Origin of the sequence: Telluribacter sp. (genome assembly GCF_035998675.1) — a bacterium.
GTDB lineage: Bacteria > Bacteroidota > Bacteroidia > Cytophagales > Spirosomataceae > Telluribacter.
In genome coordinates, this window is record NZ_DASYHI010000013.1 from 1 (window position 1) to 57671 (window position 57671).

The following is a 57671-nucleotide window of genomic DNA, read 5'->3' on the forward strand; positions in this document are numbered from 1 at the left end:
ATTTGGATGGCTCAATTTCAGACGCCGACTGGCTAAGGATTATGAGAAAACCGTAGAATCTTCTGAGGCCATGATACAAATCGCTTTTGCAACCATATTCCTAAATAGAATGCCAAATTAGTTTCCAAAACATAATCTAATTGTGATGTCTTTTTATTTCTTCCTTGCTCAAATCTAAAAATCTTGCTGCATTATTGTAAAGAATGTCCCGTTTCTGCTTCTTTGAAAGGAATGAGGCATTTTCTATAGTCTTCAATGCTTCTTCAATTAATTGAGGCCAGATCATTGAGTCAGAGCCAAACATAACTCTATTACCAAATCCGGGTTCAATGATTTTTTGCAGGTAAGAATAAAAAGCCTTTTCATTTAAATCAGTAATGATTCCGCTGATGTCAACATATACTTGAGGATGTGTCCATAGTACTGTGATCAAATCATCGATCATTGGCCAGGCAGCATGCATAATATAAACCTTCAGCTTTGGGTGCTTTATCAGAACTTCCTCTAATTGCAAAGGACTGTGAAGTCTTGCTCTATATTTTTCCCATCCAAGATAAGGAGCGCCAATTGGTCCCGGACCAATATGGATGCCAACAGGAATATTTAGTTCTTCAGCCATAGCCCAATATGCTGCTAATGAGGAATCATCTGCACTGATTCCCCTATATTGAGCTTCAATTTCTCCAAAAACCCTATACTTACCTTGTATAAAAAGCTTTCTCACCGAATCTGCTGAAGGATCAGTGCCGTTTGCCCGGTAAGTAAGACTTGGAATAATACGATCGGGAGCTGCATCAATCCATTTTTGGAGCAACCTTCCATTTGTAACCCCTATAATGTTTCTTTTTTTATAAATTGAAAGTGTTTTATTCATTACTTCATCATCTGTAAGCTCAGACACAATAGCATGCTTACATTTTTTTGCGGCTGCAATCAATGTATCACCCCAATGCACTCCTGTTGATGAAGTAGGAAATTCATCATTGTGAATGCATATCGTCATGGGCACTTGCCCAGCAAAATTTGCCTGGTTCGCATGAGCATGTATGTCAATAATAGGAGCAGGTTTCTTCTGTGCTTGCACATACAAAGCGAGAAACATCAAAAGGCAGATACTTAACAATTGTTTCATAAAGTGCTTTTATGCTTTATAATTTTGTTACTATTTACCCTAATATATGAACCTTTTGTTTACGCCCTTTTCCTCTGTGGCTGGTATTCTTCACCAGCAAATTTTACAACGGCTTGGTGTTGTGGCGATTTTCTATGTTTCTTCTGCCAACAACTGAAACCGAATGCTGAACTAATGTAAAAGTTTTATCTACTGCTCAATTGCTCTCCGTCTCACTGAAATTGCCTACAAATAGTAAACTAAGGTTGAGGCTGCGTCCTGTCAGCTACCATAGCTCCTATCTGCGTGTCAGCAGCAGTTTTCTATGACCTTGTTTGAAAACCCAAAAAGGTCAAAACCAATTATTTTTTTACGGTGATAATTACCCGCTGGTACCTGGTGAGCGATGGCGTCCCATCGTCTGTTGCCTCAAGAATTAGATGAATGGTTTGGCCGCCCAGGGCATCTTTGGGAATTAGCACCTCCGTCTGCACTGAAGTGGGATTTGAAATAACTACTTTGTTGGGATAGCTCCCTACCTGGAACTGCCACCATTTGATGGAAACAGCATTTCCATCTGGGTCTAAAACGGCTCCATTGAGTCTTATTTTTTCTCCGGCAGCCGCCAGTACATGTAGCGGCCCTTCAATTTTTACAGTAGGTTCATGATTTGCACCAGCGTACTTAGGTGTTACCGACCATTTAAGTCGGGCCGCGAAATCCAGTTGCGCCTGCGGAAAAAAGTTAGGAAAAGCCAATTCATTTGCACTTTTGTTTAACTGGCTATTCAATGTGCCTAGTGCCGTTGCCATTGCGTTGGCACTTGTATCTCGGGCTGTTGAATCAGCAGGAATAAGAAAATTAGTCACAGCCTCCCTATCGCTTTCCATGCGTCCACCCCAGCCGCCATAAGAACCTGTTTCGTAGGCCCGTAATCCATTTCCCAGCATGTTCATAAATGTATGGTTATCACCTTCTCCCAGCCAGGACCCTTTCTCCTGCACCGGCATCCACACTGCATAACCCATCTTCTTTAACTGCTCATTTGTATAGCCTGACAGGCCAAAATAATCCAGCATGTCGCCTTTTACCATTTGTTTACCATCACCCCACACCCGGTACAATGCCCCAAGTGGTCCGCGCTCTGACACATTCTCCTTCATCCAGGATGGGGTCAAATACATAGAGTTCTCTTGCTTAGCCCTCAACTGCGCCCCGTACCCATAGTTGGGACCGCCTCTGAATTGGCGATATTCAATATCCGGCCAGTTTGGCTTTATATAGAGTGCATACGTATCATCCTGATCACCAGATGGGAGCAGCACGATTTTACGAGAGATCTTCTTTTTGATGGCATCCCATTCTACTGTATACTCGTATTGCTCCTGAATGGATTTGAGTGCCCGGGCGATTGTACTCTGTCCTCCCCAGGCGGTAATAAACAGTGGTCCTGGCTTTTCGTCCATTATTAACGATTTAATCAGGTTTGAACCGGGAGTGTCTTTTGAAAAATCTCCGTCGAATTCAATATTCCCATACCGAATTTTAGATTTCAGATCATCCGGAGCCGGGTAGTTTGAGTTATGCACTTTCAGGTTTGGATAGACTTTCGCATAGGCGTCGACTGCGTCATGAATGAACCGCTCATCCTTAGCCCAGCGCCACGATTCACACGGACATAAGTTTAGTCCAAAACGTGTATATTCCCTTCCCGGAACAAACCATCTGGTTCCCTTGCCATCCCCTTTCCAGTGAAATTGGCTACTGGCATAAATGAGACCTTCTATGTTCAGATCGCTACTGTAGAGTAAAAAACGAATAAGAGAGTTGTTATCGTCAAGTTCCGGGTCAGCAGTGACTACAATGCGTGGTCGTACCTGCTGAGAAGCTTGTGCGCTCGCCTGCTTTGTAAAGAAGCACGTAAAGACTAAAACGATTGCATAAAGGTGGCCTTTAATCTGGAAACTTTGTGTATTTAAACGCATTAAATTGGTGTTTATATGTACTGGTTTTTAGTCAAAAATTATACTTAATGTCTTTCCGACCGTAGCTGGTGAGAAACACCAGCAGCTTCTCAATAGATGGCTCAATCGTTAGTATCTAATTTGCCGGTGATAACACCGGCAAAGGCGAAAATATTAGCATTAGTTATTTCTTTTTTAAGAGGCGCTTTTGATAGATAAACTTCTTATGATCTCGCTCAAAATCTCTGATAGTTTTTGGTGTTTTGAAATTTGCATTCTCGCTAATTCCAATTAATACCAATTCTAGTTGATTTTCTGTCATATTATTAATTTTGAATACTAATGTCCGATTTTCTAAATAGTCTCTGTCTCCTAACTCTCGCGGTAACCTTTGTTGAGAAGGTTTATTCGTATTTTTATCCGTTCGAACAATTAGCAAGTTATCTGTAAGTCTATAAACACCATATCCTTCCATAGGGTAAATAAGCCCACCATTACTCATAATGGAGAAAGAAACCGAGTCTTTACGAAAAGTCAAAGTATCTCTATCATTAAGGTAGACACCATTCAATATCCCTTGTCCGTTAGAGCTCGTTGAACAAATAAAAAATAAAATTATGAGTAGTAGTCGAAACATCTTAATTATTCCGCCGTTGCTGGTGTTTCTCAACAGCAGCTTTTACGCGAGTGAATCATTCCAATTCGCCGGTGATAACACCGGCAAAGGCGAAAAATTTTATAAATACACTGTTGTGCGTTCGTGCTACTTCAGTTACAAAACATCTCTTTAAAGCCACCTTCGAACCTTTGATTTGTAATCAAGATACTGTTGTCCAAATCTGCGGTCAAGATATCTCTCTTCACGCTTAATCACGTATTCTTGAATCAGAATATACAGAAAAGGTAGTAGGATAAAATTCCACCAGTTGCCAATTATAAAGGAGAGTCCAATGTAAAAAAGCATCAAGCTAATGTACATTGGATTGCGGCTTACCGTAAAGATACCTGTCGTTTCTAACGAGTTTGCAGGTTTAATGGTAACAAGTGTGTTTTTTGTCTTGAAGAACTGTCGCAATGCTGGAAAAATGAAAAATAAACCGACAAGGATTATCACCGAGCCAATAATCTTTGATGTTGTACTGCGGAAGAAATCTATGCCGAGTGGCAGGAGCTTTTGAATAAGAACTGCTAGCAGAAATGTGGCTACATAAAGTAGCGGCGGCGGTATGTACACTTTAGGGCTGTCTTTTAGGCTTTCCATCATTCTTGTTTTAATCGGTGATAAAATCAACTTCTCGCTACGATGCGGGGTATTTTTGTTGTCAAAGCATGACGCACAACTTATAAATATGGTGTTTCTCACCAGCAACCTCTCCAGAAGTGTCTCATCCGCAAGTACCTGATTCGCCGGTGATAACACCGGCAAAGGCGAAAAAAATGCACACCTCGCCGCGCTTATGACCCGGTTAAATGCTGCGGCTCCAGCCGCCTGGCCCGCAGTCACTTACCGTCTAAGGTGAACCAACGCTTCGCTTCCGGGCTCAGAACCAGTCCGAACCACCGCGGGCGCGGCCTCAAAGAGAGAGGTTCGGTTAATAAGAACCGGGCTTATTTTCCTTGTTGAACCAATGCAGCACCGCTGCTGTAGCCAGCCCTCCTACCAGATACCAGGCAATGGTCATGGCTTTGGTTTGAGGAGTGCGGGAACTGGGGGCATCGCCTATGCCCATAGGTCCGGGCAATACAATAGCTCCGATACCGGCTGCCAGTCCTAATCCTGCGGCGCGCAGCCATAGGGTATCTTTTTTTCCAGCGCCTGCCAGGCTATAATACAAGGTATTTGAAAGAATATCGCCCACCAAGGCAGCTGTATGCAGTGGCTTCCCCTGGGGAGGCTGTATATCTGCTTTGCGCAGGTACTTGTCTATGGTACGCATCCCCAGCAGATCCATACGCGGGGCATCCGGATTAAACTTCCTAACTGTTTCGTGGAGCAGGGTCAGTGCAGAGGCACCGGCTAAGCCTGCTCCGGCTGATTGTAAATAATCCATTGCTTATCGGGTTGGTGTAGATTGTATATAACTACTGGTTTGCAGCCGTTGTTGGGGAACAGCACCAGTAACTTTCATGCGAGTGACTCATACGCAAGTACCTGATTTCTATTCACCAAGAAACCGCTCAACTTCTTCTTTCAGCTTCGGCAGGCTGTTGGTGATGATACTCCAGATGATTTCGTCTGATACAGAGTCATATCCGTGAATAATCCTGTTCCGTGTTTCAACAATATTGCGGGCATTAGTAAAACCAATGTCAGGCTTCTTCTTCAGCATACGATTCATGGCTTCTCCTACTATTTCCAGATTCCTTTCAATAGCTCGCTTAGTCCTTAAATCTTTTTGGTAAATCTCAAAATCTGGTGCATCTTCCAGGAAGATCTCTATCTCATGAAGGGCAGAAACAATATCGTAAGCCCATGCTTTGATCTCAACTTCCATAAATAAGCTGGCGCTGTTTTTCCACAGCATTTCTGAAGTAAGGATTTTTTATCGCCTTTTCTTCCAGCAGGTCCACTGACCTACGAAGCGTACCTTCCAGGGCGAACTTGAGGCTGAAATAGTTATCGGCGTACTGGTATAGGTCAATAGGTTCAAAATCTACAATAAGGTCAACATCGCTGGCTTCGGTGAACTTGTCGGTGAGGACTGACCCAAAGGCATACAGCCGCTTGACCTTGTGTTTTTCACACAAGTCATTGATAGCATGCCTGTATTTGTCTAATGGCGTCATATATTAAATCTTAGCTGGTAAAAGTATTGAATTTCCGCCGTTGCTGGCGTTTTTCACTAGCAACTTTTGGACGAGTGACTCATTGGCGGTCCCTGAAAGATAAGGTATTCTGCCGTTGCTGGTGCTTTTTATGAGCTACTTTTAAATGGGTATGTCATTTGGAGATATCTGACTCGACGGTGTGGTATTGCCGGTGGGGTCCAAATTTAGCGCCAACGGTTAAGCTAAGCGACGGGCGAGGCCGTCGGCCGAGGCTGGCGTTTAGGTATTGTTAGCGGTTTGTGCTTTTTTCTTTTTTTATAAGTATGCTTAAGCGAAACGAACGTAACGGTTTCGGGCTTTGCGTTCGGGCGGGTTACGGAGCACAAAACTGTCAACCTGCACTGAACTTGAATCGAAGCACAAAGCTTCAAGTTTACACGTCAGCCCGCCTGACGCAAAACCCGTGTTACCACACGTTTTTATCTTTTCCAGTCGGTCTGTATGGTTCATTTGCACTCTTTAAAACTTTACTTTCAAATTTCTTTGGGAAGAATCGCATCATTAATCTTGTCTTCATTACATTCAATTCTGTCAATATTGAACTCTGCCTGTTTGATAGTTCTTCTGCTTCTTTTTCGGTCAAAACTTTGTTTACATTTTTATCAAAGTCAATTTTAAATAAAGGGAACTCTGGTGAATTTTCTCCTGTCAAAGTTACTTGATTTCTAAGTGTCTGGCTGATAGAAGTCATAAACTTCTCTATGGTTTCAAAATCCTTAATTGCAGTAATCTCCTTTGGGTCGATGTCAAATTCAATTTGGTTGGGTAGAAAAAAGTAACAATGAATATTAACTCCATTAAAGTCAATTTTCAGCGATTTACTTTCCATTTCGCCAGTTTCGTCTCTGAGATATTCTATCACATACTCTTTGTCAATTTGTTTTTTCTCATCTTCCCCAAACTTTATGTCATAATTCAAAATCAGAAAGTCAATAAGTTTTTCCCAGTCAGAAAGTGTCACATCCTGAACATAAATGTCCCTTAAAGAACCGTCTGGCTCAAAAATCCATTTTATGTCATTCCAATTTCGAGTCATTTTAAAATGTGTGGTAACGGCTGGGCTAAACGGCGGCGGCGGCCGTCGGCCGATGCTGGCGTTTAGCTGTTGTTGTACGCCGTTTTTCTATGTGTTTTGTATGAAGTAACATGCCACCCTTGAAGTTGGCTCAAAGAAAACCTTCAGAGCGCCGTCACACCAAAAGTTCATCTCATCAAATATCTTTTCGTAATAGTCGCTGTCGCTTTTGAAGTTTCTACTCTTGGCCCTTACATGTCCGTTGCTCATTAGCTGGCATACGAACTTCATTTTCTTGTCCGTTTTCGGGCAAATTGGGTAGTCTTCAGATTGTATCCAGTGGGGTTTTCTTGCAAGTCCGATTATTTCAAATTCATTGTCATCATCTACTCCTTTGAAAGGTTTTAATGAGCAAGTCAAAGAGTCGTATGTAACTCTGGAATCCTTATCCAGTTCATCGTAAGCCGTTGTGATTTCAGAAGTGTTCAGCGGATATAACAACTTTGGCTCGTTCGGATTTTCGTAATCCAGAAAGATGTAATCAAAGTCTAGGAAGATAGGGCAAATCAAGTTGAGCTTAAATGGTAGCCATTCGAAGAACTTGTCTTTATTATCAATAAAGCCTAAGTATTGAAAGCCACCCTTGAATTCATTTTCAGGAATTTTGAAATCGCTTGGTATCTCCCCACCTAATTGATGAAGGCCAGCACTATCTTCTACAAATTCAAGCTGTGATTGTATGTTCATTATCCTTTTTATAAGATTCATTTTTGTTCTATAAATGGCGTACAACATTTGTGTAAACGCAACTGGTTGCGTTTATTTCCGTTATAGATGTAGTTCATCGGGTTTGTCTAACATAATAAAGCTTTCCCCGATGATCTCTGTGACATAGCGTTTGTTTCCTTCCTTGTCATCGTAGGAGCGTGTCTTAATTTTTCCTTCCAGATAGATCATACTGCCTTTTTTAAGGTATTTGGCGGCTAAGTCGGCCATGTTACGCCACAAAACCACGCTGTGCCATTCGGTGTTGGAATGACTCTCTCCTTTCGAGTCTTTGAATATCCGCGGCGGCGGTCCGATCAGTAGTAGCAAGTGAAAATTTGGTCACGCTTATACCTCCCTCTATACTTTGTGTATCAGGGCGGTGCGCCGCTGCGATCTTTACCCAAATTACCGATTAATGTTACCTTATTGAGTCCCCGCATGGTAAAATAGAAGGATTTGCATACAAGCTATATAAGGTTTCTTATATTTCCAAGTCATCCATTGGGCTTATTATCTGATCAAATCCTATGGTAGTCATGTGGGTGTATATTTCGGTGGTTTTGGAGCTTTCGTGGCCTAAAAGTACCTGTATATAGCGCAGATCGGTCCCTTTTTCCAGCAGGTGTGTAGCAAAGCTATGGCGTAGCGTATGTACCGTTACTTTCTTAGTGATCCCGGCTTTTTGACAGCTTTCTTTGAAAAACGTCTGAATGCTTCGGGCCGAGTTCGGGAATTTTCCGCCGTTGCTGGTATTATTTACCAGCAACTTTTACGCGAGTGAGTCACTGGAAGGAACCTGAGTATCGTCGGCCTTCAGTTTCATATATAGTCTTTTCAATTCTATGTTCTCAGCCCATGCGCCACTTTCATTCATCGCAATAATAATGTAATTCATAAAGTCATCCAGAGACTTTGTCGCGCCTTTTACTGTCGCATTTTGCCAGGGCTGCTTGTCTTTTGACATCCTGTATTCGATGTGATATTCGCCAGCATTTGCAATGATGGCTACATACCAGTCAGCATCGTTGGTTTCTGCTGTAAAGAGTAACAAATGAGCATGAGAGGTTCCGCTAAAAATTGCCGTTTCTATAAATGTTTGGTTGGCTTTCTCAATAACCCGAAGCATTGCCTTGCCCAAATCTGATGAAATCGTATTGTCAGAAGAAGCCCATTCGCTGTAAAACTCTTCGAGTGTTTGTTTTTTTTGTTCCTTGAAACGGGTTAACGGCATGTCTTCTGTTGAATTTTATGAATGGCTGAAAGCTAACACCTAACTCTGCGTGTTTTATTAAAGTACCTTACCCCTCAATGCCCCGAGTGATCCATCATTCCCAAACGTGCATTAAAGTCACTCAGCGCCTTCTTCGCTTCATCGGTACCTATCGCCTCTACCCGCTGCTTCATGTAAGTAAGTATATTAGGCAACTTGGCTTTCTCGGCCAGTTGCAGGGCACGCTTTACGTCAACGGTAGCCAGCGGTTCGGCGGCGTACCAGGCCATGAGCGGCAGGTTGTGGTCGTCTTTGTCCTGGCCTTTCTGCACAAGGGCCTCCATGACCTCCCACCGCTGACCGGGCTCCAGACGCAGCATGGCGGAAGTCAGGTAGAGACGCACCAGGGCCGAATTGTCTTTTTGAGCCATGGATGCAAAACGCTTGAGCGCTTCGGGCGACACGCTGTTGTCCTCCGCCATGAGCTGGATGGCCCAGCTACGTACGTACTCGTTGTCGTGGGTCAGCAGACTATTCAGGTCTTTGTCGGTCAGCCCCTGTGTGACGTGCAGCGTCCAGAGTGCGCGGAGCTTACGGGTAGCATCCGGATTTTTAGCGAGGATATTTTTTAGAGCGGCATGTACCTTTTTGTTCGGGCCGCGCTCCTGCAGAATGGTCCGCGCCTGCCGTACGTACCACTCGTTGGGGTGAAGCTGGTAGTTGACCAGTTGCTGGTCGGTTGCTTTGGTTAAATCTACCTTTGCCCATTTATCATTTTCGTGACTAATCCTGAAAATCCGCCCCATGGTTTTGTCGTGTACATCCGGGTTGGGGCTGTGGCACTGGTTCTTGTCGTACCAGTCGATGGCCCAGACCGAGCCGCTCGCGTCGTACTTGAAGTTCAGCCACTGCGACCACGAATCGTTCATGGCCATGAAGTCCGGGCGGTGCGTAACCGTGTAGCCAGAGCCAGCGCGGGTCGGATTATCAATATTCATACGGGCACCGTTGATATTATTCATGAATATCTGGTTGCGGTACTCCTGCGGCCAGCTGTTGCCCAGGTATATCATCGCCCCCGCGTGGGCGTGACCGCCTCCGGCCGAGGCCGACCGGAAATTACCCGCGTGCGGTCCCCGCTCGCCTACCCAGTGTACGTGGTCGGCGTGGGTTTTGATATCGTCGTAGGTGTAGGGGTTAAAATGCTTGCCCGCCTGCCGCTTGTAGCGCGCACCCTGAATGACGTGGTACATGTGCGGAATCACGCATACCGTGATGAACGGATGGCCGTAGTCGTTGAAATCAATGCCCCAGGGATTGCTGCTGCCTTCGGCGAATATTTCAAAGGTATGGCGGGTAGGGTGGTACCGCCAGACTCCGGCGTTGATCTTGGTACGCTGGGCATCGGTAGCGCCCGGCTTACCGACGTTGGAATGCGTAAATACCCCGTGGGTACCGTACAACCAGCCATCGGGTCCCCAGCGGAGGCTATTCAGTACTTCGTGGGTATCCTGCGTACCCCAGCCGTCGAGCAGCTTCTGCGGCGGACCGGCGGGTTTATCGGTTTTGTCATCAACGGGGATGTACAGCAGGTACGGGGCCGCCCCCAGCCATACGCCGCCCATACCTACCTCAATTCCACTGACCAGGTTGAGTCCTTCCATAAATACTTTCCGGCTGTCCAGCGTACCGTCGCCGTTGGTGTCTTCCATGATCAGGATGCGGTCCTTGCCCTGCCCTTCCGGCGCGGGAGTTGGGTAGGTATGTGCTTCCACGACCCAGAGCCTGCCCTTTGCATCGATGGTAAAACTAACCGGTCGTACCACATCCGGCTCGGCGGCGGCCAGCGTTACTTTAAATCCTTTGGGCGGAGTCATGGCTTTGGCGGCTTCTACACCGGAAAGTCCGGCGTTGAGTACGGGATCAAGGGGTGGAAGTACAATAATATCGCTTTGTTTTAGCTCATTCGGAAAATTGGGACGGCTGGGGTAGAATCGGAAATCATCAAAATTGATGTGCGCCCAAATGTCGTTTTTGATGTAGGGAATCTGGGAAATACCCGTTTCATTATCTACGATCCGAATGAATATGTCTTTGTTTAAGTGAGGCTGCAAATCCACTACCACTGGTAGCAGCGTAGCCCGGCCATTACCGGTAATATGAAAGATAACCTGATCTGTATCGGCCCGGACCAGCTCCACCCGGGTATCCTGCAGGGCTCCACCCGACACTCTGAAGGCGGCAAAGGGCTGCGTTACCTTGAACGGCACCGATGTTAAAGTACCGGTAAGCTTATAATTGGTAGTGCCGCCGCTGCTCAGAAACTGCTTTCCTTCAAAACCAATCTTCATATCTTTCTCATGCACTGGCGATGGGTCCTGGCTAATGAGCGGCTTGGCAAAGGCATCACCCGTGGCGGTCCAGTCTTTCAGGGTACCTGATTCAAAGTCCAAATTCAGGGGCTGTTCGTTCTTCATGGGCAGTTGTCCCGCCACCGACGTACCAAGTACAGCTCCCTCCACTACTTCAAAGCTACCTACCATACCCGCCGCGCGGTGCCCCGGTACCGTACAGAAGTAGGTATCGCTCTGCTGCGCTACGAAGGTAATGCTCGTACTGGTACCCTTTTCCTGAAGCGTTTTACTTTTAATACCAAGTTTTTCCAGCGCTATATCGTGCGTCATCTGCTCGCCGTTCGTAATAGTAATCCTGACCCGGTCGCCTTTGTTGGCTTTAAGCGTAGGATTACGCGCCCCATCCTTCCCAAAGTACCCGAGCATGGTAGCTTCCAGGGCGTAGTCCCGGTCGTATTTGGCGTTATCCTGCGCGGAATTGGTTTGCAGAGCGGCACCATAGGTAGCAGGTGCCAGGTAAATGGTGGTAAGTACCAGAAAGAGAATGCGAAGAGCGTACATAGGAACAAGGATAAGGATGCCTGAAATATCCATTGTAAAAGGATATTCTGTCAACTACCTACTATCCCGGAACGCCTCCTTTTCGTACCTGCTCCCTTGGCAATTTTCTTTTGGCGAAATATTTCCTGATATTATTTTTTCTGATTAGCAAATATTTCCCGCGTCCCTGTCTTTTAGTGTAAGTTAACCTCTTGAAAATACATGTTACAGAAAAAGGTCCGGGCCGTTACGGCCTGCCTGCTCGTATGGCTCCTCACCCTTCCCGGCGCGTGGGTTGCTGCTCAGACTACTACACCACCTACGGGGGCCGCTTTTAGTCTTAAAAACGGCGACCGGGTGGTTTTTCTGGGAAATTCCCTTTTTGAAAATGATCTGCAGTATGGGTACCTGGAGCTGGCCCTGACCACCCGCTGGCCCGACCGCAACGTTACCTACCGGAACATTGGCTGGACGGGCGATAATGTCTTTGGCGAAGCCCGTAGCTATATCACCAATCCGCCTACGCCCTACGACTTGCTGATTGAACAGCTAACCAAAGCCAAACCAACCGTAGTTTTTGTGGCCTACGGAGGTATTGAGGCGCAGGAAGGCGAGGCGGGGCTGCCCCGCTTTACCGAAGGCTTGCATAAACTGCTTGATAAAATAAACGAACTGGGAGCCAAAGCCATTCTGCTATCCCCCATTCCGGTCATGTCGGCCGAGCCTGGGACCACAGCACCGCGTAATGCCATGCTGGAACGCTACGGGGCGGCCATAGCCCGTACGGCTTCTGAGCGAGGGCTTAGGTACATTGATATTTTTAAGCCTATACAGGAAATTAGTAGAAAAACATCTGTTTCCGACAATGGCATCCACCTGAACGAAGCCGGCTACTACTACCTGGCTTCTGCCCTGGAAAATGGTTTGGGGCTGCCCGCCCGACAGGAGGTGCATACCATCAATGCTTCGAAGTCAGGCAATACAGCCTCCGCTCCTGTTAAATTAGTAGTTTCAGAATCAGACAAATCCAGCCTGAAATTCACAATGGATGCTCCCTATCTGCCCCTGACGCCACCTAAGGAAGACGGAAGAGTAATGGGTAATGGTCAAACAATCCGGATTACCGGCCTCAAAAAAGGGTTCTACACCCTCACTGCGGACGGTGCGCAGGTACTTACCGCTTCGGCCAAACAGTGGGCCGAAGGCGTAGCGCTCACCCAGGGGCCGCTGATGGCTCAGGCGAGTCAGCTGCGGGAGATGATCGTTAAAAAGAACGAACTATTTTTTCACCAGTACCGCCCGCAGAACCGCACCTACATTGTTGGTTTCCGCTCCTACGAGCAGGGGCGGCACGTCAAGGGACTGGAAGACCTTAATTTTATCATTACCTGGCTGGAAGGGCAGATTGCCCTGCGCCGCATGCCCCCATCACCCGTTTACCAGCTTAGCCAACTCAACTAGTTATGAATATTCTCAAAAAAAGGCCACTCCTGCGTAGCATCATTTTTATTCCCCTGGTGCTGCTCTTTACCTCTACGGTCCATCAGGACGACCGCCGGGACGATCCCGATCCGGATGTGCAGCGCGAACTGGAGTCATTCAAGATTGCGGATGGCTTTGAGGTAACGCTCTTTGCCGCCGAGCCGCTGGTAGCCAAGCCCATTCAGATAAACTGGGATGCCGATGGTCGGCTGTGGGTGGTTAGTAGTACTGCCTACCCCCACGTCAAGACGGGCGAGCAGGCCAACGACAAGGTTTTTGTACTGGAAGACACCGACGGCGACGGCAAGGCCGATAAGTCTACCATTTTTGCCGAGGGCTTACTCACCCCCACCGGAATCCTGCCCGGCGATGGTGGTGTGTACGTAGCCAACTCTACCGAAACTCTGCACTTCATGGATACCGACGGCGACGGCAAGGCCGACAAAAAAAGGCAGGTACTCACCGGCTTTGGCACCGCCGACACGCACCACCTCATCCATACTTTCCGCTGGGGGCCCGAAGGTCGTCTGTACTTCAACCAGTCCATCTACATATACAGCCACGTCGAAACCCCGTCGGGTATCAAACGACTGGAAGGCGGTGGCGTCTGGAAACTACAACCCAATACCCTGGAACTGGACGTGTACGCCAAAGGCCTGATCAATCCGTGGGGACTGCAGTTTGACCGCTGGGGGCAATCCTTCCTGACCGATGGCGCCGGGCTGGAGGGCATTAACTATGCTTTTCCAGGCGCTACTTTTGTAACCGCGCCGGGCGCCGAGCGGATCATCCGCGGTCTGAATCCGGGGCAGCCCAAGCACAGCGGACTGGAAGTGATATCAGGACGTCACCTGCCGGAGTCGTGGCAGGGCAGCGTCATCACCAACGACTTCCGGGCCAACCGCATCAACCGGTTTAAACTGGAAGAACAGGGTAGTGGCTACGCATCCAAACAGGTGGAAGACCTGCTGTGGACCGATCACGTGGCTTTTCGTCCGGTGGATATCAACCTGGGGCCGGATGGCGCTATTTACGTGGCCGACTGGTACAATCCTATCATCCAGCACGGGGAGGTAGACTTCCACGACCCGCGCCGGGACCAGGAACACGGGCGCATCTGGCGCATTACGGCTAAGAACCGTCCGCTGGTCAAAGTACCTAAACTCACCAAAGCCAGCACTCCCGAGCTGCTGGACGCCCTGAAACTACCCGAAGACTGGACGCGCCTGCAGGCCAAACAAGTACTCAAAAGCCGGGGTGCCCAGGAGGTACTACCCGCCCTGCAGAAGTGGACCGCCAGTCTGGACAAAAAAGATCCTAACTACGAACACCAGCTCCTTGAAGCCCTGTGGGTACACCAGGCCCTGGATAATGTGAACGAGCCCCTGCTACTTAGTCTGCTGAACGCAGAAAAGCATCAGGCCCGGGCGGCGGGCATCCGGGCTTTACAGCTATGGTATCCTAAAATAAATAATGTACCGGCCCTGCTTACCAAAGCTGTAGCGGACCCGCACCCGCAGGTACGCCTTGAGGCGGTGATAGCTCTGCGAAAAGTACAAACAGCCGAAGCAGCCCGTACGGCGCTAACTGCACTGGAACAACCTACGGACGAGTTTCTGGACTTTGCCCTGTGGCAGACTACCCGGGAGCTGGAGCCCCAGTGGACAAAGCGCCTGAAAACAGAACCGGATTTCTTCGGCACTCCCCAAAAGACGGCATTTGTCCTGAAGTCCGTAAATAATCCGGAGGCGGTCACGCAGTTGGCCCAACTCTATCAGAAAGGTCAGGTACCCGAAGCCTACCATAAGGATGTACTCAATTCTTTGGCCAGGAATGGTAAGCCCGCCGACCTGAATATACTCTTAGGCATGGCCGTTCAGGGCAATGCCGCACAAAATAAGCAGGTTGCCGCCCAACTGGCGGCTCTAGAGGAGGCCGCCCGTCAGCGGAACGTAAAGCCGGAGCGCGAACTAAATCGAATTGCCGAATTTATTGAGAACGAAGATCAGGCCGTAGCTGCCAGTGCCATCCGCCTGATCGGCCTCTGGCGCATGGAAGCCATGACGGACCGCGTGGTTGATCTGGTCAGGAAAGGTGATAAGAACACAAAGAGAGCGGCTATGAATGCGCTCACGCTCTTAAATAAAGATAGAGCCCGGCAGGTACTGACCGAGCTGGCCGGCACTAAAAGTCCGGAGGAATCACGACTTCTGGCGACGGCCCAGTTGGTATCGCTGGACGCGGCCGAAGCGGCCCGTCTGGCCGTGGATCTGATGCAGACCCTACCCGCCGAAACGGATGCCACCGAACTGTACCGCCCCTTTATGTCCCAGCCGCCGCGAACCCAGGCCTTGGCCGAAGCGTTGATGGCCCGAAAGGTACCGGAAGCTACGGCCAAAGCAGCCCGGATGAAGATACAGGGGCTGATTCCCTGGAACCGCCACCAGAGCGACGAGGTAAAACTGCTGAAGCAGGCCCTGGAAGCATCGGGAGGTACTCTACCCGTGGAACGCATGCCCCAGCAACTCAACGATCAGCAGATAACCAGCCTGGCCCGGGAGGTCAAAACCTCGGCCAATGCGGAACGGGGCGAAGTCCTGTATCGCAAGACCAGCTGCTTTAGCTGTCACGCCCTGGGTGGTGCCGGTGGACTCATTGGCCCAGATTTGAGCAGCCTCGGTACCAGCTCACCCGCCGAAACCATTATCCGCTCCGTCCTCTACCCTACGGCCTCTATCAAGGAGGGCTACGAACTACAGCGCATTGCCAAAAAGGACGGCAGTGAAGTGATGGGGTATCTCGTCAGCAACGGAGCCTCCGAAATCGTGATGCGCGATGTATCGGGACAGGAAGTAGCAGTACCGAAGAGTCAGATCGATGTCATGGAAAAAGTATCCGGTTCGCTGATGCCAGCCGGACTGACCGCCGGTCTGGACAAGGATGAGTTCCGGGATATGGTTGGGTTCCTCTCTAAGTTGGGCGAATCGGGCAACTACCGTGTACCTAACACCCGGTTGGTGCGCCGCTGGGAGACCGTAGCCCCCTCGAAGGAACTAGCTACAAAGTTACGTACTGAGGGCCCAGGGGCCTTCGTAAAAACCAATACAAAGCTCTCCTTCCAGCCTGCCTACAGCAAGGTATCGGGCGACCTGCCGGTAGATGAACTGCCTATTGTGGAAGCAGGCCCTGGTAAGCAATTTAGCCTCGTCCGGTTTGAGGTAGAAGTACTAACGCCGGGCAAAGTACAGCTAGACCTTAATTCCACTGCCGGTGTGACTGCCTGGGCGGGGCAAAAGCCTCTGAAACTTACGGAACAGGGTACTCTAGCCGAACTCCCTCAGGGTATTCATCCCATTACGCTGGTCATTGACCGAAGAGCATTTACTAATAAAGCTCTCAGCATTCAGCTTCGCGACAGCCCGGAGGTCACGGCTCAAACAAGGTTAAAAATGGGACGCTAGTATAATCTGCTATCAGTAGTATACGAAAGAATTAGTAATGGTGTAAAAGCAGCCCCAGAGGGTCGAACGGCCGATGGGGCTGAATCAATAATTCTTTTGTAAACTACTAATTCACTATACATCATGCATATAAAAGAGGTTTGCCACAGTGGCAAACCTCTTTTTCTATTTTGGAATGAAAGGAGTAATGTGCAGAAGGTATCAGCTTCCAACCTCTTGATGGATCACCCTTTTTGCGCCTTCGGGGTGAATGGAGTTCTCTTTTGGGCTGAAGAGCAGGCGGTCAACCGAAAAGGCTCCACTGCCAATGCTGACCAGTGCCGCGGCTATACCCAACCAGAGCAGAAAGTACTCAATGCCTTCGCCTCCCTGATTGCCAAACCAGTTCATAAAGAATCCCCATTGTGTGTGCGTAATCAGGATACCCACTGCCAGAAAGGTGTACGCCAGGGCTAGTAGTCTGGTAGCTAGTCCGGCTATCAGGGCTACGGCTCCTACCGATTCCAGCAGGATCACCGCCAGCGCCACCAGCCAGGGCAGGTGCATGGTTTTAGTGAAGAAATCCATGGTACCCGAAAATCCATATCCCCCAAACCACCCCAGTAGTTTTTGGGCTCCGTGTGCAAATACAACTGCTCCCAGACTTACCCGCAGGATCAGGCCTGCGTACGAATCATTGGTATTAAATAGTAGCTTTTTCATTGGTTTATTTTTTTATGGCTAATAGATGAATAATAAGTTAGTTGCCGTAGAAGAATTGCTCTTTGATGATCTGGCCATCCTGCCATTCCTGCACCGATACCTGCGTGTAGTTTTTAACGCCCCAGTCCTTGTGGGTGTAGTCGTACTGCCACTGTACCATCGTGATACCTTCGCCGACGGTCACTTTCAGAGGTCTGGCAGTACGTAGTTCAGTAATGGATGAAAAGAATTCCTCTTCCCGTAGCCGATTCGCTTCTTTCCCAACCGTTGGCTGGTTTTCGTTTTCCTGCATTACTACCGTATCGTGGTAGTACTTGTCGAATGCTTCCAGGGCTTTACCTTGTAGCACCAGGTCATTCAGGTCTGTAACTTTTTCCAGTAATTGACTCATAAACTTTGTGTTTTAGTGATGCTACAAAGTTCATGTACCACCCCTTAGCAGACGATGAAGTAGGTTAAGAAAGCAGGTTAAACTAGATTAAGATACTACTGCTCGTAGATAAGCTGGCTTCGGATCTTGCTCAGGAACTCGGGTGTAATACCCAGGTAGGAGGCAATCATGTACTGCGGTACCCGCTGATCGATACGGGGGTACAGCTTGCGGAAGAAGAGGTACCTGTCTTTGGCGGGCATGCTCAGGTTCTGTACCACTCGCTGTTGAGAAGCTACGTACGCTTTCTGAATAATAATCCGGAAGAACCTCTCCAGCTTAGGTATTTGGATGTACAGCTCCTGCAGGTCTGAATACATAAGCTGAGCCAGCACACAATTCTCCATACATTGAACATTTAGCGAGGCCGGGGTTTGACTAAGAAAACTACCCAGGTCACCCGTCCACCAGTCTTCGATGGCAAACATTACGATATGCTCATGCCCCTCCGGGTCCATGTGGAATGACTTCAGGCAGCCCGACAACACAAAGTTTTCGTACAGGCACACATCGCCCTGCTGGACTACATACTGCCCTTTGAGGTACTTCCTGAGCCTTACTTTGGAAAGAAACAGGACCTCTTCTTCCTGGTTCAGATCTACATATCTGCGCAGATAGTCAAGCAGAGGTTTGGTATCCATAAGCGTAGAAATTATATATTCATGGCTAACAAATGGTATTTACTCAACTATAATAGGGTAAATGTACAACTTATCCCTACACTAAAGTTGCGGGGTAATTTGTGCACTCCAAATATAGACCGGGTGTGCTGTCCTTTCTCTTCCAGTACTTTAAGAAACAAGTCAGAAGCGCCATTGGCTACCAGCGGCCCATCGTCCCACTCCTCCGCCGACTGATAGTATACGTCGACATGATTTAGCCCTAGTACCTTATCGAAGCCCACATAATTCTCGACCTGGGCCACGGCATTCATGGCCGCCAGAGTGGCCGCTTCGTAGCCTTCGGCGGTGGATAGCTCCTGTCCCAGCCGCCCCCGAAAGTGGTACTCTTTACCCCGGATCGGAAACTGAATGGCTACGTAGGCAATGGCTCCCCGCACGTTGACCGATACATACGAACCACCCGGCCGGGGCAGGTCCGAGACAGAGATGCCCAAGGCCAGTAATCTTTCCTGTAGCGGACTTAATGTTTTTTCCATGACTGTTTAATAAGGTCGTTATCTCAAGTACTATTTCAGGCTAAGCGGCCGGAGCCACTTCAAATACTTCGGCGGTAAGTTGTTCAAGGGCTGCGGCCAATTGCTGGTCTTCCGGATAGGTAAGGCTTTGCGTAGCCTCATTGTACTTTTCCTGAAAAGGACCTACCGAGAAGGTACCTACTACGTTTCCTCCCCAGCGCGGGAAAAGACTTTTCAATATACTCAGGCTGGACTGACCTCCGTAGCTACCCGTGGAAGTACTCATAAGCAGCACGGGCTTTTTTTCAAATATATTCTGGTCAATCCGCGACAGCCAGTCAATGATATTTTTGAAGAAGGCGGGTAGCAGTCCGTTATGCTCGGGCGAAGCAATGATAAATCCGTCCGCTTCGGCCAGTACCGCACGGAGTTGCCGGATGGCCTCCGGTATACCCGCTTCTTCCTCGGTATTTATTCCATAGACAGGTACTTTGATGTCTGCCAGGTTGATGAGCTGTACTGCTTCCTGTGGCAGCTTACTGATGGCTACTTCTACCAGTTTCTGGTTGATAGACTGGGCACTGTTACTTCCGGCAAATGCAATGATCTTTTTCATAGGGCTAACCTTTTTTGTTTGTGTTGCACAAAGGTCCGGAGGACTCCACTGAAAAAAATTAATGTACCTTAAGAAACAGGACCTTCCGCCCCTTTTTTTCGAATGCTGCTCAAAAACTCGGGTGTAATGCCCAGGTACGAAGCAATCAGGTACTGCGGCACGCGTTGCTCTATGTCGTGGTACTTTTTGCGGAAGTCCAAGTAGCGTTGTTCGGCCGGTTGGCTCATGCTGCGCATGGTCCTCTCCTGCAAAGCCACGTAGGCATTCTGGGTCTTGATCCGGAAAAACCGCTCCATCACCGGGGCCTTCTGCAACAGTTCTTCCATCGAGTCACGGTGGATCTGCAGGATCACACTGGGCTCTATCGCCTGTAAGGTACTCCGGGCCGGCAACTGGGTCAGGTAGCTGTACAGGTCATTGATCCACCAGCCCTCAATGCCGAACAACATGATATGCTCCTTTCCCTTTTCATCTACATTAAAGCACTTAAAGCACCCCTTCGTGATGAAGCGCATATGCTGTGAAACATCACCCTGGTGCAAAAGTATTTCCTTTTTCCGGAGCTCTTTCACCTTAAATTCTTCCCGAACGTAGCCTTTGCTCTCTTCAGAGAGGGGTACTACCTGCTGGATGTGTTCCAGTAAAGCGTCGTAGTGATTCATGCCTGAACTATGACTGTTGAAGCCGATATGAGCGTATCTGCCTAAAAGTACCAGAATAGTCGGTAAATGCGGATGCAGCTACCCACCAAAGCTTTTTTTCTTTTATATTTAACCTTTGGCCCGGCTCTTAGGCTCCCATTTACATTACTTCATCAAGCTTTTTATACAACACCCATGTACCCATTTTTTCAACTGTCCCGTAAACTCCTTTTAGTATTTACCCTGATAAGTACCTGTTTCTCCTCCCCTGCTCTGGCACAGGCGCCGGTGAAGGTAGACATTAAGAAACTGGATGCCTACTTTGCCAATGCCCAGAAAGCCTGGGGCGTACCGGGTATGGCCGTGGGTATCGTGAAAGATGGCAAGGTAGTATTCTCAAAAGGATACGGCGTCACTACTCAGGGTACTTCTACGCCCGTCAACGATAAAACGCTGTTCGCCATTGCCTCCAACTCCAAGGCCTTTACTTCCGCCATCATAGGAATGCTGGTACAGGAAGGCAAGCTCAACTGGGACGATAAGGTTAAAGACCACCTGCCGTACTTTGCCCTGCCCGACTCCTACGCCACCGACAACGCTACCATCCGCGACATCCTGAGCCACCGTACCGGCCTGGGCACCTTCTGTGGCGATATTGTGTGGTATAATTCTAATTTTTCGTCCGAAGAAATCATCCGGCGTATCAGGTACCTGCCACAGGGTTATCCGTTCCGGGCGGGCTACGGCTACTCCAACCTGATGTTTATTACGGCGGGGGAGATTATCAAAAAGGTAACGGGCAAATCGTGGTACGAAAACCTAAAGGAACGCATCCTGGACCCGCTGAGCATGACCCGCACCATCGTGAATATAGATCAGGTAGCCAGGCTGGGAAATGCCGCTTCACCACATGCTTTGATTAAGAATACTACCCATAAACCTATACCCTACACCAGCTGGGAGGAGATTGCCGCTACGGGTGGACTGATCTCGAGCGTGGAGGATCTGAACAAATGGATGATCTTTAACCTCAATAACGGCATCCACGGCAAGGACACGCTGCTGACGCCCCGCACCCGCAACATGGTCTGGACCGTCCACAACAGCTTTCCGGTCGACCGCACCAAACCCAACGACTACGGAAGTACCTTTGCCGGCTACGGCCTGGGCTGGGGGCTCCGCGACTACCAGGGCCACCTCAAAGTATCGCATACGGGTGGCTACGACGGCATGATCACGTCCATCAGTATGTTGCCCGACCAGAACCTGGGCGTGGTGGTACTGACCAACGGACTGAAAGCCCCCATCAACGCGATGGCGCACTATACCTTCGACGCCTTTCTGGGCCGCCCCGAAACCGACTGGTCGCAGAAAGACCTTGACCGCACCAACCAAGCCTACGCCAGTGACACCCGCGTCGCTGACCTCAAAGCCAAACGCATCCTGAACACCAAACCCACCCAGCCCCTGACCGCCTACGCCGGTACCTACCATACCGACGTGTACGGCAACATAACGGTAAGCGAGAAGAACGGCGCGCTGGAAATTAGTTTTGAGCATACGCCCAACCTGAACGCTACGCTTTCGCACTGGCACTACGATACCTTTCAGCTGCACTGGAAAAAGCAGCATCCCTGGTTTACCTTCGGCACCGTGAAGTTCACCACTGACAACAATCAGCGGGTAACGGGTATTGAGTTTGAAGTACCTAATGACGACTTCTGGTTCTATGAGCTGAATGCGAAGAAGGTGAAGTAAGGGAATATATCTTTATACAATGAGTGCATTGTCTACTATTGTATACTGGGCCAATGCACTGGTACTTACACTGCCCAAGCTATTCATGGGGTAAAAGATAAAGAGAATCCTAACAGCAATTCAGGAGTACTTATCAGTAGTGTACGCAGGAATGCGTGTGCTGTCTACTTAACTAAAAATCGACGTCTGGGCATAAGCCTATGCACTACCATTCGCTTCAAAAAGCCCCGCTGGGGGCGACACTTTAGTAGCAGAAACAGGATCAAATGTAATGGCAAAGCCCTAGGGGCCGCCGCCGCGCGGGGCGGCACCTTATCAACTCATAAGAGGGTCCGCGGGAAGCCTTAGTTAGCTTCACCGCGGACCCTTTATTTTACGCCCTTTACACTATTCAGCGCTTTCTGACGGTATCGGGGCTACCCTTTTAATGATTATGCCTGGGTTTCCTGCTCAAAAAATGTTACTATACCCGTCGAAATATCGTGCATACCACCTACGATACTGATTTCGCCTTTTTCAATCATTTCCTTTAATACCGGACTCCGCTGCTGAATGGCTTCAACCGTTCTTTTCACATTGATTTGGGAGACTTTTTCTACAAACTCGCCATTTTTCGAATTACGGTTTTCCCGGGTAGTTTGTTCCTCCTCAACGGCAGGTCGTATTTTAGTAAGCAGTGCTGTCAGATTGCCCATTTCTACCTGATCGCACGCCCCTTTTACGGCTCCGCATTTTGTATGCCCCAGCACAACGATAATTTTTGAGCCGGCTACCTTACAGCCAAACTCCATACTACCCAAAATATCTTCGTTAATTATATTTCCGGCGATACGAACGCTGAAGATATCGCCAATCCCCTGATCAAATATTAATTCAGCAGAAGTCCTGCTGTCAATACAGCTTAGAATGACGGCGAAAGGATATTGTCCGTTTGAGGTTTCATCCGCTTGTTGTAAGAGATCCCGGTCCGCTTTCCGGTTATTTACAAACCTTTCGTTTCCTTCTTTCAGTAAATTCAGAGCCGAAGCAGGCGTGATGGACTTTTGCATTTCTGCGGTTAACGTTCTCATTCTTAATAGAGTTTAGATGGTTATGATAAATAAAAAACTTCCGGTTGATGTGGTGCAGGAACGTCCGTTTCCTTGAGTAACTGCCTGATATTAATTTCTATTGTCCTTGCTATGGCGGTCATTGCCGTATCAGTAGGGCGGTTTTCGAATGGGTCCTGCATGTGCGTTGCCGACTTTTCCAGTAAAAAGAAGGCCATTGACAACACCATTAGCAAGGGTATTTCAAAATATCCGGCTACGTCTTCCAGCGAGATAGAGAGCGTAATGACAAAAAGATAAATAATATAATGCAGAAAAAGCCGGTAAGTAACAGGAAACACAGTAGACTTTATGCGTTCGGCTTTGCCCTGGGCTTCACAAAGCCGCACCAGGGTACTGTCCAGTTGTACTTGAGAAAATATATCCAGCTGGTTATTTTCTTTTAGCTCTTTAATATCTCTTCCGTGCATTTGCAGCAGTGCCAATGATTTGTTGTTGTGCAATTTCATAGCAGCAAGATCTTCCGCAGACAGCAGGCCTTCCAGGTTATCCAACGGATTTAATCCTCTCAGGCTTTGCCCCAGGCAGTAGCACCAGGCTATCTGCCGGTAAGCTATCGTTCTTATTGCAGTCTCATTCCCCTTGGCTGCTAACATTTGAAGCTGAATAACAAAGCTGCGGGAATCATTCACTATACTTCCCCACACTTTACGAGCTTCCCACCACCTGTCGTACGATTGATTCAGCTTGAATGAAAGCAGAATAGAGATGGCAGTCCCGATAAAGGCAGGTACTGTTAAAGGCATTTCCGGCAAAATATCCTGGAAAATATCAGTAAGGAAAAGAACACATATTGAAATAATGAGTACAAATATAAATTCAAATTTTACTTTGTTAATTATGTAAGCAACCGGCACTTTCTTATTTAACAACATACTGCCAATTAGTTAAAATAATACCGAACGTAGAGACTCGTATACCTAAATCACCCGGATGAGCCAAAGACTGAAAAGACTCTATATTCTTTAACGACTGGCAGGGTAGATGTGTTTTCGTACGCAGGCAAGACTTCGACCGCACCCCTGGTTTACCTTCGGCTCCGTGAAGTTCACCACCGACAACAACCAGCGGGTAACGGGTATTGAATTTGAAGAACCCAACGACGGCTTCTGGTTCTATGGGTTGAAGGCCAGGAAGATAAAGTAGAGTTTGACTATCAGGTACTTTTGTTCAGCACAGCCGACCACTGTTGAATCCAGCGTACAACCTGACGGGCTTGTACCGGCTCCTCCTGCCTTAGAACTTTTCCAAACGAATATTCACCTAAACCCCTGTGTCCTATGAAAAATAAACCAAGTCAGGATTCACGCCGAGATTTTCTGGTCAAGGCCGCCACTGCGGCCATGGCGGCTCCTATGCTGTTCAGTTCTTCCGCTGAGGCTTCTTCCGGTCCAGCTTCCAAACTCCGGCACGCCTGCATCGGCGTAGGGGGCATGGGCTGGGGCGACTTACAACAGTTCAAAAAGCACCCGCAGGTCGAGATAGTGGCGCTTTGCGATGTGGATGAAAACAACCTTAAGCGGGCCGCTGAATTTGTACCGGGCGCGCGCACCTACACCGACTGGCGCGAACTACTCAAAGCGGAAGCCGGAAATATCGATTCGGTCAACGTAAGTGTACCCGATCACAACCATTTCCCAATTGCCGTTCAGGCCATCCGCGACAAAAAACATGTGTACTGTCAGAAGCCGATGTGTCATGATGTGGCCGAAGTACGTGATTTAACGAAAGCGGCCGTCAAAGCGGGCGTTATGACCCAGCTGGGTACCCAGGTAGCTTCCAGCATGGGCGACCGCACGGCGGTACAATGGATCAAACAGGGAATTATTGGAAAAATAAAACACGCCTATTTGTGCTCCAACCGTCCGGGTGCCGTGGCTAAGTACCGGCTGGTGGGGCCGCGTCCGGCCCAGGGACAGGAAGTACCGGCGCATCTGCACTGGGATCAGTGGCTCGGAACGGCACCCGTTCGTCCGTACGCTCCAGACATTTACCACCCGGCTATCTGGCGCACCTGGCAGGATTTCGGAACGGGCTGGTCCGGCGACATAGGTTGCCATATTTTTGATGCGGTCTGGAAAGGGCTGGGCATGAAAGCCCCCCTGTCGGTACAGGCGGAGGTTCAGCAGTCGTGGCAGGATTCACCCGAGCGCCGGGCCGACACCTGGCCCCAGGGCAACCATATCACCTGGCAGTTTCCGGGCAATGCCTTAACGGAATCAGGTACCTTGACGGCCGAATGGTTTGACGGAGAATTTTATCCGCCGCAGGAGATACGGGACCTGTACAAGGACGGCGAGTACCCCGCCGAATCGGCCATGCTGATTGGTACCGAAGGTGCCTTACTGATTCCCCACGGGAAAATGCCGGTAATTATCCCCAATGGTAACGTAAAAGACTATACGACTCCTACCCTGCCCGAGCGCAACCATTACCATCACTTTGTGGATGCCTGCCTGGGCGGCGAAAAAACCGAATCGCACTTTGCCCAATCCGGCCCCATGACCGAGGCGGTCTTACTGGGTACAGTGGCGATAAGGGTACCCGGACAATTGCTGAAATGGGATGCGGCTAAAATGAAATTCCCGAATTATCCGGCCGCTGACAAGTACCTGCGGCGTACCTACCGCAAAGGCTGGGAAGTGAAGGCCGTATAAAAATAAAGTACCTATTTAAGGGCGTTGTGGGTAGCCTTTCAGAGGAAGGCTACCCACAACGCCCTGTCAGTACATCATGCAGAAATCTACAAATGAATAATCCGTTTTCCCAGAAAGAATTCCCCCGCTCCTCGGCTTATCATCCCGACTGGATCAGGGCGGGCGTGAGCGGCGGAGCCAATGCGCTGTGGCTGACAGAGTGGCTTGCTCAGGCTATGGACTTACGGCCCGGTATGCGCGTACTGGACCTGGGTTGCGGACGGGCCCTATCCTCCATTTTCCTCCACCGCGAGTTCGGAGTGCAGGTATGGGCCACGGACCTGTGGTGTAGCGCCGACGAAAACCTCCGGCGTATCCGTGACGCCGGGGTTGAGGACGGCGTTTTTCCTATCCATGCCGATGCGCGTTCCCTGCCCTTCGCGGCGGAATTCTTCGATGCCATTGTGAGCATTGATTCTTATTTTTACTACGGCACCGACGACCTGTACCTCAACTACCTGGCCCGCTTTGTAAAACCCGGCGGACCAATAGGGATCGCGGGGGCCGGCCTGATGCGGGAACTGGAAGGGGTGCTACCCGAGCATCTGCGGGCCTGGTGGACGCCCGAACTCTGGTGCCTGCACTCAGCCGACTGGTGGCGGCGGCACTGGGAGCGGACGGGTTTCCTTGATATTGGACTGGCCGATACCCTGCCCGAAGGCTGGCGCTTGTGGAGGGAATGGCACCTGGCCATCGCTCCTGACAACCTGCCGGAGATTCAGGCCTTGGAGGCGGATCAGGGACGTTATCTGGGCTATGTACGATGTGTGGGGCGTCGACGGGAAGGCATTCAGCTGGAAGAACCCATCGTGTCGATACCTACGCAGTACACAAAAACCCCTCTGCTTGTTAAGTAAGTTTAGTCGGATAAGGAAGTACCTGCTAACAAAAAAACTGGACGGCGGCGTAGAAGATCAGGCACATTCCCAGCATTGTAAGCGTGTACATGATGGCATCAAAGGATAAACCATTCATATACAGCACATACTGGGTCAAAAAGCCTATACCCAGCACCGAAGCGCCAATACCCGCCGACAGCAACCCGCGTTTTTGTCGTTTTTCATTCGTAGTTTTTTTTCGGGAACCAGGGCAGACTCCATGAAGCCAATAGGGCTTAGGAAAGAGTTTAAGGATAATTTTGCAGAACTAATTCTTCGAAAACAGTAAAGTACTTCCCAACAAAGTACTTTCCAACATGGCATCTACTTATTTTAAAATCCAAAGAGAGCTCTTGAACGAAACCAGGCTACCCCATCGGGCCATAAAGCGGCTCCCTTTACCGCCAGTCCTGCCCCTGATAGGCTGGCTCCTGATACTTGGCGGTTGCTTTTTATCAACCTTATGTGAAGCCCAGACCAAAGTACCTGGCCCGCAACAAGGTACCTCCGGACTGCACGAAAGAAAACACCGTGCCGTAGTGAGACGTAGCGTGGAAATGCCCTACCTCCTGTACCTGCCGGAAGAATATGCGCAGTCAACCCAGCCATTCCCCCTGATCCTCTACCTGCACGGCGGCAGCGCCCGGGGCAATGACCTGAATAAAGTAAAGAAAACGGGCCTGCCGGCTTTGCTGGCAGAGGACCGGCACTTTCCCTTTGTCGTGCTGGCTCCCCAATGCCCCAGTGGCGAAATCTGGACCGATGCTGAAAGCCTCGTCAGTCTGCTGGATCAGATAGCTACCACTTACCGCATCGATACCACCCGTATGTACCTGACCGGTCATTCCATGGGTGGCCGGGGTACCTGGTACCTGGCCTACAGGTACCCTGCGAAGTTTGCTGCCATTGCGCCCATGAGTGCGCTGTCTACCATCGAAAGCTGGGCCGATGCGCTGGTGCATACGCCCGTCTGGGCCATCCACGGAGCGAAAGATGAAGCAGCCCCCATCAGTAATTCGGAAGTACTGGTGAATAGAGTAAAGGCTTTGGGAGGAAACGTACGCTTCACGGTATTACCTGAGGCAGATCATTTTATCCTGGACCGGTACGAGGATAAAGCCCTGTACGAATGGCTGCTGAGCCACCGGAAGGTACCCTGACCAGTCATCATAAAGCCAAATTCAGCAAGATTCGGGTTTTACAAATACGATTTAATGAGCACTTTTGCGGTATATAATCGCTTGGGTTGGCTGGAAAGCCAGGTACCCTACTTTATCTCTCTTAAAAAATGGAAATAGCTTGTTGTTCCGCTACGGATGCCGACGCAATCTTAAAATTATACGAGGCCGCGAGAAATCTTCAGACAGCCCGCAATGTGGTAGTCTGGCCCGCCTTCAGTAAAGAGTTCATCGAAGCTGAAATTGCGGAAAAGAGGCAATGGAAGCTGGTCATCGGGGAGGAAATAGCCTGCAACTGGGTGATTACCTACGAGGATAAAGACATTTGGGAAGAAAAAGAAAAGGGCGATGCTATCTATATCCACCGGATTGCCACCAACCCGCACTTCCAAGGCAACCGGTTTATTACTCCCCTGGTAGACTGGGCCAGAAACCACGCCCGTGAAAATCAGAAAACATACATCCGGCTGGATACCCTCGGCAACAACACCCGACTTATTCAGCATTACACCAGCGCGGGTTTTACATTTTTAGGTATTGTTCAACTGAAGGATACTACCCAATTACCCGCTCACTACCAACATGAACCCAAGTGCTGCCTTTTTGAAATACCGCTTTGAGAAAGTAGCAGGCTGTATCGGGTGAGGTTTCAAAGTACTCTTTGGGGACACCGTACACAGCACAGCCCCCGCTACTTTCCGACCATGCCGTAGTAAAGGTAGCTGAGGATCTTTGGCGCACCCTGGGCGTACTGTTTGGTTAAACGCTCAAACCTAAAGCCCGCGCCCCGAATCAGGTCTTCTATGTTCCGGTTGAGGTGACAGCCTTCGGCCAGTACTTTCTGAATGGGATTTACACGGTGCTGCCATTTCTGAACGTGGTACTCATTACTTAATCCGTGCTCGACAAAGATGAACCTGCCATCCGGTTTGAGCACACGGTAGATTTCCGCCAGACATTGATCTACGTTTTTGATGCTGCAAAGCGTCCAGGTACTTACTACGGTATCAAAGGTACTATCCGGAAAAGCTAAATTTTCCGCGTCCATGATGTGGTAATCCACCCGGATGCCGGATTTTTCTATGTTTTTACTGGCCAGCGGATTCATCCCCGCGTTGACGTCGATGGTATGGATCTTCTTCACTTCTTTGGGGTAGTAGGGCAGGTTCAGACCAGTACCAAACCCGATTTCCAGGATTTCGCCCTCAGCAAAGCTCAGCATTTCCTGCCGGTACTTGCCGATTTCTTCACCTGACATACCCAGGTTCATCAGCCTTGGAAAAACGTACTTTGAATAGATACCCATAGCCCTTGAAGTTGTAGTTAAGTACCTGAGACAGATTTGTTTACTTCACTACTAATGTACATTAATAAATACAGAAGAAAACAGAGCGGACAGAAAATATTTCGGGTTCAGCGCAGGCGGGATATCACACTGCCGCCAGTACCTCTACTTCGATCAACGCGCCGAAGTGTAGCTCCCGGGTAGGGATTATTGACCGTACTGGTTTATGCTCACCCATAAACCTGCTGTACACGGCATTCACCTGATCCCACAGTGCTATGTCTGAAATGTACAGCCGCACCTGAATGATTTTATGGATGGAACTTCCCGCTTCCGTAAGTATAGCCTTCACGTTGCTGAACGCTACCAGGGTTTGGTCTTCGATGCTTTCAGGAATTTCTTTGGTGACCATATCCCGCGGAAGTTGTCCCGATAGGTACAGTAGTCCATTGTATTCAATGCACTGCGAGTAGTGCCCGTTGGCCGCTGGCATGGTGGGGGTACTGATGATTTTCATAGTGGTAGCAGTGCTTGGTTCAGGTACTAAACTTAGGTGATTGTCCCGCTAACCCCGATTTGTAATCGGGCGTTGAATCATCTTGCGTTTAAAACGCGATTTGACACAACTCTGTTTGCAAATCAGGGTTAGCTGAGAGGAAATTATTTCCTTATGCAAACCTGAGTTTAATAATGGCCAGCGATTAATAATACTCTAAGTCTGTTGTGCCCCCATTCTGACGGATCCGAATTGGCAGGCCATCCCGGCGATACTCATAGGTCAACCCCTGAACGAGCTGATTATTAGGACTTAGAAATAAAGCATTCGCCCAATAAACCGTATTAAAGTAAGGGTTACGTCCTGTATCATACTCATAGGTAAAGGTGCGGTCTGCGACATCAGGAGAAGCATTACTGTTTTCCTCCCTGACAACTATTACGTTACCTCGAGTATCATAGGTCAGTAGCTGCGTAAGTGTGCGTACGCCATTGGCATCAAACCGGAGTACCTTCGTCAATTGCCCCTGTGCGTTGTATTCGTAGGTACTTTTGCTTCGAAAGTCCCATTTACCGCCCAGTTTAAGGTATGTTCGGCTCTCAACCACGCGACCGGCTGCGTCGGTAGTCAGTTCGTCATAACTCGTCCACTCGACCGGTCCAGTGCAATTGTATACACTTGAATAGCCGCAATTATTAGAAAATTGCTGGACGAAGCGTAAGCGACCTTGTTTGTCGTACCGATACTGAACAGCTGATTCTACCGCATCAAAACGGAAAAGTCGCCACTCCAATAACTGGCCTCGCTCATTGTACCGCCACTCACTACTGGTTTTACCGCTCTTTGATTCACGCTTGAGCCGACCAGCGGCAGCGTCAAAGCCGGCAAACGGTTGATAGGAAGCGGGTAAATCCGCAAACGAGGCAACAGGAGCATCTGACGGTGACACATCGCCTGGCCGCTGACAACCAGCGTGGAGGATTATAAGGCTTACAAACGTTAAAAAATAGCGCATAAGATTTCGCGAAAAAGTTAACCTCAATCCACTGACCTATCACACCTTCAATAGGTTGGAACTCTTTGCAAAAAAGCCGCGTCCCGGTTAGCATAGGATAGACCCGCGCCATACCTTCCCCTACACCACCACTTTCGTAATCTTCCCCGGAAACTCAAAGTTCTGCGGGCGGGTAACGTGCAGGGCGGCACCCAGCGCCGTGGCGTAGGGTAGCTCGGTGGTGCATACTTCGTGGTTGGGGAACTGACGGGCCAGAAGTTGGGCAAAGATGAAGTTTTTGGAGAAGCCCCCGTCTACGTACAGGGTAGGTACTTCCTCCACGCCAATCAGCTGTAGCGACACGGCCAGAATGTTAACCAGGCCGATGAGGAGGTGATGGTAGGCGGCCTCGGGCGAAGCGAACGCGCTTACCTGCCACTCCTGCGGGCTGGGCTCGGGGAAGGGACCGTTGCCCTCCATCAGAGCGGGGTAAAAAGGTGGTGCCGGGGCGGTAAGGTACTTCTCATCAAACGAAATCTTTTTGTAAAAGTCCAGTGGTACCTTGAAGTACTCCGCGATGCGCTCGACCTGGTGGTCGTGCTCGCGCCCCATAAACACCCGCGAGGCTTTAACGCCGCTGCCTTCGGGTGTCATAAAGTGCAGACAGTCGCGCTCGAGCTGGTCGAAGGTAAGCGGCCGGGCCACAAACGGATTGAAGTTGATACACCAGGTACCCGTCGAAAGCAGCACAAAAGGCTTTTTGAACGCCGAGCGGTAAGGTATGAGGGCGGCGGAGCTGTCGTGCAAACCGAAGCCTGACTGCATAACCCGGTCGCCATCGCGGGTGATAAAAGACGATGCTGCCAGCATGGGAGCCACTACTTTGTGAATACCTTCGGCTTTGGTCCACTCGTGGAAGTCCATCATTTCAAAGCTCCACAGCAGGGTATGGCAGCCAATGGAGGTAAAGTCGCTTACCTTGCGGCCCGTGAGCAGAAACAGGATGTACTGCGGCAGGTGCAGGGTTGTTTTGATGGTACTGTATACCTCCGGCTGAGTGTACTTGATCCAGTAGATCTGCAGGCCGGTGTTGAGCATACCCATAATGGGCGAACCGGTCTGCAGCGCCAGGCGCGTAGGGTCGCCGTAGGTACTGAAAAACTGATGCGATACGGCCTGGGGGTAGGGCTTGAGGTAGGAGTAAAGCGGCGTAACGGGCTGGTCCTGCGCGTCCAGATGTACCAGCGTAGCACCGTAGCCGGCCACATTGATGGCTTTGATGGTAATATCTTCCCGCTTCTTCAGGTCTTCCCAGTGCCCCTGTACCCACTGGGTCAGCAGCGCCAGGTCGTCGCAGGGAAAACCATCCTCATCCGTCGTTTCGGGAAGCGTTTCATTATTTTCTTCTACAATCTGGTACTGCTCATCAAAAAGAACCCATTTCTTATTGGTGCGCCCAATGTCAAATACCGCCGTTACGTTCATTATATAGTGCTAAGTAGCTGTTAGCTATTAGTTTGTTAGCCATTAGTTATTTATATATCTAAAAATCAGCCCCTTACAATTTGGTTTAACAATTGCAAAATGCAAACTGATTTCGATGTAGTACTTAAATCAACATCTGTGATTGGTTCTACCTCTTTTTTTAGGTCAATATACAGACTTTATGTTTTACTCCTACCGTACCCGCTCTGGATTCTGGCAAATGGTAAATTTACAGGCCGGTAGCTACCGCGTAGCGGCCCCGCTGCCCAATGCGCTCCTCACGAATACCCAACTGCCGGTACAGACCCACCGGATCAAGGGCGGCTCCATGCTGACGACGAGCTTCGGCAACCAGTGCCCTTACATCGGTCTGGAAAGCACTTTCCAGGATTTCCTGCGCCCGTACCACGTCGTTCTGTTCCTGGGCGGCAAAAAGTGCGTCGGTATCCACCAGCAGGGCTTTAGCGTAGGCCATCTTGATCGCCTGCACCGACTGCAGCAGGTCCTCAATGGGGTCTTTGGTATTGTGGCTGGCGTCAATCATCCAGGCCAGGGCCGGGTTCTTCACCGACGGGTCGTTCATCCCCTGTACCAGTTCGCAGAAGATCAGGAACAGCTGGTAGGGTTTAGTAGCGCCGGTAGTGAGGTCGTCGTCGCCGTACATGGAGCCGTTGAAGTGGAAGCCTCCCAAGCGGCCAAAGTGCATCAGCCTACCTACTATCTGCTCAATGTTGGTATTGGGCAGGTGATGGCCCAGGTCCACAAGTACCTGCGCCCGCTCGCCGATCTGCTGGCAGAGGGTGTAGGAAGTACCCCAGTCGGGTATGACCATGGAATAGAAGTTGGGTTCGTAGGGCTTGTACTCCACCAGCATGGTCCAGTCGGAGGGCATGCCTTCGTAAACGGCCGTGAGCGAGTCCAGCGTGCGCTGGTAGGCCCGGCGCAGGTGGTGCTGTCCGGGAAAGTTGGAGCCGTCGGCCAGCCATACGGTCAGCGTTTTGCACTCGTCACCCAGGGCTTTGCCGTACTCTACTACTTCAATATTATGGTCAATGGCCTGCTTCCGGACCTCCGCCTGCGTGTGGCACAGCGAACCGAATTTGTACGAATGCGGCTGGTCTTTCTGGTCCTGAAAGGTATTGGAATTAACCGAATCAATACTAAGCCCGTGCTGACTCAACAGCTCCTTCGTTGCGGCGGCATCGCCGGGTATATCCCAGGGTATATGCAGCGAAATACTATTAGACGAGCGGTTCAGGGCGTGAATTAAGCCTACATCTTCAATTTTTTCTTCCAGGTTACGTGGTTCGCCACCAATGGGGAAGCGGCCGAAGCGAGTACCGCCAGTACCCAGTGCCCAACTCGGAATGGCTACCTGAAAATTTGCTACTTTCCCTAAAAGCTGCTCTACGTTCTGTCCCTGCCGTTCCAGGCTCTCGGCCAGGTAACCCCACTTGAAATCATGGTCGGCACTTTTGGATTGATTATATTCCTGTATCTGATTCTTTTCTAGCATCTTAGTAAATAGCTGTTAGCTGTTAGTCTTTTCTTTTTCCGCGGCCAGCGTGGCCCGGCCCCCTCCTCATTGAACATTATACATTAGAAGTGTACGAAGGAATTCGAATGATGTCGCTCCTTCGGAGCTTCTATAAATTGATTACTATTATTTCTACTAAAGTGTCGCCCCGGAGGAGCGCCCCCCGCTGGGGCTTAAAACTCTCCTAATCGCCAACCTGCTACGTAAAGTGTAACAGTACCCTGACGGCCCATGGGGACACGGACCAGGGTAGTACATCTGTCGACGCCTCCGTCAAGCTCCCCCTTCATTATACATTTTTAATTATACATTACTTTACCTGACTTCCTTTTCCAGAATCGGCTTCAGTACTGTAGTCCAGCGGCGGTAGCCTTCGGCGTTCATGTGGAGGCTGTCGGAGCGGAAAATACTCCCGTCGGGACGGCCGTCTTTGAGCATCACCGGCCATACGTCGATGTACTCGTGGTTACGGTCGGTTTTAATAAAATTCTTAATCAACTGATTGGCCCGTTGTACCTCCGCCCGCCTTGCCCAGCGCGAGGGCGACGGCTTCATGGAAACGTAGTACATTTTTACGTCGGGCAGGTCCTCCCGTATTTTTTGGGTAAGGGCCACGTAGGCATCCCGGTTTTGCTCGGGCGTTTTGGCTTTCTTGCCGAACATGTCGTTTTCGCAGTAGACCACGATGGTCTTGGGGTCGTACTTCAGCACGGCCCGGTCGGTGTAGTGGATTACCTCGGGTAGCGTAGAGCCGCCAAAGCCCCGGTTAATAATGGGTAGCGGTGCCAAGTCTTTATCTGCCTCCTTCCAGAGGGCAAAGCTCGAACTGCCGGTCAGGACTATGCCGCCGGGCGTGGGATTTTGCTCCGCGTCGCGGCTTTCGAAACCTTTTATTGTACTCTCAAAACGGTCAATGGCGTAGTCGGGCTCCCAGGGTTGCCCGATGGACTGGTAACCGGGTTTTTGGCAGGCAACGGTACCGGCTACCAGGAGGAGGAATATAGATCTTTTTAACATTGTAAATTTACATTAATTGTCACTTACCAAAGCCCCGCGCCACTTCTTCTTACTCCCTTTCCTCTGCGTTGAAGCATTCCACCCGATTACTCCATGTAGAACACCTCCTGCAGCGGAGTACTTACGGGCGAGTTATCCGGGTTGCTTTCCATGATATCTTTCATGTAGGCCCACCACTTTTTCATAACGGGATGATTAGGTAACTCCCGGCGGGCGGCTTCGTCGGCCACGTTCATCACACCGAAGAGTACATTTGTTTCTTCGTCCAGAAAAATGGAGTAGTTGCCGATACCGCTCTGTTTCAGCAGCTCGTGCAGCTCCGGCCATAGTTCATCGTGACGGCGCTTGTACTCGTCGGTTTTTCCTTCGTGGAGGTACATTTTAAAAGCTACTCTGGACATTTTTGTGAATGCTGAATTAGGAATTCTGAATGCTGAATTAATTACGGCCCTCCTCTTTTTTCTTATGCCCCTACGTAAAAACGATATTCAATGGCAAAAAAAGTACTTTCCCTGACAACCAGAAAAAGTACCATTTTCCCGACAGAAACAAAAAAAGCTCTTCTCCTCAAATAGCAAAAAAGTACCCCCCCCTGTCAGGCAAAAAAAAGCCCCTCTCCCGGCAGGAGAGGGGTTGGGGTGAGGTTTACCGTACAAAACTAGGGGCAAAGCCGCCGTCTACGTTCAGTACGTTACCGGTCGATTTTTTCAGAGAACCATCTACCAGTACCCGCACGGCGCTGGCGATGTCTTCGGGCAGGATCTCCTCGTTCAGGATGGTCCGTTTGGCGTACAGCGCCGGTAGCTCTTCCACCGACACACCGTAGGCCTTGGCACGTCCTTCGGCCCACTCGCCTTCCCAGATCTTGCTGTTGCGAAGTACTGCGTCGGGGTTCACCGTATTCACCCGGATTTTATCTTTACCCAGCTCGGCGGCCAGCAGGCGGCTCATGTGCAGCTGGGCGGCTTTGGCCGTACCGTAGCCTACGTTGTTAGGTCCGGCAAAGAGGGCATTCTTGCTGGCAATATTCACAATATCACCGCCGGTACCCTGCTTCCGCTGAATCTCTACGGCCTGCTGCGACACCAGGAACTGGCCTTTCACCAGAATATCCTGCAGACGGTCCCAATCCTGAATGGTGGTTTCTTCCAGCGGTTTGGAAATGGATATACCCGCGCAGTTGATGATAATATCCACGCCACCGTAGGCCAGAACGGCCTGCTTCAGCGACTCGGCTACGGCATCGGCCTGGGTTACGTCCACGCCTACCGAGCGTACGTTGTCCTTGCCGTAGGCCTTCCCTACTTCGGCCTGGGTTTCTTCCAGCAGGTTGCGGTCGGCCAGTACGGCTACGGCCCCCTGCTGCATCAGTTCCTCGGCAATAGCGCGACCGATACCCCCCGTTCCGCCGGTTACGTAGGCGACTTTGCCGGACAGCGACTTGGGCTTGGGCATCCGCATCAGCTTGGCTTCTTCGAGCAGCCAGTACTCAATATCAAAGGCCTCCTGCTCGGGCAGGGCTACGTACTCACTCACGGCCTCCGCGCCTTTCATGACGTTGATGGCGTTGGTATAAAACTCGGCGGCCACGCGGGCGGTTTGCTTGTCTTTGGCAAAGGTAAACATACCCACCCCCGGATACAGAATCACGACCGGATTGGGGTCGCGCATGCCGGGGCTGTTGGAGTGCCTGCTGCGGTCGTAGTAGGAGGCGTAGTCGGCGCGGTAGGCTTCAAACTTGGCGCTCAGGTACTCCCGGAGTTCTTCCTTGCCCAAGTCGGCGCGCATATCGTCCAGCACGAGGGGGCGGATCTTGGTACGCAGGAAGTGGTCGGGGCAGCTGGTACCCAGCCGGGCCAGCTTTGTCAGATCGTTGGAATTGATGAATTCAAGTACCCGCTCGTCGTCGGAGAAGTGGCCCACCATGGAGCGGAACTGCGAACAGTAACCGCGCAGGTAAGGAGCCAGCTCGGCGGCTTTGTTTTTCCGTACCTCCGGCGCTTCGCTCTCTATTTTAGCCCCACCAAATATAGGACGATCTTTGCCGTAATGGGCATTCAGATAGGCCGACGCTTTTTCGATGGCGTTGAGGCTATTGAAGTAGCTTTCCTCGGCGGTAGCGCCCCAGGTAAACAGGCCATGGCCACCCAGAATAATAACTTCCACGTCCGGATTTCGGGTAAAGCAATCGCCGATTTTCAGGCCCAGGTCAAAGCCCGGACGCTGCCAGGGTACCCACTCTACCTTGTCACCCCAGATTTCGCGGGCGATGGCTTCGCCGTCTTTGGAAGCGGCAATGGCAATAAGCGCGTCCGGGTGCAGGTGGTCAACGTGTATATGGGGCACAAAAGCGTGCAAGGGAGTATCTATGGAAGGAGCGGCCGACTCCAGATCGAACAGGCAGTAACCAAACAGCCCTACCATTTCGTCTTCGAATTCGAGGCCGCGGTAGCGGTCTTTCAGCGCCAGCAGACGGTTATGGTACAGCCCGGCCAGTCCTTTGCGCGTAAGGGTACCTATATCGCCGCCCGAGCCTTTGATCCACATGACCGGTACCTGCTCGCCCGTAATCGGGTCTTTTTCGTAGGTTTTTACGCTGGTATTACCCCCGCCGTAGTTGGTTATGCGCAGGTCGCTTCCCAGCATGTTGGAGCGGTACAGCAGCAGGGCCACTTCATCACCGGCCAGCGAGGCGGCATGGGCTTCATCCCAGTAATTATTGACGTACTGATAATTTTCTGCAATGGTCAGATTACTCATAGGGTTCCTGGATTTGATAGTACTTTTAAAGTTATTTCAAAGATCAGTTACTTTATATTGAACCGTGTCCTGTGCTTTCCTGTGAAAGAGTATAAAATTCGTCATATTTACCCCAAATTAGTTTTAGAAGAATTCCGTTAATAGCAGGCCGTATGATTCAGATTGATCCGGATTCACCCGTTCCCAAGTACCGGCAGATTGTCGCCTCGGTGGAGCAGGCTATCAAAAAAGGCGAGCTGCAGCGCGACCAGCAGCTGCCCTCCATCAACGAAATGGCCGAGGAACACTACCTCGCCCGCGATACCGTCGAAAAAGCCTACAATGAGCTCAAGGAGCGCGGTATAATCATGTCGGTGCGGGGCAAGGGGTACTTTGTGCAGGCGCCGGTTTCCAATAAGCTGCGCGTGCTGCTGGTGATGAACAAGCTCAGTGCTTATAAAAAAATTATTTACTACGCTTTCCTGAAAACCCTGGGCAACAATGTCACGGTTGATGTAGTCATCCACCACTACAACGCCCTGCTCTTCAAGGAAATATGGGAGGCGCACCGGGGCAAGTACAGTTTCTACGTCGTGATGCCGCACTTCTACGAAGGTACCGACAAAGTAGACGTACGCCAGCTTCTGGAAGAAGTACCCAAAAACGAACTGGTGCTGCTGGACCGCGACCTGCCCGACCTGACGGGCGAGTACCTGGCCATTTACCAGGATTTTGAAAAGGATATTTTCCGTGCCCTCGAAAGCGCCGACGACCTGCTGGCCAAGTACCACGAGCTGGTGCTGGTATTCCCGAGCGACGGGCAGTATCCGGCCGAAATTGTGCGGGGCTTCCGTAACTACTGCATCAACTTCCAGAAAGAATTCCGGATTCTGGAAAACGCCTACGAAGAGAACATCAGCTCCGGTACTGCTTACGTGGTGGTGGAGGAAACCGACCTGGCCGAACTGCTCAAGAAGGTACGGCAGTCGGGCCTGGAACTGGGGCAGCAGGTAGGGATCGCCTCTTTCAACGACACCACCCTCAAAGAGGTACTCGCCGACGGCATCACGGTCCTGACCACCGACTTTGAAACCATGGGCCGCACGGCCGCCGCGCTGCTCCTCGACGGCAAGCGCATCAAAGTCAAGAATCCGTTTATGCTTATACGTAGAAAATCGTTGTGAGAAGGAGGAAAGGAGGAAGGATTAATTTCCCCTTTTCTCCCTTCATCCTTTTATCCTTAATAAAAGTACCTAAAGCCCAGGCCTACGTATCCGGTGTTCAGGTCGGGCTGTAAAGTGTAACTAAGCTGATTCTGGGTATAGGTATTTTTTTGGGTATTGGGAGCCAGGCCGTACTCTTCTTCAACCCTGCGGCTGAACATCATACTCAGTGGGGTAATGCCGGCGACGCTACCCTGCAACGCCCATTTTTCGGCAAACTGCCATAAGACTCCTCCGCTGAGGTTCACGCTGAGAAAATAGGAGTGGCGCTGCGACTGATTGGCAAGTACCCAATTCCCGCCTATTTTGGGTGAATTCGCTACGGTAAAAAAATTCTGTAACTGATACGATACCCCCAGCGATGGTCTGGCAAATAAGGTAAATTTTTCACCCACCGGCAGGTAAAACTCCACAAACCGGTCAAGCCCAAAGCCCATACTCCCAACTTTCCGAATAGCGGGCACGTAGTTTTCGAACTTATTCATCCTTACCGAGTTCTGCAGCGACCAGCCTACCGCCCGGTTTTCCCTCGTAAACTTACCTATGGCCAAACCAAGGGAGTGATTGTAATTATTATGAATAGTTGAATTTTCTCCGTAGCGGTTGGCTCCCAGATCTACATTTCCACTGATAAAATGCTGCCCCACCTGGTATTGGGCCTGTGCATGGTTACCAGCCAGTAAGGCTACTCCCAGCAGGAATAGATATATGGTCTTTTTCATAGGTACTTAGTTGGAGGTTGGGGTGGAGTAACGAGCAATCCGGAGGGTGATGTATCGGGGTACAGCCGTACCAGCGTTTGTCGTGAAGGAAAACCGATGCTGGTCCGGGCTTTTAGGTGTATAAAATGCACTTAAACTCAATATATTGGCATAGCCCTCAATGGCCCAGCCCTTTTTAGGAAAATGATACACGATACCCGGCTTGATTCCGAGCTCATGCTGCCAGCTTTTGGCCTCCCTGCTATTGGAGTACCCTACCCCTGATGCTCTGGTAAATTCCCAGCGGTAGCCTGTCCCCAACTCGGTGTGCAGGAAAAGCCACCAGCGGTCGTTCAACGTTCGGTACTTCCTAAAATAAGGCAACAAGGCTATGGACTGATTAAGGTAGCGGTACTGGGTTTTTGAAGTCAGGTCTTCGCTTCCTTCCGGACGGAATGAGTACCTTACCCCAACGCCTAGCATCGTGCTGGCATTTCGGAACCTCCCGAACTGCAGCTCTGGCTGGATTGAAAGGAAACTCCCCTTCCCTTCGTATGTATTGATCTCTCCTTTACTTTTACTGATTCCCCCCTGGCTACTCACAGTTCCACCCCAGTAGCGGGTACCTTTTGTTAGCTGAGCGTGAACGGGAAGAGCAAGGGTACTGACTAGCAGCAGGAGCCCCCACAGAAGAGTATGTTTAATCATGGTGGTATGATCGGTTGAGGAGGTAATATATATAATTCCTTTACATTTTACGCCAACGCGGCAGGTATTTAACCTTTTTTAGAAGAAAAGGCTAAAATCACGAGTACTTCCAAAAAAATAGGGCGGCCAGAGGCCACCCTATTTCTGTAACACATGATTTACATTTTCCACAACCTAATACTCTGAGGAAAGTCGTACAGCGAAGCCGTTATGTTGCACCCCGGCTTTGCTTATTTTCATTTCTTTTTAAAGTACCCCGTTCCAGCCGCCCTGGCGGTAAAACTGCAGCAGGCGCTGGCGCATCTGGTACTCGTAGCGCGAGCGGATGGCGTTGGCCTGGGCGCGGGCCAGATTGGCCTTGGCCAGTGAGTACTCGAATATATTGGCGGTGCCGGCATTGAGGCGGCTTTCGATCATTGAAAAACTCATAGTGAGGGATTCCAGTTGGCTTTGGGCCGCCGAAAAGCGGTCGGTAGCGGCGTTGGCGTCCAGTACTGCCTGCTCAATGGCCTGCCGTAGCTGCTGACGGGTCAGGTCGAGCTGGTTTTGGGCGATGCGCTCCTGTACCCGGGCCGAAGCTACCCGCGGCCGGGTTACCCAGCGACCCATCAGGGGTATGTTCAGGCCCACGCTCAGGCCGCCGTTGCGGGTAGCGTTCAACTGCTGGAAGTAGTCCAGGTTGGCGTTGGTAGAGGCGTAAAACGCCCCGAAGTTAGACGACAGGTTCAGCGAAGGAAAATTATCACCCTTGATGGCTTTTACCAGGTACGAAAAGCTCTGGCGGCGCAGCTCGGCTCCCCGTAGTTCGGGAAATACTTTCTGGGCGTCGTCAAAAATTTCCTCCGCGCTCATGGTACCGTTGAGCTGCTCGGCCGGAGCCAGCGGTTCCAGCTCCACGCTATCGTTTGGGGGCAGGTTCAGGAGTTGAAACAGCAACAGACGGGCAGCCCGGTAGTTGTTCAGGGCCGTAACCTGGTCAAAGCGGTCGTTGGCCAGCTGCGCTTTTATTTCGTACAATCCACCCTCTCCTACTACTCCCGCACTAACCTGCTTCTGGACGCGGTCGACCTGCTGCTGCGAGGCTGCTACCTGCTCAATTGCCGCTTCGTACAGGGCTTTGGTAGCCAGTACCTGCACATAGGCCTGTACCAGCAGAATGGTCTGCGCGTTCAGGATGGCGGTGCGGTTCTCGATGGCCGACTCGCGCAGCAGCTGATTCTGGCGAATCTGGTTCTGGATCTGAAAGCCCTGAAAAAGATTCATCTGTAAACCCGCACCCACGTAGTTGGAGTTGTAAAGCTGGTCAATGTAGGCGTTGGTAAAGCGGTCGATACTCCGGCCCAGGTTCACGCTCTGGCTCGTTCCCAGGGACAACTGGGGTAACTGCTGCGACTTCACCTGACGCCACTGGGCATCGGCGGCTTCGGCCTGTAGCTGTCCGTCGCGGTAGGTCAGGTTGTTCTTGGCCAGGATTTCCACGCACTCGCTCAGGCTTAGTGCATTGTCCTGAGCGGCCTGCGCGGCTGCGAGCCTGGGAACAAGGAGGCTGGCAACAAAACTGAGTAGTAGTAATAAGTACTTCATGGCTATTTTAGGTTGTTAGGAGTTAGGCTATTAGCTCTTAGCCTTACCTTTTGATTTTCGGATACTTCTTTATGTTTTTACAAAACCTGCTAACAGGACTTTTTACAGGGTATTGATTTCAGAACTCTGAAGCTAAAAGCTAATAACTAATAGCTCCCCAGCTAACCTACGCCAGCCAGCCGTCCTTCAGGCGTACGACGCGGTCGCCGTAGGCGGCGTTGGCTTCGGAGTGGGTTACCTGCACAATGGTCACGCCATCCTCTTCATTCAATTTTTTGAACAGCTCCATAATTTCCACGGCCTGCTCCGAGTGCAGATTTCCGGTGGGTTCGTCGGCGTAAATCACCTTCGGGTTATGAACAATGGCCCGGGCTACCCCTACCAGCTGCTGCTGTCCGCCCGATAGCTGGTGCGGAAAAAGGTCCTTCTTAGCTACCATATTAAAACGGTCGAGGAGTTCGGCGACGCGGCTTTTGCGCTCAGAGCCAGACACTCCCTTGTACAGCAGCGGCGTTTCGATGTTTTCGTATACCGTCAGTTCGTCAATGAGGTGGTACGCCTGAAACACAAAGCCGATGTGGTTGCGGTGCAGGTCGGTCCGTCTTTTTTCGGACAGTTTATGAACAGGTTCGTCCAGAAACAGGTACTCGCCTTCGGAGGGTTCTTCGAGCAGCCCCATAATATGCAGCAGGGTAGACTTGCCCGAACCCGACGGTCCCATAATAGAAACAAATTCTCCTTCCTTAATATCTAAGTTAATATTACGGAGTACGTAGGTTTTACCAAATCCGGCGGGGTAATACTTGGATATTTTCTGAAACTGTAACATCAGCGTTTGTATTGGGGGTTATAATAGAAGAATTTCAAATTGCATACCAGAAGAACCTACTGCTGATATACAGCCATTTAAGCATATTCATCGCAAAAAAACCGTCCGAAATCGCACACTTTTGTACGTTTTCGGACGGTCAGGAAAGAGCCCCAAACCCGGCGGGTGAAGCCTAGCGGTTGGTGGAAATATAGCGGCCGCCTTTGGCGTACTTGAAGTCACTACCGCGGCTAAACGTTACCTGACTCAAGTCGCCTTCGCGCTTGAAGTCGGTGTACTTAAAGTCAGCGAAACCCTGAAAATGGGTACCCTTGAACGTCACGCCATCCTGAAAGTGAGCGTACTTAAAGTCGGCGGTCTGGTTGATACGGGTAGCGGCAAAATTGGCCTGGTCGTTAAATTTGGCGTACTTAAAATTGGCGGTATTTGAAAAATCAACGTTGGCAAAGGAAGTACCTTCGTTGAAGTGAGCGTACTTGAAGTTGGCCGGGTGCCGGAACTTGCTATCCGCAAAAGATACGTTCTCGGCAAAATCAGAGTACTTGAATTCGGCCAGCCCCTCGAAGGTACAGTTTTCAAAAACCACTGCTTCCTTAAAATCGGCGCTGTAGAGGGTCTGGTCGTCGCTGTCATTGTTCAGCACGCTATTGAGCAGGCTGCGGCGACGGCCTTCTTTGTCCACTACCTTGTAGGCAAGTACATCGCCCCGGAAGGTACAGTTGCGGAAGGTAATAGGTACCTCTACCCGGCTCTTGTACTCCCTTGAATCGTTGTTAGGGCGTTTTACCAGCCTCTTATTCGACAGTTCCGTTAGGTCCAGGTCGCCCTCAATGGTTTTGTTACTTACTTCTACGGCTCGGTTGTTATCAATGTTCAGAAGTAATTCTTTCGCCGAAAGGGAAGACTGGGCCGTAGCCGGGGTAGCCAGCATAACTGCCAGCGCGAAAGAAAAGAGTAAGGATAGTTTCTGTTTCATGGCTTATTGAGTTTTAGGTTTTTACTATTTGGTTAACAGATGGTGAGGAAGGAGCAAAGGTTGCATGAGTTTTGAAAAAAGCTGTAGGCAGTAGGCTTTAGGCTTACTTTTTACATTGGAGCCTTCAGTGCCGCCCCTCACGGGGCTTTACCAGTTAATTCCCTGCTTTTGCTACTAAGGTGTGGCTCCTAAGGAGCTTTTCCCCTACCATTTAGGACTTTCCTATTTTTCATTCTTCATTTGTCACTTTTAATTAAATCCCCCCTACTCCGCTTTCAGCGACTTCACCGGATTCATCAGGGCAGCTTTTATACTCTGAAAACTGATAGTCAGCAGGGCAATGACCACCGCCAGCAGTCCCGATAGCGCTACCATCCACCAGCTCAGGTCAATTTTATAGGCAAACTCCTGTAGCCAGCGGTCCATGAGGTACCAGGCCACCGGGGTAGCTACCAGCAGGGCCAGCAGCACCAGCGTCAGGAACTCCCGCGACAGCAGGGTCACAATACTACCCACGGAAGCCCCCAGTACCTTTCGTACCCCGATTTCCTTGGTCCGGCGCTGGGCGGTGAACGTAGCCAGCCCAAACAGGCCGAGGCAGGCGACGAAAATGGTCAGACCGGCAAACAGGCCCAGAATGCGGCCCATCTTCTGCTCGGCCTTGTAGGTAGCGTTAAAGCGCTCGTCCAGAAAGGAATAAGTAAAGGGCCGCTCGGAGCCAAACTCACCCCACTTCTTTTCGAGGGTAGCCAGCAGGCCGGGTATATCGTCGGTCTGTACTTTGGCAATAAGTGTACCGGCTCCGGCTCCCAGGGTCATCACCAGCGGCGATATCCGCTCGTGCAGCGATTTGAAATGAAAGTCTTTTACCACACCAATCACCCGGTAGGTCTGGATACTTCCCTGGTTGTCGGCGTGGGTCAGGGTACGGCCCAGCGCAGTCTCTTCCCAGCCCAGGGTGCGGGCGGCGGTTTCGTTCAGAATGATTCCGGTTGAATCGGTACCGTATTCTCTGGAAAAATTCCGGCCGGTCGCCATTTGCATACCCAGGGTAGGTATATAGGCTTCGTCTACCTCGTAGCGCAACGTCAGGACCAGCTGCGACGGCTTATCAGCGGGCGTCACCGAATAATTGTTGTTGTAGGACGGCCCGGCGGGCAGGTACCCGGAGGTACTTACGCTCTGGACGCGGGGGTCCTGCTGTAGCTCGTCGCGGAATACCGACTGCTTTATTCCCAGCCCCCAGGCATCGGGCAGTACCAGTACCTGCTTTTTGTTGTATCCTAATTTTTTGTTCTGAATAAAGTTAAGCTGCTGTTGTACCACCAGGGTACCTATCATCAGCAGGATGGCGATAAAGAACTGAAACACCACCAGTCCGCTCCGCAAACTGACGCCCGACCTGCCAGCCCCACGGGGCTGGCCGCCTTTAAGTACCTTGAGGGGCTGGAACGAAGACAGGAAAAAGGCCGGGTAGCTCCCCGCCAGTACCCCTACTCCCAGGCCGAAAGCCAGCAGGGTCGGCAGTAGCCAGCTTATATCCCTCAGCCCCAGCGAAAGTACCTTACCCGACAGCTCGTTGAATAGGGGTAAGGAGATTCCCACAAATAGCAGAGCCAGCAGCAGAGCCAGCGAAGTAAGCAGCAGCGACTCAAGCAGGAACTGCCAGGTCAGGGCCCAACGGTCAGAGCCCATTACTTTCCGGACCCCTACCTCCTGCGCCCGTCGGAAGGCACCGGCCGTAGATAAATTCATAAAATTGATGCAGGCAATCAGCAGCATAAACAGGGCAATGGCTCCGAATATGTACACGTAGCGGATGTCGCCGTTTACGCCCAGGTCATACGCGAAGTCCGAGTGCAGGTGAATGTCCGTAAGCGGTTGCAGGAAGAGGCCCAGTTCGTTGCCTTTTTCGCGAAACTGCGCAAATGTCATTCCGAAGGCCTGCTGTACCTGCGGCCCCATGTACTTCTCTACCACCTGCGGGAGCTTGGCTTCCAGCCTGCGGTAGTCGTAGCCTTCGGGCAGTACCAGGTAGGTAAAGTACTCCGACGTCATCCAGGAGTCGGAACGGGCATCCGCCCGACTGGCCATTGAACCAAAAATATCAAAATGAAAATGTGAGTTGGCAGGTACTTCTTCAATAATGCCGGTGACGGTACAAACCGCGTTTCCGTCTTTGAAGGTAAGGGTTTTGCCAATGGGGTCTTCGTTGCCGAAGTACTTTTCAGCCGTAGCACGGGTCAGTACCACAGTGTTGGGCTGAGTCAGCGCGGTTTTTACATTACCTTTCACAAAAGGAAGGGTAAATACCTGAAAAAAGTTGGGGTCCACGAAGGCCATTTTTTCCTCGTGAAAAAGCTTGTTGCCGTGCGAAATGAGGGGGAAACCAGCCTGACGCAGGCGCGTAGCTTCCTCTACTTCGGGGTACTCGGCCCGGAGTGTCTGGGCGGTGGGTGGCATCACATGCGCTTCTTTCATAGTACCGCCCTGCATGGAGCCACGGAAGTACACGCGTACAATCCGGTCGGCTTTTTCATGGTAGCGGTCGTAGTTCAGCTCGTCAAATACGTACAGGCTAATGAGCAGACAGGTTGCCAGCCCCAGGGCCAGTCCTACGATGTTGATGGCCGAAAAAGCACGGTTCCGCACCAGATTCCGCCAGGCTATTTTGATGTAGTTATTAATCATGGTTATTTTTATTTAAGGAGAAAGGAGAAAGGGAGAAACGTAAACTGCTTTCGGCACTTTCCTCCCTTCTAACCTTTCCTCCTCCTATTCCGTTTTCAATGATTTTACCGGATTCATGAGGGCGGCCCGGATACTCTGGTAGCTTACCGTCAGGAAGGCAATGAGTACGGCCAGTACACCCGCCAGCACAAAGGCCCACCAGGGTATGTCAATGCGGTAGGCGAAGTCCTGCAGCCAACGGTCCATGGCGTACCAGGCCACCGGTGCGGCAATGATAAGCGCAATTAGTACCAGCTTCAGAAAATCAATGGAAAGCAGGGTCACAATGCTGGCCACCGTAGCACCCAGTACTTTCCGGATTCCGATTTCCTTGGTTCGCTGCTGAATGATATAAATGGCCAGCCCCAGCAAACCCATACAGGCGATGAGAATAGCCAGTAACGAGAAAAGGCTGAATATCCGCTGCGATACCTGTTCGGAGCGGTAAAGAGCGCCCCAGTCCGATTCCAGAAAAGAATAGTGGAAAGGCTGCTCGGGCAGGTACTTCTTCCAGATCTGTTCAGTACGGGCAATTAGGGCCTGCGGATCTTCGGATTGGATACGGACGACAATCCGGTTGTCGGAGCGGCCAACCCAGCGGTTGTTCAGCACGAACAGCGGTGCGATACGCTGGTGCAGCGACTGGTAGTGAAAGTTTTTCATAACGCCTACAACGGTATAGGCTACCTCAGCACCGTCGGCGCCGTCAAAGTCCGTTGGGCTCAGAATTTTCTTGCCAATGGGGTCGGTCAGCCCCAGTTCCTTAGCAGCTTCTTCGTTGATGACCACGGACAAAGAATCATTAAAGGATTTGGAAAACGCCCGGCCCGCCTGCATATTTATCTTCATGGTCTGCAGGTACCCATCATCCGCTATGGTACCGCGGCCGGTTACGGTTTCAGTTTCACCATCCTTCCGGAAAATAATTCCAAAAAAGCCGCCTTCCGACCCTGGCGTAGCGTTGGTACCTCCTACCGCTTCCACGCCCGCTATCTGCCCGACTTCCTGCTTGAACGCCTCCGTATTTGGCCCCAGGAAACCCGCGCCCTGTAGGTTCACCACGGCCTCCTTGGTAAAGCCCAGTTCCTTGTTCTGCAGGTACCTGAGCTGGGTCAGCACGACCAGCGTGCAGATGATGAGAATAATGGAAATGGAAAACTGAAATACCACCAGCCCGTTGCGCAGCAGGTGGCCCTGGCTGGTCGACATAAATTTGCCTTTAAGTACCTTGATGGGTTCAAAGGAAGAAAGTACCCCCGCCGGATAGCTGCCCGCCCCCAGACCGATAAGTACCGCCAGCAGCAGCATGAGGGGCAGCGTGTCCCAGCGAATCAGGAAGTCCGCCGGAAGTTGCTTTTCGGCCAGCGCATTGAAAAAGGGCAGCAGCAATAGTACCAGCAGGAGCGACAGCACAAAACTGAACAAACTCAGCAGTACCGACTCGGTCAGGAACTGCATAGCCAGCTGGCTCCGGTGCGAACCCAGCGCTTTCCGGATACCTACTTCCCGCGCCCGCTCGGACGAGCGCGCCGTAGCCAGATTCATGAAGTTGATGCAGGCAATGAGCAGTACAAATACCGCAATAACAGAAAATATATAAACGATTTTACGGTTACCGTTGGGCCTTAGTTCAGCTTCCAGGTTAGAGTCCAGGTGGATATTCCGCGCCGGCTGCAGAAAGTAGTAGTAGCCGTTGCCTGCCTTAATGTAATCCTGGTAGGAAACACCAAAGCTACGCTGTATTTCCCCGGCGGCGTACTTTTCCACCAGGGCGGGGAGCTTTCTTTCTACGGCCTGCGGGTCACTGTTGGGTTTCAGCAGCAGGTAGGTTACCGCGGCAAAACCAACATGGTTGACCTGCTCCGCAAAGGGAAACCCTTTGGTACTTACCAGAAAGTCGAAGGTGAAGTGGACATTAGCAGGCAAATCTTCGCATACACCTGTTATCTCCAGCTGTGGCCCCTGCACTATTTCCAGGGTTTTACCCACCGGATTTTCTTTTTTAAATATTCGCTCAGCGGTACTCTTCGTCAGTACTACCGTATTGGGGCGGCTAAGTACCTGATCGGGTTGGCCCTGCAGCAGCGGTACCTGAAACACCCGAAAAAAACTGGTATCGGCCAGCATCACGTTGCGCTCCTCCAGCGTCTGCCCCTGGTACTTCATCAGGGTGCCCACACCATTGCCCCCGAATTGAATCAGCCGCACGGCCTCCTCTACCTCGGGTAGCTCGCGCTTCACATCCTGGGCGTAGGAAGGCGGGATAATAGCGTACTTCGTCACGCGGTCGGGGTACTTACGCTCCAGCGCCATGCGGTAAATCCGTTCGCCGTTGGGCCAGTAGCGGTCAAAGCTCAGCTCATCTGCCACGTACATCACAATAAGAATACAGCAGACCATCCCGATAGCCAGTCCGACGATGTTGATAGCGGTGTTGACCTTGTTCTTCAACAGGTTCCGCCAGGCGATTTTGAGGTAGTTTTGTAGCATAGGTTCTTTGTTGCTGTAGGCTTTATGCTGTAAGCTATTGCTTTTAAATGGGTGGCAGAGACGCAGGATTTTGCGTCTCTACGTCAGGCACTTTCGCACATTTTTAATTAAACATTAATCTATCACTCGCTCCGCAGCGATTTAACCGGATTCATTAACGCAGCTTTGACAGCCTGAAAACTAACTGTAACCAGCGCAATGGTAACTGCCAATATTCCGGCTACGGCAAACATCCACCAGGAAATAGAAATCCGGTAAGCAAAGTCAGCTAACCACTGATCCATGAAATACCACGCCAGCGGACTGGCAATCAGAACGGATACTAGGACAAGTACCAGGAAGTCCTTACTGAGTAACATGGTGATACCCGTCACGGAAGCACCTAGTACTTTACGAATACCAATCTCTTTGGTACGTTGCTCGGCCAAGAGTGTAGTGATACCAAACAGCCCCAGGCAGGAAACAAAAATGGCAATCATAGTAAACCAGCTAACAATCTGCATAGTGCGCTGTTCGGACTGATGCAGGGCCTCAAACTCTTCGTCGAAAAACGAATACGCAAAGGGAACATCGGGTACTATTCGCTTCCATTTTGTGTCCAGAGCTGAAAGAGTTTTGGGCAATTCAGTGGTATTCAGTTTAATTGAAATCTGTGAAAACCAGCTAGGCTCCATAAAGATGTACAGCGGGGCAATGGCTTCGTGCATAGATCTAAAATGAAAATCTTTTACCACCCCAATAACATCGCCTTCCGGACGTCCCACCGCACTCAAGCCTATTTTTTGTTGCAGAGGATTTTTCCACCCCAACGCTTTAGCCGCCGTTTCGTTGATCAGATAAGACTGACGATCACTGGGAAAATTCCGGGAGAAACCACGCCCTTCGGCTATTTTAATGTCGTAGGTTTTTAGAAAATCTTCGTCCACCACCAGACACCGCATAGCAGGCATGGTAGCAGGAGTGAATCCCTTTATATCTACCGGCATTCCATAGTCACTACCTCCGGGACGATTTCCCGAAGCCGAAATGTGCACTACCCCCCTGGTTTGTTCAAGTTCCTGTTTTATGTATTCAATTTTCTCAGGAGTTTGCAAATGGTCTGGTAGTTCAATGGTAATAATCTGTTCTTTATCAAAGCCCAGGTTTTTGGTTTGAATAAATTTCTGCTGACTAATAATCACCAGCGTAGCGATAATCATAAATACTGAAATAGCAAATTGAAACACTACTAAGCCACTTCTCAGGAAGGCATTACTCCTTACTGACACCTGCCCGCTCAACGCTCTGATGGGATTAAACGCTGACATGACAAATGCCGGATAGCTACCCGAAATAATGCCAACAAAGAGGATCATCACCAGGCAGGTACTCACCAATGCAGGATTCAGAAAATCAAATTTTAGGCTCCATCCAAAATAGGAGTTTAGAAAGTGCAGGCCAATGTAAGCAAACGCAATGGCCAGCACCGCCGCCAACACACTCGTGAGCAGCGACTCGGCGAGAAATTGGTATACTAGCGCACTTTTTGCTGCTCCCGAGGTTTTTCTGACCCCTACTTCTTTGGCCCGCAAACTTGCCCGTGCAGTACTTAGGTTGATAAAGTTAATGCTGGCAATCAACAGAATAAATAGACCTACAAATCCGAAAATATAGAGGTACCTGACATCAGTTCCTGTACCTATTTCACGGAACAACTTTGAGTACAAATGGATGCTGGTGAGGGGCTGTAAAAAGGGTGTATACATATCAGCCTCCCCGGGTTTCATGTTTTGGGTAAGCATGTGTTTAAGCTGACCTTCCACTTTCGGGTAGCTAGCTCCATCCTTCAGCAAAAAATATGTATAAAAATGATTGAATCGTACCCAATCCTGCTGTTCCGGATCTTTAAGCGTAGCCATCGAGATCAGGTAGTCGAAGGTAAAGTGCGAGTTAGCGGGAACATCTGCAAGGACGCCAGTTACACGATATTCTTCCTCGTTATTCGTACGCAGTACCTTACCAATGGGATCTGAATTGCCGAAATATTTATTGGCCATAGAACGGCTAAGGATGATGGTATTGGGTTCACTCAATGCTTTCTGCAGATTACCCTCCTCCAAATTCCAGCTAAAAACATTAAAAACTCCGGCGTCAGCAAAGAATCCATTAGATTCATAGAATTGCTTTTCATCGTAGTTCAATACAAGTTTGCTGGCAAACACAAATCGAACTACTTTCTCTATCTCCGGAATCGTTAGCTGAGCAGTAAGCCCCCAGGGGCCAGATACTTTGGCAATTCCATTTTCAAAAGAAGAGTTTTTCATCTCCGTAGCTAGCCGAAAGATCCGGTCTTTCCGGCTATGGTATCGGTCATAGCTTAGCTCATTCTGCACATATGTGAAAATCAGCAAACAACAGGCAAAACCAATGGTAATACCTAGGATGTTCAGGCTACTCAGCACCCGATTTTTAATCAGGTTCCGCCAGGCGATTTTGAGGTAGTTCTGGAGCATAGTTTTTTAAGGATAAAGGGTACGAAAGAAGGAAAGGAGGAATGGGAAAAAGGAAAACTACTTTCCTGCTTTCCTCCCTTTCTCCTTCTATTCCGTTTTCAATGATTTCACCGGATTCATAACGGCGGCCCGAAATGAACGGTACCCTACCGTAAGGCCGGCAATTACCAGTGTAGCGGTGATAGCCAGGGCAAATATGCCGAATCCGATTTCGATTTTATACTTAAACTCCGCCAGCCATTTATTCATGACCCACCAGGCCAGCGGTGCCGCCACTACAAAGGCAATAATGACCAACCGCACAAATTCTTTTCCAAACAGCCACAAAATGCTCTCCACACTGGCTCCCAGTACTTTGCGAACACCTATTTCTTTCGTCTTCTGCACCGCCATGAACGAAATCAGACCGTATAGCCCCAGGCAGCCAATGAAGATAGCCACCCCCGAAAAGAACTGAATCAGTCGCAGCATAATGGCGTCCAGCTCGTAGAAGGAGGCAATACGCTCGTCCAGAAACTCCTGCCGGTATACAAATTCGGGGAAAGTCTCACTCCATATTTTTTCAATAGCCGTCAGCGTGGGTTTTACGTTGTCCAGGTTAATTTTTACGCCGTAGTTCTGGTACCGGTTAATGTCGGACATGATGCAGACCGGGCTGATGTCGGTCCGGAACGAGTAGTTATAAAAATCCTTCACTACCCCTACGATGGGGGCCGTAATAGTACCTCCGTTGACGCTGAGTTGCTTACCAATAATCTCCTCCGGCGATTTTAGCCCCAGCTTCTTAACCAGCATTTCGTTTACCACAAATTCGCGGGTGGTGTCGGAGGGAATAATGTTGCGGCCCGCTACCAGTTTCAGACCAAAAGTAGGTATGTACTGGTCGTCGGCATTCTTCATGTTGATCGAAAATACTTCGTCTTCGGTGCGGGTGTCGAAGCGGAGGCCGGTGCTGCTGTTGGAGGAAGCCGCCGGGGCCTGGTAGCAAAAGGAGCTTCCGGTTACGCCCGCGACCTGCTCAATCCGGCTGCGCAGGGTACTTAGCTTGGCCCCATCCCGGACCGGCACGGGCAGCATCACCACCGCATCTTTATTAAAGCCCAGATCCGACTCCTTGGAGTAGCGCATCTGGTCGGCTATGACGATAGTACCAATAATAAGTACCTGCGAAATGGCAAACTGCGTAATAACCAGTCCGCGCCGCAGGCTAAAACCCCCTACGTTTTTCTGGGCTAATTTGCCCTTTAGCGCCTGCATGGGCTGGAAGCCCGCCAGAATCAAACCCGGATACGAGCCCGAGAAGAAAACCACTACCACCAGCAGTACCCCTACAAAAGTCAGCAGGTAGTAGTCCTGAAACAGATTGATAGAAATCTGCGATTCAAAAAGCTGATTGACGTACGGCAGCGCTATCAGCGCCATACCAAAGGCAACGACCAGCGCGAACAGGGTAATTAGGGCGGTTTCGGAAATAAACTGCCAGAACAGCTGCGCGCGCAGACCGCCCAGTACTTTGCGTACGCCTATTTCCTTGGCGCGGGTCAGGGCCTGCGCCGTGGCCAGATTTATAAAGTTAACACAAGCGGTAATAATCAGGAACAGCCCCACCAGCGCCAGCGCCCACAGGTTTTTCTTTTCTACGTAGCCACCCAGGTCCGGGTTGAAGTGGATATCAGAAATGGGCTGGAGCTTAAACTGAAACACCTTGGCCCCTTCGGCGTCGTAGTACTTTTTGGACATGGCCGGCAAGGCCTTCTCCACCGTAGCCTGCGTCACGCCCGGCTTTAGCAGCACAAAGCAGTTCATCCCGCTGAATACGCCCCCCCAGCTATCGTCGCCAGCCAGCCAGGCATTCTGGTCTTTCAGGTTAGCGTACGAAAGGTAAATCTCCTGACGGCGGTCGGTGGTAGCGGGCAAATCCTGCAAAACACCCGTCACTTTGTGGTTGAACCGATTGTCGAGCCGGATGGTCTGGCCGATGGGATTTTCATTGCCAAAGTACCGGGTAGCTACGCTTTGGGTAATTACAGCCGTATTGGGTTCGGACAGAGCCGTTTTCTTATCGCCTTTTACCAGTGGAAAATCCATAACTTCAAAAAACTCAGGATCAGCATACGCCACTCCCTGCTCTTCCTGAAACTTCTTGTTGTCCCGTGACTGGGGCAGCGACAGGAGCTGATTTTCGTAAGCTATCACGCGGGCTACTTTTTCGGCAAAGGTATAGTCATTCCGAAAGGCCTTTCCCAGCGGGCCGGGTACGCCACCCGAGTAGCTCACTTCTTCGCTATGAAACTCGGTAATAACACGGTATATCCGGTCCGAATTGGGGTGAAAGGTATCGTAGCTCAGGTGGTACTTCACCAGCGTAAAAATCAGGATCGCGCAGGTAATACCCAGCGCCAGACCGGCAATGTTGATAAAAGCGTAGGCTTTGTGACGCTTTAAGTTCCTAAAGGCAATTTTAAAGTAATTCTTGATCATGGCTATATTAGGTAGTTAGCTAATAGCGGTTAGGTATTAGTTATTTGAATGCAAGAGGTCGTGTATTCTTCCTGAGAAAAGCGGCCGCCGCGCGGCGATGGTCCGCCATTACGGCCGCCTTTCCCGCTTTACTCCGATTTTAAACTTTTCACCGGGTTCATCAGAGCGGCTTTCAGCGATTCGTAGCTGGCGGTAATCAGGGCCACCAGGAACGTCAGGGCAATGGCCAGCAGCATGATACCGGCGCCAATGGGTATCTTGTACTCGTAGTCTTCCAGCCAGGCTTTCATCAGGTACCAGCCCGCGGGCGCGGCAATCAGGAAAGCCACGGCAATCAGGACAACGATTTCTTTGCCAAACAAGGCCAGAATACTACCCAGGCTGGCCCCAAGTACTTTGCGCACCCCTATTTCCTTGGTTTTTTGCGAAGCCATAAACTTCACCAGACCGTACAAGCCCAGGCAACCTATTAAGATGGCAATGAAGGAAAATACCCGGATGAGTTTCAGCATCACATTTTCGAGCTGGTAACTTTCGGCAATGCGCTGGTCCAGGAATTTCTGCTCGTAGAGGTGGTCGGGAAAGTACTCGTTCCAGAGTTTCTCCACTGCCTGCATGGTCTGCTGCAGGTTGGCGGTGTTGAGTTTTACGCCGCAGGCATAGTGTATATTCTTGGAGGTAAATATGGCTACGGGGTCAATGTCGTTCTGGAAGGAAGTATTGTTCCAATTCTTGAGTACCCCATAGATCGGCGCGGTAGTACCCCATAATTTAAGATTTTTGCCTACGGCCTCGCTGGGCGACTTCAGTCCCAATCGTTCCACTACTTTTTCGTTGATCAGGTACCCCCGGATGGTATCGCTCTCGGGAATATTCTGTCCGGCTATCAGTTGCAGGCCAAAGGTTTCGATATAGTGGTGGTCGGCATTTTTGGTATTCATCTGCCACACTTCGTCTTTCTGGCGCGTATCAAAACGGAAGTTGGAGGTATTGTTGGAATTGTCGGTGGGCATAAACAGGCAGAAAGAGGCATCCGCTACGCCGGGAATAGACCGCAGCCTTTCTCGGAAAGTAGCCTGGTTTACCTTGTCCGGAGCGGGTACGGGTATCTGCACAATTCCTTTGGTTTCGTAGCCGACGGATTTATTCAGCATAAAATCGACCTGATTATTCACCACCAGCGTACAGATCACCAGCAGCTGAATCAGCACAAACTGAAACACGATCAGGGCCCGACGTACCGACATACCCCCGATTTGCCGGGTAGTGACGGCACCTTTCAGGGCCAGTACCGGCCGGAAGCCCGCCAGTATTAAGCCCGGATACGAACCAGCCAGCAGTACCACCACCACCAGAAGCCCCGACAGAAACAACCACAGAGTAGCGTCGTTCCAGGCTACGGTGGCGGGCCAGCCGTTTTCCTGATCGAGCCATTCGCCGATATTGGGCAGCAGCATGGTGGCTATACCCACCCCAACTACCAGCGCCGCCAGCGTAATAAGGGTTGTTTCAGTCAGAAACTGAACGAATACCTGCGAATGGGTACCGCCAATGGATTTGCGCACACCTACTTCCTTGGAGCGGCGCAGCGCCTGCGCCGTAGCCATATTGATAAAGTTAAAGCAGGCCGTTACGATCAGAAACAAACCGATGGCACCCATGATATAAATCCACTTCATGGGCATGGAGCCGTAGTAGGTCTCGGAGTGGTGCATGTCGGTGTAGGGTACCAGGTGGTGAAAGTACTGCTTGTAATCATCACCGTGGTACTTCTTGTTGAGTGCTTCCAGTTGCTTCCGCACCTGCGTGACGCTGGTGTTCGGGGGGAGCAGGGTGAAGCAGTAGGTATTGGAGTTAACGCCCCCCCACTGCTCCAGGTCGGGGCCGCCGTACCGGTACTTGGGGTTGGCGCCCAGGGTAGCAAAGGACACAAAAAACTCGTAGGGCAGGTCGCTGTTGGGGCTGGGGTTGCTGACAATGCCCGTTACTTCCAGATCCAGCTGATTGTCCAGCCGGATTACTTTACCGATGGGGTCCTGTTTGCCAAAGTACTTCTCGGCCATTTTCTCACTAAGTACTATGGTATTGGGTTTGGTCAGAGCCCGCTTCGCATCATTGACCAGCCAGGTATAGTCAAAGATGGAGAAGTACTCGGGTTGCACGTAGGCTGATCTTAACCCTTCTTCCTTGAACTTCTTCCCGGGCTTGCCTTCGCTGTTGAGCGTAGCCAGCAACAGGTCATAAGCTCCTACGCACATGGCGGTGGTGAGGTTGGGCATCTCGGTACGCATGGCCTTCCACATCGGCGGAGGTACCCCCCGCGAGTAGCTGCTGCCGTCAAACTTAAACTCCGTGGTTACCTGGTAAATACGTTCACTGTTGGCGTGGTAATCGTCGAAGGTGGTTTGAAACCGGACAAACCAGAAAACCAGCAGGGCGCAGGCCAGCCCCAGCGACAGACCCGCTACGTTGAGCAGCGCGTAGACCTGGTTACGAATCAGGTTTCTCCAGGCGATCTTTACGTAATTAAACAGCATGGTGAAAATAGTTGTGGCTAATAAATAGATAGACTTGTTGATAGTGTCCTCCTGTCGGAGAAAATGTTCATGGCTAATAGATGGATTTGTAAAGTGCTCCACCCGGGCAGGTACTATACTTTAATTAAAAGCTATGCCAAGCTTTACTATCTTTTGATAATCAGCATTTTAACCCGCCTATAAAAAACAAAAGTGTCCGAAATCGGACACTTTTGTTCGCCTGTGAACAGGCTATAAAACCTTTATTTAATCTGATTCCTAATTCACGTATACGCTACCGCTGTTGGCTGTTAATTTTACCGGAATGCCACCGCCGTTCATACTACCCTGCACGCGGTCTTTGTCGGCGCGGCCGTTGAAATTTTTGAGCGGTGAATTTATATTTACTTTGTTACCGCGCAGATCCAGGTCCAGTCCTTTGTCCATGGGCATGTGTACCCGCACACTACCCGCCGAGGTGGACAGGGTCACGTAGTCGCCGAGGCGGTCAAAATCTACTTCGATGGCCCCCGCGCTGGTGCTGGCTCTCAGGCTGCCGGCAACCTTAGCCAGCCGAATAGACCCACCCGAAGTACTGGTATTGAGTGCGCCTTTGATGGCGTCCCCTTTGATACTACCCCCGCTGGTCATAGCCTCGATGTCACCATCCAGGTTATTAAGCGTAATGCTACCGCCTGATGTTTTAAGGGCAATTTTTCCGTTCAGATCATTCGCTCTGATACTGCCTCCGCTCGTGGTCAGTTCCACGTCTTTGGTACATTTGTCTACCTCTATGCTACCGCCGGAGGTACGTCCGCGCACTACGCCATCCAGGTCATGTACCTTTATGCTGCCGCCGCTGGTGGTAAAATTCTGCTCGCCCGTCAGGGAGGCGATCCGGATGCTGCCGCCGCTGGTGCGGAGGTTGGTCTGCATGGTACGGGGGGTATATACTTTGAAACCGATAGAAAGTCCGCGCTTCCAGTCGTTGTTGTCACGGTTGCGGCGTTTGGCGGTGGCGATTACGGTACTGCCTTCGGTACGGATATCAATCTCATACTCTTTGAGGCGATCTTCCAGCTCGGCCTGGCTCAGGTTGTCACGGCCGTTCCAGTTGTTGGCCTGCACGTACATATCGACCTTAACGCCGTTGCTGTTGGTACCTTCCACCGCAATGGAGCCGCCGGAGGTTTCCACGCGCAGGTTGCTCAGGGAGCCCGAAAAGGTTTTGGTCGAGTAGGGAGTTTCTTTGTTGGATTGGGCGTAGGCCGCAAAAGTGGCTACCAGGGCCAACAGAAGTACAAGTACAGCTTTATTTTTCATGGTTGTTGTTTGGTTATTTTTGGAAAGATGTAAAAATGGAGCGGTAGGTTGCTTTACCGCTTATTATTTTCTCTCTTCTCCTTATTAAAACAACTATACCTTTAAGTACAAGTACTTGATTAACAATTTTTTAAGTAAAATACAAAATAAAAAAGTGCCCGGTATCGGACACTTTCTGTACGCAG

The 57671-nt window shown here is 50.4% G+C and carries 50 protein-coding genes; 10 read left to right on the forward strand and 40 right to left on the reverse strand.

The window, feature by feature from the left end:
* The coding region (locus VGN67_RS24495; protein ID WP_414717289.1) for a transposase at nucleotides 1-121 on the forward strand (121 nt) is incomplete at its 5' end.
* A 15-nt stretch (nucleotides 122-136) separates the two neighbouring features.
* Here the strand turns inward: VGN67_RS24495 and VGN67_RS05040 are convergent.
* The 13 genes from VGN67_RS05040 to VGN67_RS05100 form a co-directional block, all read right to left on the reverse strand.
* Entirely contained in the window at nucleotides 137-1132 is a 996-nt protein-coding gene (locus tag VGN67_RS05040) for an amidohydrolase family protein (protein ID WP_327485686.1), read from the reverse strand.
* 341 nt (nucleotides 1133-1473) lie between these two features.
* Entirely contained in the window at nucleotides 1474-3096 is a 1623-nt protein-coding gene (locus VGN67_RS05045) for a DUF1593 domain-containing protein (protein WP_327485687.1), read from the reverse strand.
* A 163-nt stretch (nucleotides 3097-3259) separates the two neighbouring features.
* Complete coding sequence (locus tag VGN67_RS05050) at nucleotides 3260-3550, reverse strand: hypothetical protein (protein WP_327485688.1); 291 nt, start codon at nucleotides 3548-3550, stop codon at nucleotides 3260-3262.
* A gap of 312 nt (nucleotides 3551-3862) precedes the next feature.
* Nucleotides 3863-4579: an isoprenylcysteine carboxylmethyltransferase family protein gene (locus VGN67_RS05055; protein WP_327485689.1), complete on the reverse strand. Its 717-nt coding sequence runs from the start codon at nucleotides 4577-4579 to the stop codon at nucleotides 3863-3865.
* 88 nt (nucleotides 4580-4667) lie between these two features.
* Complete coding sequence (locus tag VGN67_RS05060; RefSeq protein ID WP_327485690.1) at nucleotides 4668-5126, reverse strand: hypothetical protein; 459 nt, start codon at nucleotides 5124-5126, stop codon at nucleotides 4668-4670.
* Between the two features lie 108 nt (nucleotides 5127-5234).
* Nucleotides 5235-5600, reverse strand: coding sequence for a DUF86 domain-containing protein (locus tag VGN67_RS05065; protein WP_327485691.1), 366 nt, complete (start codon nucleotides 5598-5600; stop codon nucleotides 5235-5237).
* Nucleotides 5560-5862 carry a nucleotidyltransferase family protein gene (locus tag VGN67_RS05070; protein ID WP_327485692.1) on the reverse strand — a complete coding sequence of 101 codons (303 nt, stop codon included), beginning with the start codon at nucleotides 5860-5862 and terminating at the stop codon, nucleotides 5560-5562. Before VGN67_RS05070 ends, VGN67_RS05065 begins: the two co-directional genes overlap by 41 nt.
* A gap of 448 nt (nucleotides 5863-6310) precedes the next feature.
* A complete protein-coding gene (locus VGN67_RS05075) occupies nucleotides 6311-6940 on the reverse strand; it encodes a hypothetical protein (protein ID WP_327485693.1) in 630 nt (209 codons plus the stop codon).
* Nucleotides 6941-7027: 87 nt separating this feature from the next.
* Nucleotides 7028-7687 carry a hypothetical protein gene (locus VGN67_RS05080; RefSeq protein WP_327485694.1) on the reverse strand — a complete coding sequence of 220 codons (660 nt, stop codon included), beginning with the start codon at nucleotides 7685-7687 and terminating at the stop codon, nucleotides 7028-7030.
* Between the two features lie 60 nt (nucleotides 7688-7747).
* Nucleotides 7748-7933 carry a single-stranded DNA-binding protein gene (locus tag VGN67_RS05085; RefSeq protein ID WP_327486018.1) on the reverse strand — a complete coding sequence of 62 codons (186 nt, stop codon included), beginning with the start codon at nucleotides 7931-7933 and terminating at the stop codon, nucleotides 7748-7750.
* Nucleotides 7934-8168: 235 nt separating this feature from the next.
* Nucleotides 8169-8453, reverse strand: a complete 285-nt coding sequence (locus VGN67_RS05090; RefSeq protein WP_327485695.1) for a tyrosine-type recombinase/integrase — start codon at nucleotides 8451-8453, stop codon at nucleotides 8169-8171.
* A gap of 3 nt (nucleotides 8454-8456) precedes the next feature.
* Nucleotides 8457-8918 (reverse strand): hypothetical protein, encoded by a 462-nt coding sequence (locus tag VGN67_RS05095; RefSeq protein WP_327485696.1) that lies wholly within the window; start codon nucleotides 8916-8918, stop codon nucleotides 8457-8459.
* Nucleotides 8919-8992: 74 nt separating this feature from the next.
* Entirely contained in the window at nucleotides 8993-11812 is a 2820-nt protein-coding gene (locus tag VGN67_RS05100; protein WP_327485697.1) for a PVC-type heme-binding CxxCH protein, read from the reverse strand.
* Nucleotides 11813-12013: 201 nt separating this feature from the next.
* On the opposite strand from VGN67_RS05100, the gene VGN67_RS05105 reads away from it, so the two are divergent.
* Both VGN67_RS05105 and VGN67_RS05110 read left to right on the forward strand, forming a co-directional pair.
* The gene (locus VGN67_RS05105; RefSeq protein WP_327485698.1) at nucleotides 12014-13252 is read left to right on the forward strand and encodes a GDSL-type esterase/lipase family protein; all 1239 of its coding nucleotides are present in this window, start codon (nucleotides 12014-12016) and stop codon (nucleotides 13250-13252) included.
* A 2-nt stretch (nucleotides 13253-13254) separates the two neighbouring features.
* Nucleotides 13255-16734: a PVC-type heme-binding CxxCH protein gene (locus tag VGN67_RS05110; RefSeq protein ID WP_327485699.1), complete on the forward strand. Its 3480-nt coding sequence runs from the start codon at nucleotides 13255-13257 to the stop codon at nucleotides 16732-16734.
* Nucleotides 16735-16935: 201 nt separating this feature from the next.
* Here the strand turns inward: VGN67_RS05110 and VGN67_RS05115 are convergent, their stop codons facing one another.
* From VGN67_RS05115 to VGN67_RS05140, 6 genes are all read right to left on the reverse strand, one after another.
* Entirely contained in the window at nucleotides 16936-17436 is a 501-nt protein-coding gene (locus VGN67_RS05115) for a DoxX family protein (RefSeq protein WP_327485700.1), read from the reverse strand.
* A gap of 37 nt (nucleotides 17437-17473) precedes the next feature.
* Nucleotides 17474-17827 carry a SnoaL-like domain-containing protein gene (locus VGN67_RS05120; RefSeq protein ID WP_327485701.1) on the reverse strand — a complete coding sequence of 118 codons (354 nt, stop codon included), beginning with the start codon at nucleotides 17825-17827 and terminating at the stop codon, nucleotides 17474-17476.
* Nucleotides 17828-17922: 95 nt separating this feature from the next.
* On the reverse strand, nucleotides 17923-18507 hold the full coding sequence (locus VGN67_RS05125) for a Crp/Fnr family transcriptional regulator (protein WP_327485702.1): 585 nt from the start codon (nucleotides 18505-18507) through the stop codon (nucleotides 17923-17925).
* A 47-nt stretch (nucleotides 18508-18554) separates the two neighbouring features.
* Nucleotides 18555-19025, reverse strand: a complete 471-nt coding sequence (locus tag VGN67_RS05130) for a RidA family protein (protein ID WP_327485703.1) — start codon at nucleotides 19023-19025, stop codon at nucleotides 18555-18557.
* Between the two features lie 40 nt (nucleotides 19026-19065).
* Entirely contained in the window at nucleotides 19066-19620 is a 555-nt protein-coding gene (locus tag VGN67_RS05135) for an NAD(P)H-dependent oxidoreductase (protein ID WP_327485704.1), read from the reverse strand.
* A 68-nt stretch (nucleotides 19621-19688) separates the two neighbouring features.
* Nucleotides 19689-20282, reverse strand: a complete 594-nt coding sequence (locus VGN67_RS05140; RefSeq protein WP_327485705.1) for a Crp/Fnr family transcriptional regulator — start codon at nucleotides 20280-20282, stop codon at nucleotides 19689-19691.
* Nucleotides 20283-20456: 174 nt separating this feature from the next.
* Between VGN67_RS05140 and VGN67_RS05145 the strand changes: the two genes are divergently transcribed.
* Nucleotides 20457-22019, forward strand: a complete 1563-nt coding sequence (locus tag VGN67_RS05145) for a serine hydrolase (protein WP_327485706.1) — start codon at nucleotides 20457-20459, stop codon at nucleotides 22017-22019.
* Nucleotides 22020-22450: 431 nt separating this feature from the next.
* Here the strand turns inward: VGN67_RS05145 and VGN67_RS05150 are convergent, their stop codons facing one another.
* Together VGN67_RS05150 and VGN67_RS05155 are read right to left on the reverse strand one after the other, a co-directional pair.
* Nucleotides 22451-23089, reverse strand: coding sequence for a carbonic anhydrase family protein (locus VGN67_RS05150; RefSeq protein ID WP_327485707.1), 639 nt, complete (start codon nucleotides 23087-23089; stop codon nucleotides 22451-22453).
* A gap of 20 nt (nucleotides 23090-23109) precedes the next feature.
* Nucleotides 23110-24003: a bestrophin family protein gene (locus tag VGN67_RS05155; RefSeq protein ID WP_327485708.1), complete on the reverse strand. Its 894-nt coding sequence runs from the start codon at nucleotides 24001-24003 to the stop codon at nucleotides 23110-23112.
* Between the two features lie 109 nt (nucleotides 24004-24112).
* Here VGN67_RS05155 and VGN67_RS05160 point away from each other — a divergent pair, with 109 nt between their 5' ends.
* From VGN67_RS05160 to VGN67_RS05180, 5 genes are all read left to right on the forward strand, one after another.
* A complete protein-coding gene (locus VGN67_RS05160) occupies nucleotides 24113-24274 on the forward strand; it encodes a hypothetical protein (RefSeq protein WP_327485709.1) in 162 nt (53 codons plus the stop codon).
* Nucleotides 24275-24408: 134 nt separating this feature from the next.
* The gene (locus VGN67_RS05165; RefSeq protein ID WP_327485710.1) at nucleotides 24409-25785 is read left to right on the forward strand and encodes a Gfo/Idh/MocA family oxidoreductase; all 1377 of its coding nucleotides are present in this window, start codon (nucleotides 24409-24411) and stop codon (nucleotides 25783-25785) included.
* 92 nt (nucleotides 25786-25877) lie between these two features.
* Nucleotides 25878-26681, forward strand: coding sequence for an SAM-dependent methyltransferase (locus VGN67_RS05170; RefSeq protein ID WP_327485711.1), 804 nt, complete (start codon nucleotides 25878-25880; stop codon nucleotides 26679-26681).
* Nucleotides 26682-27019: 338 nt separating this feature from the next.
* On the forward strand, nucleotides 27020-27862 hold the full coding sequence (locus VGN67_RS05175; protein ID WP_327485712.1) for an alpha/beta hydrolase-fold protein: 843 nt from the start codon (nucleotides 27020-27022) through the stop codon (nucleotides 27860-27862).
* A gap of 128 nt (nucleotides 27863-27990) precedes the next feature.
* Nucleotides 27991-28500: a GNAT family N-acetyltransferase gene (locus tag VGN67_RS05180; RefSeq protein ID WP_327485713.1), complete on the forward strand. Its 510-nt coding sequence runs from the start codon at nucleotides 27991-27993 to the stop codon at nucleotides 28498-28500.
* A 71-nt stretch (nucleotides 28501-28571) separates the two neighbouring features.
* On the opposite strand, the gene VGN67_RS05185 is transcribed toward VGN67_RS05180, so the two are convergent.
* The 8 genes from VGN67_RS05185 to VGN67_RS05220 form a co-directional block, all read right to left on the reverse strand.
* A complete protein-coding gene (locus VGN67_RS05185; RefSeq protein ID WP_327485714.1) occupies nucleotides 28572-29186 on the reverse strand; it encodes a class I SAM-dependent methyltransferase in 615 nt (204 codons plus the stop codon).
* A gap of 124 nt (nucleotides 29187-29310) precedes the next feature.
* Nucleotides 29311-29682, reverse strand: coding sequence for a RidA family protein (locus VGN67_RS05190; protein WP_327485715.1), 372 nt, complete (start codon nucleotides 29680-29682; stop codon nucleotides 29311-29313).
* A gap of 184 nt (nucleotides 29683-29866) precedes the next feature.
* Nucleotides 29867-30676: a hypothetical protein gene (locus tag VGN67_RS05195; RefSeq protein ID WP_327485716.1), complete on the reverse strand. Its 810-nt coding sequence runs from the start codon at nucleotides 30674-30676 to the stop codon at nucleotides 29867-29869.
* A 120-nt stretch (nucleotides 30677-30796) separates the two neighbouring features.
* Entirely contained in the window at nucleotides 30797-32140 is a 1344-nt protein-coding gene (locus VGN67_RS05200) for an FGGY-family carbohydrate kinase (RefSeq protein WP_327485717.1), read from the reverse strand.
* Nucleotides 32141-32369: 229 nt separating this feature from the next.
* A complete protein-coding gene (locus tag VGN67_RS05205) occupies nucleotides 32370-33656 on the reverse strand; it encodes a TIM barrel protein (protein ID WP_327485718.1) in 1287 nt (428 codons plus the stop codon).
* A 336-nt stretch (nucleotides 33657-33992) separates the two neighbouring features.
* Nucleotides 33993-34694 carry a GDSL-type esterase/lipase family protein gene (locus VGN67_RS05210; RefSeq protein WP_327485719.1) on the reverse strand — a complete coding sequence of 234 codons (702 nt, stop codon included), beginning with the start codon at nucleotides 34692-34694 and terminating at the stop codon, nucleotides 33993-33995.
* 86 nt (nucleotides 34695-34780) lie between these two features.
* Complete coding sequence (gene rhaM / locus VGN67_RS05215) at nucleotides 34781-35095, reverse strand: L-rhamnose mutarotase (RefSeq protein ID WP_327485720.1); 315 nt, start codon at nucleotides 35093-35095, stop codon at nucleotides 34781-34783.
* 244 nt (nucleotides 35096-35339) lie between these two features.
* Nucleotides 35340-37454 (reverse strand): bifunctional rhamnulose-1-phosphate aldolase/short-chain dehydrogenase, encoded by a 2115-nt coding sequence (locus VGN67_RS05220; RefSeq protein WP_327485721.1) that lies wholly within the window; start codon nucleotides 37452-37454, stop codon nucleotides 35340-35342.
* 152 nt (nucleotides 37455-37606) lie between these two features.
* On the opposite strand from VGN67_RS05220, the gene VGN67_RS05225 reads away from it, so the two are divergent.
* Entirely contained in the window at nucleotides 37607-38617 is a 1011-nt protein-coding gene (locus VGN67_RS05225; protein WP_327485722.1) for a GntR family transcriptional regulator, read from the forward strand.
* A 56-nt stretch (nucleotides 38618-38673) separates the two neighbouring features.
* Here VGN67_RS05225 and VGN67_RS05230 read toward each other — a convergent pair whose 3' ends face one another.
* The 11 genes from VGN67_RS05230 to VGN67_RS05280 form a co-directional block, all read right to left on the reverse strand.
* Entirely contained in the window at nucleotides 38674-39378 is a 705-nt protein-coding gene (locus VGN67_RS05230) for a hypothetical protein (RefSeq protein WP_327485723.1), read from the reverse strand.
* 6 nt (nucleotides 39379-39384) lie between these two features.
* The gene (locus VGN67_RS05235) at nucleotides 39385-40065 is read right to left on the reverse strand and encodes a hypothetical protein (protein ID WP_327485724.1); all 681 of its coding nucleotides are present in this window, start codon (nucleotides 40063-40065) and stop codon (nucleotides 39385-39387) included.
* A 246-nt stretch (nucleotides 40066-40311) separates the two neighbouring features.
* Nucleotides 40312-41649 (reverse strand): TolC family protein, encoded by a 1338-nt coding sequence (locus VGN67_RS05240; RefSeq protein ID WP_327485725.1) that lies wholly within the window; start codon nucleotides 41647-41649, stop codon nucleotides 40312-40314.
* A gap of 166 nt (nucleotides 41650-41815) precedes the next feature.
* Complete coding sequence (locus VGN67_RS05245) at nucleotides 41816-42478, reverse strand: ABC transporter ATP-binding protein (RefSeq protein WP_327485726.1); 663 nt, start codon at nucleotides 42476-42478, stop codon at nucleotides 41816-41818.
* Between the two features lie 172 nt (nucleotides 42479-42650).
* On the reverse strand, nucleotides 42651-43454 hold the full coding sequence (locus VGN67_RS05250; protein WP_327485727.1) for a pentapeptide repeat-containing protein: 804 nt from the start codon (nucleotides 43452-43454) through the stop codon (nucleotides 42651-42653).
* Nucleotides 43455-43718: 264 nt separating this feature from the next.
* Nucleotides 43719-46145 carry an ABC transporter permease gene (locus VGN67_RS05255; RefSeq protein WP_327485728.1) on the reverse strand — a complete coding sequence of 809 codons (2427 nt, stop codon included), beginning with the start codon at nucleotides 46143-46145 and terminating at the stop codon, nucleotides 43719-43721.
* A gap of 84 nt (nucleotides 46146-46229) precedes the next feature.
* The gene (locus VGN67_RS05260; protein ID WP_327485729.1) at nucleotides 46230-48674 is read right to left on the reverse strand and encodes an ABC transporter permease; all 2445 of its coding nucleotides are present in this window, start codon (nucleotides 48672-48674) and stop codon (nucleotides 46230-46232) included.
* Between the two features lie 122 nt (nucleotides 48675-48796).
* Nucleotides 48797-51166, reverse strand: coding sequence for an ABC transporter permease (locus VGN67_RS05265; RefSeq protein WP_327485730.1), 2370 nt, complete (start codon nucleotides 51164-51166; stop codon nucleotides 48797-48799).
* A gap of 87 nt (nucleotides 51167-51253) precedes the next feature.
* Complete coding sequence (locus VGN67_RS05270) at nucleotides 51254-53647, reverse strand: ABC transporter permease (protein WP_327485731.1); 2394 nt, start codon at nucleotides 53645-53647, stop codon at nucleotides 51254-51256.
* A 128-nt stretch (nucleotides 53648-53775) separates the two neighbouring features.
* On the reverse strand, nucleotides 53776-56184 hold the full coding sequence (locus tag VGN67_RS05275; RefSeq protein ID WP_327485732.1) for an ABC transporter permease: 2409 nt from the start codon (nucleotides 56182-56184) through the stop codon (nucleotides 53776-53778).
* 258 nt (nucleotides 56185-56442) lie between these two features.
* The gene (locus VGN67_RS05280; protein WP_327485733.1) at nucleotides 56443-57486 is read right to left on the reverse strand and encodes a DUF4097 family beta strand repeat-containing protein; all 1044 of its coding nucleotides are present in this window, start codon (nucleotides 57484-57486) and stop codon (nucleotides 56443-56445) included.
* Nucleotides 57487-57671 lie beyond the last annotated feature (185 nt).

What these genes read in the sequence shown, in the direction of transcription:
- VGN67_RS05165 (WP_327485710.1), top strand. Translation starts at nt 24,409, where the DNA reads ATGAAAAATAAACCAAGTCAGGATTCACGCCGAGATTTTCTGGTCAAG.
- VGN67_RS05100 (WP_327485697.1), bottom strand. Translation starts at nt 11,812, where the DNA reads ATGTACGCTCTTCGCATTCTCTTTCTGGTACTTACCACCATTTACCTG.
- VGN67_RS05235 (WP_327485724.1), bottom strand. Translation starts at nt 40,065, where the DNA reads ATGATTAAACATACTCTTCTGTGGGGGCTCCTGCTGCTAGTCAGTACC.
- VGN67_RS05135 (WP_327485704.1), bottom strand. Translation starts at nt 19,620, where the DNA reads ATGAAAAAGATCATTGCATTTGCCGGAAGTAACAGTGCCCAGTCTATC.
- VGN67_RS05110 (WP_327485699.1), top strand. Translation starts at nt 13,255, where the DNA reads ATGAATATTCTCAAAAAAAGGCCACTCCTGCGTAGCATCATTTTTATT.
- VGN67_RS05045 (WP_327485687.1), bottom strand. Translation starts at nt 3,096, where the DNA reads ATGCGTTTAAATACACAAAGTTTCCAGATTAAAGGCCACCTTTATGCA.
- VGN67_RS05275 (WP_327485732.1), bottom strand. Translation starts at nt 56,184, where the DNA reads ATGCTGTTTAATTACGTAAAGATCGCCTGGAGAAACCTGATTCGTAAC.
- VGN67_RS05155 (WP_327485708.1), bottom strand. Translation starts at nt 24,003, where the DNA reads ATGTTGTTAAATAAGAAAGTGCCGGTTGCTTACATAATTAACAAAGTA.
- VGN67_RS05105 (WP_327485698.1), top strand. Translation starts at nt 12,014, where the DNA reads ATGTTACAGAAAAAGGTCCGGGCCGTTACGGCCTGCCTGCTCGTATGG.
- VGN67_RS05175 (WP_327485712.1), top strand. Translation starts at nt 27,020, where the DNA reads ATGGCATCTACTTATTTTAAAATCCAAAGAGAGCTCTTGAACGAAACC.
- VGN67_RS05230 (WP_327485723.1), bottom strand. Translation starts at nt 39,378, where the DNA reads ATGAAAAAGACCATATATCTATTCCTGCTGGGAGTAGCCTTACTGGCT.
- VGN67_RS05060 (WP_327485690.1), bottom strand. Translation starts at nt 5,126, where the DNA reads ATGGATTATTTACAATCAGCCGGAGCAGGCTTAGCCGGTGCCTCTGCA.
- VGN67_RS05095 (WP_327485696.1), bottom strand. Translation starts at nt 8,918, where the DNA reads ATGCCGTTAACCCGTTTCAAGGAACAAAAAAAACAAACACTCGAAGAG.
- rhaM (WP_327485720.1), bottom strand. Translation starts at nt 35,095, where the DNA reads ATGTCCAGAGTAGCTTTTAAAATGTACCTCCACGAAGGAAAAACCGAC.
- VGN67_RS05195 (WP_327485716.1), bottom strand. Translation starts at nt 30,676, where the DNA reads ATGCGCTATTTTTTAACGTTTGTAAGCCTTATAATCCTCCACGCTGGT.
- VGN67_RS05070 (WP_327485692.1), bottom strand. Translation starts at nt 5,862, where the DNA reads ATGACGCCATTAGACAAATACAGGCATGCTATCAATGACTTGTGTGAA.
- VGN67_RS05050 (WP_327485688.1), bottom strand. Translation starts at nt 3,550, where the DNA reads ATGGAAGGATATGGTGTTTATAGACTTACAGATAACTTGCTAATTGTT.
- VGN67_RS05140 (WP_327485705.1), bottom strand. Translation starts at nt 20,282, where the DNA reads ATGAATCACTACGACGCTTTACTGGAACACATCCAGCAGGTAGTACCC.
- VGN67_RS05040 (WP_327485686.1), bottom strand. Translation starts at nt 1,132, where the DNA reads ATGAAACAATTGTTAAGTATCTGCCTTTTGATGTTTCTCGCTTTGTAT.
- VGN67_RS05190 (WP_327485715.1), bottom strand. Translation starts at nt 29,682, where the DNA reads ATGAAAATCATCAGTACCCCCACCATGCCAGCGGCCAACGGGCACTAC.
- VGN67_RS05160 (WP_327485709.1), top strand. Translation starts at nt 24,113, where the DNA reads ATGTGTTTTCGTACGCAGGCAAGACTTCGACCGCACCCCTGGTTTACC.
- VGN67_RS05130 (WP_327485703.1), bottom strand. Translation starts at nt 19,025, where the DNA reads ATGGAAAAAACATTAAGTCCGCTACAGGAAAGATTACTGGCCTTGGGC.
- VGN67_RS05270 (WP_327485731.1), bottom strand. Translation starts at nt 53,647, where the DNA reads ATGATCAAGAATTACTTTAAAATTGCCTTTAGGAACTTAAAGCGTCAC.
- VGN67_RS05210 (WP_327485719.1), bottom strand. Translation starts at nt 34,694, where the DNA reads ATGTTAAAAAGATCTATATTCCTCCTCCTGGTAGCCGGTACCGTTGCC.
- VGN67_RS05260 (WP_327485729.1), bottom strand. Translation starts at nt 48,674, where the DNA reads ATGCTACAAAACTACCTCAAAATCGCCTGGCGGAACCTGTTGAAGAAC.
- VGN67_RS05115 (WP_327485700.1), bottom strand. Translation starts at nt 17,436, where the DNA reads ATGAAAAAGCTACTATTTAATACCAATGATTCGTACGCAGGCCTGATC.
- VGN67_RS05170 (WP_327485711.1), top strand. Translation starts at nt 25,878, where the DNA reads ATGAATAATCCGTTTTCCCAGAAAGAATTCCCCCGCTCCTCGGCTTAT.
- VGN67_RS05240 (WP_327485725.1), bottom strand. Translation starts at nt 41,649, where the DNA reads ATGAAGTACTTATTACTACTACTCAGTTTTGTTGCCAGCCTCCTTGTT.
- VGN67_RS05065 (WP_327485691.1), bottom strand. Translation starts at nt 5,600, where the DNA reads ATGCTGTGGAAAAACAGCGCCAGCTTATTTATGGAAGTTGAGATCAAA.
- VGN67_RS05150 (WP_327485707.1), bottom strand. Translation starts at nt 23,089, where the DNA reads ATGAGAACGTTAACCGCAGAAATGCAAAAGTCCATCACGCCTGCTTCG.
- VGN67_RS05200 (WP_327485717.1), bottom strand. Translation starts at nt 32,140, where the DNA reads ATGAACGTAACGGCGGTATTTGACATTGGGCGCACCAATAAGAAATGG.
- VGN67_RS05120 (WP_327485701.1), bottom strand. Translation starts at nt 17,827, where the DNA reads ATGAGTCAATTACTGGAAAAAGTTACAGACCTGAATGACCTGGTGCTA.
- VGN67_RS05080 (WP_327485694.1), bottom strand. Translation starts at nt 7,687, where the DNA reads ATGAATCTTATAAAAAGGATAATGAACATACAATCACAGCTTGAATTT.
- VGN67_RS05185 (WP_327485714.1), bottom strand. Translation starts at nt 29,186, where the DNA reads ATGGGTATCTATTCAAAGTACGTTTTTCCAAGGCTGATGAACCTGGGT.
- VGN67_RS05280 (WP_327485733.1), bottom strand. Translation starts at nt 57,486, where the DNA reads ATGAAAAATAAAGCTGTACTTGTACTTCTGTTGGCCCTGGTAGCCACT.
- VGN67_RS05205 (WP_327485718.1), bottom strand. Translation starts at nt 33,656, where the DNA reads ATGCTAGAAAAGAATCAGATACAGGAATATAATCAATCCAAAAGTGCC.
- VGN67_RS05250 (WP_327485727.1), bottom strand. Translation starts at nt 43,454, where the DNA reads ATGAAACAGAAACTATCCTTACTCTTTTCTTTCGCGCTGGCAGTTATG.
- VGN67_RS05225 (WP_327485722.1), top strand. Translation starts at nt 37,607, where the DNA reads ATGATTCAGATTGATCCGGATTCACCCGTTCCCAAGTACCGGCAGATT.
- VGN67_RS05125 (WP_327485702.1), bottom strand. Translation starts at nt 18,507, where the DNA reads ATGGATACCAAACCTCTGCTTGACTATCTGCGCAGATATGTAGATCTG.
- VGN67_RS05220 (WP_327485721.1), bottom strand. Translation starts at nt 37,454, where the DNA reads ATGAGTAATCTGACCATTGCAGAAAATTATCAGTACGTCAATAATTAC.
- VGN67_RS05075 (WP_327485693.1), bottom strand. Translation starts at nt 6,940, where the DNA reads ATGACTCGAAATTGGAATGACATAAAATGGATTTTTGAGCCAGACGGT.
- VGN67_RS05180 (WP_327485713.1), top strand. Translation starts at nt 27,991, where the DNA reads ATGGAAATAGCTTGTTGTTCCGCTACGGATGCCGACGCAATCTTAAAA.
- VGN67_RS05145 (WP_327485706.1), top strand. Translation starts at nt 20,457, where the DNA reads ATGTACCCATTTTTTCAACTGTCCCGTAAACTCCTTTTAGTATTTACC.
- VGN67_RS05265 (WP_327485730.1), bottom strand. Translation starts at nt 51,166, where the DNA reads ATGCTCCAGAACTACCTCAAAATCGCCTGGCGGAACCTGATTAAAAAT.
- VGN67_RS05245 (WP_327485726.1), bottom strand. Translation starts at nt 42,478, where the DNA reads ATGTTACAGTTTCAGAAAATATCCAAGTATTACCCCGCCGGATTTGGT.
- VGN67_RS05255 (WP_327485728.1), bottom strand. Translation starts at nt 46,145, where the DNA reads ATGATTAATAACTACATCAAAATAGCCTGGCGGAATCTGGTGCGGAAC.